Consider the following 55,974-nt stretch of genomic DNA (forward strand, 5'->3'; position numbering starts at 1 on the left):
CACCGACCGGCCGAACGGCACCCTCATCGGCACCCTGTCCCCCGACGGCGGGACCATCTGGTGGTTCGCCGACACCGACGGCGACGAGTTCGGCACCTGGCGGACCCAGCCGTGGGGGGGGGGGGGGGGGCCCGCGCCCCCCCCCCCCCCCCGCCGGACCTCGTCCGGGAGGAGGGCGTCCCCCTACAGGTACTGCCCGGTGTTGGTCGCGGTGTCGATGGCGCGGCCGGACTCGTTGCCCTTGCCGCTGATGAGCGTGCGGATGTAGACGATCCGCTCGCCCTTCTTGCCCGAGATCCGCGCCCAGTCGTCGGGGTTGGTGGTGTTGGGCAGGTCCTCGTTCTCCTTGAACTCGTCGAGGCAGGCCTGCATGAGGTGGCCGACCCGCAGGCCGGGGGTCCCGGTCTCCAGGTTCTCCTTGATGGCCATCTTCTTCGCCCGGTCGACGATGTTCTGCAGCATCGCGCCGGAGTTGAAGTCCTTGAAGTACAGGACCTCCTTGTCACCGTTGGCGTAGGTCACCTCGAGGAAGCGGTTCTCCTCGCTCTCGGTGTACATGCGCTCGACGGTGCGCTGGATCATCGCGGCGATCGTGGCGTCGCGGTTGCCCCCGTGCTCGGCCAGGTCGTCGGGGTGCAGCGGCAGGCCGGTGGTCAGGTACTTGCTGAAGATGTCGCGGGCGGCCTCCGCGTCCGGCCGCTCGATCTTGATCTTCACGTCGAGCCGGCCGGGCCGCAGGATCGCCGGGTCGATCATGTCCTCGCGGTTGGAGGCGCCGATCACGATGACGTTCTCGAGGCCCTCGACGCCGTCGATCTCGCTGAGCAGCTGCGGCACGATCGTCGACTCGACGTCGGAGGAGACGCCCGACCCGCGGGTGCGGAAGATCGAGTCCATCTCGTCGAAGAACACGATGACCGGCGTGCCCTCGCTGGCCTTCTCCCGCGCCCGCTGGAAGACCAGCCGGATGTGCCGCTCGGTCTCGCCGACGTACTTGTTGAGCAGCTCCGGGCCCTTGATGTTCAGGAAGTAGGAGCGGCCGGCCTTCGAGCCGGAGTCCTCCCCGCGCACCGCGGCCACCTGCTTGGCCAGCGAGTTGGCCACCGCCTTGGCGATGAGCGTCTTGCCGCAGCCGGGCGGGCCGTAGAGCAGGATGCCCTTCGGCGGGCGCAGCTGGTACTCGCGGAACAGGTCGGCGTGCAGGAACGGCAGTTCCACGGCGTCGCGGATCTGCTCGATCTGCCGCGCCAGGCCGCCGATGTCGGAGTAGTCGATGTCGGGGACCTCTTCGAGGATGAGCTCCTCGACCTCGCTCTTCGGGATGCGCTCGTAGACGTACCCCGACCGCGACTCCAGCAGCAGCGAGTCGCCGACCCGCAGCGGCTGGTCGGTCAGCGAGTCGGCCAGGTAGACGACCCGCTCCTCGTCGGTGTGCCCGATGACCAGCGCCCGGGCGGTGACGCCGTCGACCGGCTCGAGCAGCTCCTTGAGCATGACGACGTCGCCGGCCTTCTCGAAGCCGAGCGCCTCGACGACGTTCATCGCCTCGTTGAGCATGACCTCCTGGCCGGGCCGCAGCCCGTCGAGCTCCACGTTCGGGGAGACCGAGACGCGCAGCTTGCGGCCGCCGGTGAAGACGTCGACCGTGCCGTCGTCGTACCGGCCCAGGAAGACGCCGTAGCCCGACGGCGGCTGGCCGAGCCGGTCGACCTCCTCCTTGAGCGTCACCAGCTGCTCGCGCGCGTCGCGCAGCGTGCCGGCGAGCTTGTCGTTGCGCTCGGACAGGAACGCCGCCCGGCCCTCGGCCTCGGCGACCCGCTCCTCGAGCGCGCGGACCTGACGGGGGCTGTCGGCCACCTTGCGGCGCAGGAGGGCGATCTCCTCCTCCAGGTAGGAGATCTGACTCAGCAGGCTGGCGACGTCACGTTCCCGTCGCGCCCGCGGTTCCTCGGGACCCAGGCCCATCGCGCACCTCCGCACTTTCGGGGGAGCCAGGAGGCAAATCTATACACGCCGACCGACAGCGCGCCGGGGGCTCGCGCGGGACGGGGGCGCCTGCGCCGAACCGTTACGCGGGGGTGCGCGGACCGTTCAGTTCTTCTGGGGCCGGCGCTGCCGCAGCGGGGCCACCGTGCCCTCCGCCAGCCGCCGCGCGGTGACCAGGAAGGCGGTGTGCGCCACCATCCGGTGCTCGGGCCGGACGGCCAGCCCGACGGCGTGCCACGGGCGCAGCAGCGTCTCCCAGGCGTGCGGCTCGGTCCACACGCCCTGCTCGCGCAGCGCCTCGACGTAGGTCGACAGCTGCGTCGTCGTCGCCACGTACCCGACGAGCACGCCGCCGGGCCGCAGCGCGGCGGCGACGGTGGGCAGCACCGCCCAGGGCTCGAGCATGTCGAGCACGACGCGGTCGACGACCTCCTCCGCCGGGTGCTCGGCGAGGTCGCCGAGGCGCAGCGACCAGTTGCCCGGCACCTCGCCGAAGAAGGCGCCGACGTTGGCCCGGGCGACGTCGGCGAAGTCCTCGCGCCGCTCGTAGCTGGTGACCGAGCCCTTCTCCCCCACCGCCCGCAGCAGCGAGCAGGTCAGCGCGCCGGACCCCGCGCCGGCCTCGAGCACGCGCATGCCGGGGCCGATGTCGCCGAAGCCGACGATCTGGGCGGCGTCCTTGGGGTAGATCACCTGGGCCCCGCGGGGCATGGAGAGCACGAAGTCGGCCAGCAGCGGCCGGAACGCCAGGTAGCCGGTGTTCGCGGTGGAGTGGACGACCGAGCCCTCGGGGGCGCCGATCAGGTCGTCGTGCTCGATCGCGCCGCGGTGAGTGTGGAACTGCTTGCCCGGCTGGAGGACGACGGTGTGCAGCCGTCCCTTGGGGTCGGTCAGCTGCACCCGGTCGCCGACGGCGAAGGCCCCGGGGACGGTCTGCTCAGGCGTGTCCACGGGGGGCCAGCGTACGGAGGGGGCTGCTGTGATCCCTGTCCCCCGGTGATGCCCGGCCGCTCGGAACTGTCGGCCGGGCGACCTAGCCTCGGGTGCATGACGGCGATGGCGCAGGACTCGGCGCTCACGGGTCCAGTGCAGACCGGGCAGCCCGCCGCCGGTGCTGCCTCTCCCCCGGACGCCCCCGCCGACGCGGCGAGCGCGCCCCGCCGGCCCTCGCTCTCCCCGAGCCGGGCGGCCGACTTCAAGACCTGTCCCCTGCTCTACCGCTTCCGCACCATCGACCGGCTGCCCGAGCGCAAGAGCCGGGCGGCGGTCCGCGGCACGCTGGTGCACGCGGTGCTGGAGAAGCTCTACGACCTGCCCGCCGCCCAGCGCACCCCGGCCGCCGCGCAGGAGCTGATCGCGCCGGCCTGGGACGAGCTGCGCGCCGACCCCGAGGTCGCCGAGCTGTTCGCCGAGGGGGCCGACGACCAGCCGGCGGAGTCCCTCGACGCCTGGCTCGCCTCGGCCGGCCGGCTGGTCGAGACCTACTTCCGGCTGGAGGACCCGACCCGGATCCAGCCCGACGGCCGCGAGCAGCTGGTCGAGGTCACGCTGCCCGACGGGCTGCTGCTGCGCGGCTACGTCGACCGGCTCGACGTCGCCCCCAACGGCGCGCTGCGGGTGGTCGACTACAAGACCGGCGCGATGCCCCGCGAGGCGTTCGAGGCCAAGGCGCTGTTCCAGATGAAGTTCTACGCGCTGGTGCTCTGGCGGGTGCGCGGCGTCGTCGCCAGCCAGCTCAAGCTGATCTACCTCGGCGACGGCGACGCGCTGACCTACTCCCCCGACGAGGGCGAGCTGGTCCGCTTCGAGCGCACCCTGCAGGCGATCTGGGCGGCGATCGAGCGCGCGGTCGCCACCGGCGACTTCCGGCCCAGCCCCAGCCGGCTCTGCGGCTGGTGCGACCACCAGGCGCTGTGCCCGTCCTTCGGCGGCACTCCCCCGCCGTTCCCGGCCGACGCCGCCGCCCGGTCCGGCTGGGCCACCCTGCCGGTCGTCGAGCGCGACTGACCCGGGGACGCGGATGAGAGCACTCTCATCCGCGTCTCACCCGGCGTTCGCCCGGCACCGGCACGCTGGGCGCGGTGTCGGTCCGGTCGGTCGTGGTGGCGTCGCTGGCGGCGCTCGCCGTCGTCCTCGTCGTCGGCCTGGCCTGGGCGGCCCTGGGGGGTGAGCCGGGGTCGGCGCGCCTGCCCGCGCCGATCGACGTCTCGCGCGCCCCCGCGGCACCGGCGACGACGACCGCGCCGCAACCGGCACCCGCCCCGGCCCCGACCGGTTCCGACGTCGTCCCCCCGCCACCCCTCGGCGGCGGCGACGGCCAGGACGACGGTCCGGACGACGGCGACGACGGGGACGACCGGGGCCCGGACGACGTTGACGACGACGATGACGACTGACCGCGTGCGCCGGCGGCCTCGCAGCGCCCGCACGCGGATCGTCGGGTGGCTGCTGCTGATGGTGCTCGGCACGCTCGCGGTGGTCACCCTCGTCACCTGGCGGCTGCTGATCCGCGAGACCGACGAGCGGATGGACCGCGCGCTGGAGTCGGAGGTGTTCGAGTTCCGGCAGATCCTGGGCTCCGACCTCGACCCCTCCACCGGGCGGCCGTTCGAGTCGGTGGCCGACGTCCTCGAGACGCTGATCACCTACAACCTCGCCCGGCCGAACGAGAAGTTCCTCGGCTACGTCGACGGTGCCTACCGGTTCCAGAGCCGCATCGAGGCGCCGGTGCTGCTCAGCGAGGACGCCCGGTTCACCGCCCTGGTCGGCGACGTGACCACCAGCCGGGCGGGCAGCTACGCCTCCGGCGCCGGCGAGGTCCGCTACCTCGCCGTCCCGGTCACCCTCGACGGCGACCCCTCCCGGGCCGTCGCCGTCGTCGCCTACTTCGCCGACCAGGAGCGGGAGGCCGCGCACCACACCGCGCGGCTGATGCTGGGCGTCGGCGGGCTGACCGTGGTCGCCGCGGCGGCGGGCGCCTGGGTGGTGGCCGGCCGGATCCTGCGGCCGGTGCGCGACGTCGCGGCGACCGCGTCGGCGATCACCGAGACCGACCTCTCCCGGCGCATCCCCGACGAGCGGCGCTCGGCCGACGAGCTGGGCCACCTCGTCGCCTCGGTCAACGCCATGCTCGACCGCGTCGAGGCCGGCGTGGCCGGCCAGCGGCGCTTCCTCGACGACGCCGGCCACGAGCTGCGCACCCCGCTCACCATCGTCCGCGGCCACCTGGAGGTCCTCGACGCCGACGACCCCGGCGACGTCCGCGCGACGGTGGCCCTGGTCGGCGACGAGCTCGACCGGATGGGCCGGCTCGTCTCCGACCTGCTGCTGCTCGCCCGCGCCGAGCAGCCGGAGTTCGTCCGCCCGCAGCCGGTGGACGTCGCCGCGCTCACGACCGAGGCGTTCGGCAAGGTGCGCCGGCTCGGCGACCGCGCCTGGGCGCTGGAGACCGCGGCCCGCGTCGACGCGCTGCTCGACCCGCAGCGGGTGACCCAGGCGCTGGTGGCGCTCGCCGACAACGCCCTGCGGTACACCCGGCACGGCGCCCGCATCGCCCTGGGCAGCCAGCTGGCCGGCGGCGAGCTGCGGTTCTGGGTCGCCGACGCCGGGCCCGGGGTGGCCGAGGCCGACCGGGAGCGGATCTTCGACCGCTTCGCGCGCGGCGCCGCGGGCGCGGCCCGCGCCGACGGCTCCGGTCTCGGCCTGGCCATCGTCCGGGCGATCGCCACCGCCCACGGCGGGCGGGTGCTGCTGGACAGCCCTCCGGGCGGCGGCGCCACCTTCAGCCTCGTGCTGCCCGCGCGGCCGGCGCCGGCCGATCCCGACATCGACCCCGCCGTCGTGCCCGGTCCCGCTCCGCCCGCGCCGGCCGCGGGCGCCGTTCCAGGAGGCCACCGCTGAGCCGCGTGCTGATCGCCGAGGACGAGCCGCGCATCGCCGCGTTCGTCGAGAAGGGGTTGCGGGCCAACGGGTTCTCCACCGCCGTGGCCGCCGACGGGCGCACCGCCCTGGCCCAGGCCCGCAGCGGCGACTTCGACCTGCTCGTGCTCGACATCGGCCTGCCGCAGCTCGACGGGTTCGCCGTCCTGCGGGCTCTGCGCGCCGAGCGGTGCACGATCCCGGTCGTCGTCCTCACCGCGCGCGACAGCGTGCAGGACACCGTGGCCGGGCTCGAGGGCGGCGCCGACGACTACATGCCCAAGCCGTTCCGGTTCGAGGAGCTGCTCGCCCGCGTGCGGCTGCGGCTGGCCGGTGGGCGGGGCGCCGAGACCACCGTGCTCACCTGCGGCGGGCTCTCCCTCGACCTGCGCACCCGGCGCGCGGCCGCCGACGGGCGCACGGTGGACCTCTCCGCCCGCGAGTTCGCGCTGGCCGAGACGTTCCTGCGCCACCCCGGCCAGGTGCTGGCCCGCGAGCAGCTGCTCAGCCACGTGTGGGGCTACGACTTCGACCCGGCGTCCAACGTCGTCGACGTGTACGTGCGGTACCTGCGCAGGAAGCTCGGGCCCGCCCGGATCGAGACGGTGCGCGGGATGGGCTACCGGCTGGTCGAGGGCTGACCGCGCGCGAGCCCCCGGCCGGGAGGGCCGGGGGCTCGCGGTGGGAGACCGGGTCAGTCGTCGGCGCTGTCGTCCGCGCTGTCGTCCGTGTCCCCGGGCGCCGGAGCCGCGTCGTCCGGGGAGTCGGCGGTGTCAGCCGGGGCCGGGCCGGGCACCGGGGCGGCGTCCGGCGAGTCCCAGCCGCTGGCGGCCGGCGGGTCGGCGCTCTCGGGCGAGACGTCGGCGACCGGCGCCGGCGGCCCGGTGGGCTCCGGTGCGGCCGGGACGGCGTCGGGGCTGTCCGCGGCGCTCTCCTGCGGGGAGTCGGCGCTCTCCGGTGAGACGTCGGCCGCCGGCGCGGCGGGGGCGGCGTCGGGCGAGTCGTCCGCCCGGTCGGCGGCGACCGACACCGGGGCGGCGCTGATCGACGGGCGGTCGTCGCCGGCGGCGGCGATCCCGGCGCCGGCGACGCCGAGCCCGGTCAGGGCGGCGCCGAAGGTGACGATCTTCCAGGTGGCGGGGCGGCGGGTCATGAGGGGTCCTCCCGGGTCGGGTGAGCGGTACGGGAACCACGGTCTCCGCCGCCGGTGAGGCCTCGGGGAGAGCCCGGTGAGGGCCTTCTCATGCGCGGGCCGCCTCGGCCTCGGCGAGCCGCAGCCGGGCCTCCGTCGCGGCCGGCCAGCCCTCCTGCTGCACGCGGAAGGGGCCGGTGGCCAGGCCGAGCAGCACGGCGGCCACCCGCGGGTGCAGCTGGCCGCCCGGCCACCTGCGCAGCGCCGCCGCCTCCAGCTCGCGGCGGTACGCCGCGGCCGTGGCCGGGCGCGGCAAGACGTGCTCGAGCAGCGCCAGGTGCGCCAGCAGGGTGGCCCAGTCGTCGACGCGGTGCCCGGCGCCGGCGGTGTCGACGTCGAGCAGCCCGGTCACCGCGCCGCCGGACACCAGCAGCTGCGCCTCGTAGAAGTCGCCGTGCACCGGCACGAGCGGATGCGCGCCGGGCTCCACCGCCGCGAGCCGGCCGGTCAGGGCGTCCAGCCGGCCGCGCAGCCCCCCGGCGACCGCGCCGAGCACCGTGGCGTACCCGGCAGCGCGGGCCAGCCCGTCGCCCGGCCGCCGGTCCGCCGCGGGCAGGGCCGGCAGCCCGTCGAGCAGCGCGTCCAACCGGTCCCAGCCGGGCAGCCCGGCACCAGGGCCGTCCGCGCCGAGCAGGTCGCGCAGCGGCGTCCCCGGCAGCGCCGGCAGGACGACGGCACCGTCGGGCAGCGCGGCGAGCACCGGCGGCGCCGGGAGCGCGCCCGCCAGCGCCGCGTGCCGGGCGGCCAGCCGGTCGACCGCGGCCGGCCGCACCACCTTGAGGAACAGCCGCCGCCCGGGGGCCACGACCTCGACCACGGCCCGCCGCCCGGGCCGGTAGGAGCGCAGCCGCAGCCGCGGGCGCTGCTCGAGCAGGCCCAGCGCGCCCAGCCGCTCCCCCACCGCGGCGGCCGAGGCGGCCCACCCGAGCGCGGGCAGCGCCGGGTCCAGCGGCCACCGCCACAGCCCCACCCGCACGCTCGCGCCGTCGATCTCCCCCTCGACGACGGCGGCCCCGGCGGGGATGCGGCTGCCGGTGGTGGCGGCCAGCGCCTCGCGGGTCTCCCGCTCCCCCGGCCAGGCGACGACGGCGGAGTACTGCACCGTGGCCGCGCCGTCGGGCTGCAGCGTCACCGAGGTCGGCCGCAGCGTGCGCAGCCGGCCGCCGACGGCGGTGAGCACCGTCGACCACAGGTCGGTGGCGGGCGCGGCCAGCAGCAGCCGCAGCGACGGGGGGCGGGTCGGGAGCACCGGTGCGCGGGTCACGCCGCGACGCTGCGCGCCGCCGGTGAGGAGGCGGTGAGGCCGCTGTGAGCCGGTTCTCATGCGTCCAGCGCCCACCAGGTGAGGTCGCCGTCGCCGACCGGCCGCGCGAGGCCGGCGGGCACCGGCACGGCGAGCACGCCGCCCGGCCCGCACACCTCGAGCACCGGGCCGTCCAGCACCAGCCGCAGATCGCCACGGGGGTGGGGCAGCGCGGCGCCGTCGTCGACGAGCACCCGGCCGCCGTCCCACCGCAGCCGGGCGACCGGGGCGCCGTCGGCGCCGACGAGGCGCAGCTCGTCGCCGCCGGCGGCCGGCCGCCAGGCCGCGTCCAGCGCGGTCGCGGGCTGCGGGGCCGTGCGGCGCGCGGCGAGCGCGTCGTGCGGGGTGAGCACCGGCCGGTCGCCGTCGAGGCCGAGCAGGTACGGCAGGCTGGTCGCGCCGGTCCAGCCGCCGGCCGGGTCGGCGATCCCGCGCAGCCAGAACACCAGGCCGGGCCGGCCGCCGCGGTCGCGGAACGCCGAGGCCGCGTAGTGGGCGGCCCCCCAGCCGATCCGGTGCCACGAGGCGGCGGTGAACCGGCCGTCGGTGAAGCGGCCGACGGCGCAGGCCACCGAGTGCAGCTCGCCGTCGGCCCAGACCGAGACGACCAGCAGGTGGCGGTCGCCGACGCGCACCAGCTGCGGGCACTCCCACATCGCGCCGGTCCACACCGGGTCGGTCTCGTCGCGGTGCCGGGCGGCGAGCGGGCCGACCCAGGTCCACGACCGCAGGTCGTCGGAGACCCAGGTCAGGGCGGTCGCGGTGCCGTCGTCCAGGCCGGCCCCGACGAGCATCCACCAGCGCCCGTCCTCGGCGAACACGTACGGATCGCGGAACTGGCGGGCCCGCACCCCGGGCGGCGGCTCCACCACGCTGCCGGGGTCCTTGCGCCAGGCGGTGAGCGCGCCGTCGGCGGGGCGGGCGGTGCGCACCCGGCCGACGCCGAGGTCCGGTTCGGCCACCGACGTGTAGAACACCCGCACCGCGCCGTCGGGCCCGGTCACCACGCTGCCCGACCAGCAGCCGCCGTCGCCGTCCCCCGGCGCGAGCGCGGTGGCGCCCTCCGACCAGGTCAGCAGGTCCGGGCTGATCGCGTGCCCCCAGGAGCAGGCCGGCCCCCACTCCGCCGCGCCGGGCACGTGCTGGAACCACAGGTGGTAGACCCCGTCCCGGTGGGTCAGGCCGAGGGGGTCGTTGATCCACCCCGAGCCGGCGGTGAAGTGCAACGCCGGCCGGGCGCCGGGCATCAGGCGGCCAGGTCGCGCGCGGCGAGCACGTCGGCGAGCTCGGCCAGCCCGACGCCGGCCAGCGAGGAGCGCAGGACCAGCCCCGGCGCCGGGCGCAGCGGCTGCATCGACGGGACGCCGAGCACCGCGGCGCCGGCCGCCAGCCCCGCGCTGGCCCCGGCGTGGGAGTCCTCGACCACCACGCAGCCGTCGGGCGTGACCCCGAGCGCGGCCATCGCCTGCCGGTAGGGCGCGGGGTCGGGCTTGGTGGCCGGCACCTCGTCGCCGCACACGGTGACGGCGAAGTCGGAGCCGAGGTCGACGGCCATGCGGTCGAGGACGGTCGTGGCCAGCCGGCGCGGCGTCGTCGTGACCAGGCCGGTGGGGACGCTGGCCGCGCGCACCTCGGCGACCAGCTCGCGGGCACCCGGCTGCCAGCGAAGCTCGCGGTCGAGCAGCTCCACCATGACGTCCTGGACCCACGCGGTGTCGGCGAGCAGCTGCCGGTCGTCGGCGGTCAGGCCGAGGTCGGCGTAGAGGATGCCGAGGGCCACCGGCATGCTCGTGCCCACGGTCCGCGCCCGCGCCTGAGGCGACACCGTCCCGCCGTGCCGGCGGGCCAGCGCCGCCAGCGCGTCACCCCACAGCTCCTCGGTCTCCACGAGGGTGCCGTCCATGTCGAACAGCACGGCCTGCAGCGCGTCGGGGTGGGGGGATCGCGTCGTCCTCAACTGCTCGTCTCTCGTCGGGGGACCCGGGCCCCTCCATCGTCCCAGCCGGGACCGGGCCACCTCAGAGCGTGCCGGTGAAGATCACCTGTTCGGCGAGATCGCGCAGCCTGACGTTGCGCCGCGAGCTGGCGGTGCGCAGCGCGTCGAACGCCTGCTGCTCGGTCAGCCCGCCGCGGGCCATGAGGATGCCGAGGGCCATCCCGATGCGCCGGTTGCTCAGCTGGGCGCGCTCGAGGCCGGCCGCCCGCACCTCCTGACGGGACTTCCGCGAGCGACTGTCGCACGCCGGGTGCGGCGCCGCCCGCCGGTCAGATCCAGCCGTGCCGGCGGGCCGCCTCCACCGCGGCGTGCCGGTTCGGCGCACCGAGCTTGGCGGCCGCGGCGGAGAGGTGGTTGCGCACGGTGCCGGGCGAGAGGTGGATGCGGGCGGCGATCTCCTCGACCGGCGCCCCGGTGGCGGCGAGCTCGAGGACGTCGGCCTCCCGCGGCGTGAGCGGGTTGTCGCCGGCGCTGATGGCCTCGGCGGCCAGCTCCGGGTCGACGTACCGGCCGCCGCGGTGCACGGTGCGGACGACGTCGGTGAGGACGCCGGCGTGCACGGTCTTGGGCAGGAAGCCGCGGACCCCGGCCGACAGCGCCCGCTTGAGGTGACCGGCGCGCCCGTGGCCGGTGACGATCACGCAGGCGCAGCCGGGCAGCAGGCCGGCGAGCTCCGCGGCCACCGAGATGCCGTCGCGGTCGGGCATCTGCAGGTCGAGGACGGCGACGTCGGGGCGGTGCGCCCGGGCCATGGCCAGCGCCTCGGCGCCGGACGCGGCCTGGGCGACCACCTCGAGGTCGTCCTCGAGGGCGAGCAGCGCCGCCAGCGCCGAGCGGATGAGGTTCTCGTCGTCGGCGAGCAGGACCCGGATCACGCGGCCTCCCCGACCGGCACGGTGGCGGTGAGCACGAACCGGTCGCCCTCCGGGGCCGCCGCGAGCCGTCCGCCGGCGCCGGCCAGCCGCTCAGCCAGGCCGGAGAGCCCGTTGCCCCAGCGGTCGACGTCCGGGCCGACGCCGTCGTTGACCACCCGCAGCCGCGCCGCGCCGTCCTCGACGGCCAGCGTGATCGTGCACGCGCTCGCCCGGCTGTGCCGCAGCACGTTGGTCACCGCCTCCCGCACCCCCCACCCGAGCGCCGTCTGCACGCCCTCCGGGAGCCCGCCGCCGTGCTCCTCCCCCGCCACCGTGCAGTCCACCCCCGCGGCGCGCAGCACCGACCGGGCGCCGGCCAGCTCGCCGGCGAGGTCGGCGGTGCGGTACCCGCGCACCACGTCGCGCACCTCGCGCAGCGACTGCTCGGCGATCCGGCTGATGTCGGCCACCTCGTCGGCGGCCTCCGGGCGCTGCCGGCGCACCAGCTCCCCGGCCAGCTGGCTCTTCACCGCGATCGCCGAGAGGTTGCGGCCCATCACGTCGTGCAGGTCGCGGGCGAAGCGCAGCCGCTCCTCGGCCACCGCCAGCTGCAGCTGCACGCCGCGGGTGCGGTCCATCTCCACGACGACGTCGAGCACCCACACCGAGAACCGGAACGCCGTCGTCACCGCCGCCACCGTGACGCCGAAGACGACGGCGAGGACGACGGCGACGTCCGGCGGGCCGCCGGTGGCGACGACGACGGCGCCGACCAGCAGCCCGACCCCGCTCGAGAGCAGCGCCAGCACCCTGGCCGGCCAGAACGGCGAGCAGGCGGTGAGCACCATGGCCCACGGCAGGGCGACGCCCCACTCCACGGCGCCGGCCTCGGCGTCGGGGAAGGCCGAGACCGACACCGCGGTGGTGGCCAGCGCCGCGCCCGCCGCCGCGATCAGCAGCCGGCGTGGCACCGGCGCCGTCCCCCGCGGTCCCGCCAGGCCGGCGCGGGCGATGGCCAGGCCGAGCACGCCGACCGCCGTCGCCCCCGCGAGGAACAGCACGACCGGGACGGGGCCCGCGTCCGCGGCGGCCGGGGCCGTGGTGAGCAGCGCGAGGAGCGGGGTCAGCCCGAGCCAGCCGTAGAAGGACCAGCGGGTGTAGAGGTCGAGCCGCTGCGGGTCGGAGCGGCTCCCCCACCAGCGCGAGACGGTCGGCACGGCCAGGATGCTGCCGTACCGACCGTCCGCCGGTCGCGCCCCGGTCATCGACGGGGCGCCCACCGGAACACGCGGGGTGCCACCACCGCGCCGGCGGCGAGCCAGCCGGCGAGCACGGCCAGCGGCAGCGGCGCGGCGGCCCAGGCCCCGGCGAGGTCGACCACCTCGCCGTCCCAGGCGCGGCCGGCCAGCCCCAGCTGGGCCAGCTCCACCACGGGGGTTAGCGGCAGCAGCCGCGCCAGGGTGCCCAGCTGCTCCGGCAGCGCCGAGAGCGGGAAGAACAGGCCCGACAGCGCGGTCGCGGCCATCACCAGCGGCAGGGTGGTGATCTGCGCGCTCTCCGCGGTGCGGGTGAACGCGGCGCTGGCCGCGGCGAGCAGCACCATGAGCGCGGCCCCGCCGAGCAGCGCGGCCAGCGGCAGGACGACGTCGACCGGCGCCGCCCACTCCCCGATCACCGCAGTGCCGGCCAGCACCAGCGCGACCTGGGCGACCGTGACCAGCAGGGTGGGTGCGGCGGTGCCGAGCAGCACCTCGGCGTCGGCCAGCTCGCCGGTGCGCATGCGCTGCAGCACCAGCTCCTCCCGGCGGGCCACGAAGGTGGTGACCAGGTTGTAGTAGGTGAGGAACACCAGGGTGATGCCGACGGCGCTCACCGCCAGGCGCGGCCCCAGCGGGCCGTCGCCCTCCAGGCCCAGCGCGGGCACGGCGGCGACGAGCAGCAGCGGCAGCAGCACCGAGTTGACCAGCGCGGTGCGGTTGCGCAGCAGCAGCCGGGTCTCGGCCTCGGCGAGCGCGTAGGTCCGGCGGAGGCGGGAGGGGCCGGGAACGGTCAGGGTGGTCATGGCGGGTCTCCTCTCGGGTTCAGGCGGCGGCCGGCTCGGCGCCGTCGGCGACGGCGAGGAAGGCGTCCTCGAGCGAGGCGCTGCGGGCCTGCAGGCCGGCCAGCTCGACGCCGGCGCCGTCGGCCCAGGCGAGCAGCGCGGTGAGCACCGGCTGCAGCGCCTTGGTGTGCAGCTCGACGCGCGGCGGGCCGCTGACCAGCTCGGCGCCGGGCAGCGCGGGCAGCGGCGGGGCGCCGGGCGGCAGGGTGAACCGGATGGTCGCCGGCCGGCTGGCGGCGATCTGCTCGGCCGTGCCGTCGAGCACGATCCGGCCGGCGCGCATCACGGCGATGCGGTCGGCGAGCTGCTCGGCCTCCTCCAGGTGGTGGGTGGTGAGCAGCACGGCGGTGCCGTCGGCGACCAGCCGCCGGACCAGCGTCCAGACGGCGCGCCGGCTCTCGGGGTCCAGGCCGGTGGTGGGCTCGTCGAGCACGAGCACCCGCGGCCGGCCCAGCACCGCCAGCGCCAGGTCCAGCCGGCGGCGCTCACCGCCGGAGAGGCTGCGCACCCGGACGGCGGCCCGCTCGAGCAGGCCCACGGCGGCCAGCACCTCGTCGTCCGGCTGCGGGTCGGTGAGGGTGCGCGCCCAGGTGCGCACGGTCTCGCGCACGGTCAGGTCGCCGGGCAGCCCGCTGCTCTGCAGCAGCACGCCCAGGTGCGGCCGGACGGCGGCCCGCTCGCGCAGCGGGTCGGCGCCGAGCACCCGCACCGAGCCGCCCGCGGCCGGGGCCAGCCCCTTGACCACCTCCAGCGCGGAGGTCTTGCCGGCGCCGTTGACGCCGAGCAGGGCGAAGACCTCGCCGGCGCCCACCTCGAACGAGATGCCGCGCACCGCCTCGAAGTCGCCGTGCCGCCGGCGCAGGTCGCGGACCTCCACGGCCGGGTCCTCGACGATCCGCATGGTGCCTCCTGGGTGAGTCGCGGACCGGCTCCTGCGCGGCCGGTCCTGCCGTCACCTCGAGGCTGCCGCCGGATCCCGCCGGGCACAGGTGCCACCGCTCACGACCTGGGCCGCCGTCGCCACGGCCGACCCGTGACACGTGTCAGGGGTGCGGTTGTGGGCGATGCGCGGGCTTCGATCAGGTCACCTGATCATCGGCTGTCCTCCCCCGCTCACGTTGGTGGAGAAGGACAGCGGACGGATGCGGGGGTGGCCAGCGGATGCCGACCAGCGGCGCCTGCTCCGTCCCAGTTCCTGGCTGCCGAGAACCGCCCCTGGAGCCGACGTCCACACCCGTCACCGCCGTCCACAGCTCGCGGGACATCGTTCCCACATGCACCCCCAGCTGTGACGGTGCGGGCGTGGAACCACTCCTGACCAGGGCGATGAGGCAGCACCGAGGCGTCTTCGCCACTTCCGACGCGTTCGCCGCCGGAATCGACCGCAACGCGATCGGCCCCTTGCTGCGGTCGGGGCAGTGGCGGCGTCTACGGCACGGCGTCTACACCACGGCAGACGTCTGGCGCCGGCACGAGGCGGAAGGCAGCACCCACCGCCTGGAGTGCGCCGCCGTCCTGCGCCGCCTCGACGGCGAACGCGTCGTCGTCAGCCACACGTCCGCCGCCAGGCTCCACCAGTTCGTGGTGCCCCGTTCCGCCGACGCCGAGGTGCACCTGACGGATCCCGCGAGGTTCCGCGCCGGCAAGGGCTACCGGGTCAGCCAGGCATCCCTGCTCGTGGAGGACGTCGTCGATCTCGACGGACTCCCCGTCACCGCTGTCGGCCGAACGCTCGCCGACGTCGGTCGGGAGTGGCAGCTGACGGACACGGTGGTGGCCGCCGACGACGCGTTGGCCGACGGGCGTCTCACGATCGGACAGCTCGAGGCCGCGGCCCTCGCCCAGACGCACTGGGTCAACTGCGGCCGCGCTGCACGAGCGTTCTCGCTGGCCCGCGTCGGAGCCCACTCGCCGCTCGAGACTTGGACCCGGCTGGCGATCGTCGCGGCCGGACTTCCGGAGCCACTGCTGCAGCAGGCCGTGTTCGTGGCCGGGCGCCTGATCGCCGTCCTGGACATGCTCTGGCCTGATCACGGCGTCTTCGTCGAGTGCGACGGGCAGGTGAAGTACACGGACCCCTGGCGCGACCGGACGCCGTCCCAGGTGCTGTGGGAGGAGAAGAAGCGCCAGGACGACCTGTTGGACCTGGATCTGCGCGGCGTCCGCATCGCGTCGGACGATCTGTGGCAGCGCCGCGACCAGAAGCTCGGTCGGCTGCGCGACCTGCTGAACTCCAGGCGCACCACGATCCCCCGCTACCAGACGGAGTCATGGCGGGGCGGCGTGCGCGCACATCCGAGGACCCAGGCGAGCTGAGCGCCGGCCCGGGACACGGACGTCCTCGACAGACGGCTGTCCTACCGGACCAACGCTGGTGGGGGCGGACAGGCGTCGATCAGGTCACCTGATCGACGCCGGTCCCCCGGCGGTCACTCGTCCTCGGTGCGGTAGCCCAGGTTGGGCGAGAGCCACCGCTCCGCCTCGGCCACCGTCCAGCCCTTGCGGCGGGCGTAGTCCTCGACCTGGTCGCGGCCGACGCGGCCGAGCACGAAGTAGCGCGACTGCGGGTGGGAGAAGTACAGGCCGCTCACCGCCGCGCCGGGCCACATGGCCATGCTCTCGGTGAGCTCGATGCCGGCGTTCGCCTCGACGTCGAGCAGTTCCCAGATGGTCTGCTTCTCGGTGTGCTCGGGGCAGGCCGGGTAGCCGGGCGCCGGCCGGATGCCGGTGTACTTCTCGGCGATCAGCTCGTCGTTGCCCAGCGCCTCGTCGGGGGCGTAACCCCACAGCTCCCGGCGCACCCGCTCGTGCAGCCGTTCGGCGAACGCCTCGGCCAGCCGGTCGGCCAGCGCCTCGAGCAGGATGGCGCTGTAGTCGTCGTTGTCCTTCTTGAACGCCGTGACGCGCTCGGCCGACCCCAGCCCGGCGGTGACCGCGAACGCGCCGACGTGGTCCCGCAGCCCGGTGGCCCTGGGCGCGACGAAGTCGGCCAGCGACTTGCGCGGCGAGCCGTCCCGGCCCTCGGTCTGCTGGCGCAGCTGGTGCAGGGTCGCCCGGACGGCGGTGCGCGACTCGTCGGTGTAGACCTCGATGTCGTCGCCGTCGACGCTGTTGGCCGGGAACAGGCCGACGACGCCGTTGGCGGTCAGCCACTTCTCGGCCACGATGCGGTCGAGCATCGCCTGCGCGTCGTCGTAGAGCCGGCGCGCGGCCTCGCCGCTGGCCGGGTTGTGCAGGATGTCGGGGAACCGCCCGCGCAGCTCCCAGGCGTGGAAGAACGGCTGCCAGTCGATGTAGGCCCGAAGCTCCTCCAGCGGGTAGTCGCGGAAGACCCGCACGTGCTGGGTCGCCGCCTCGCCGTGCCGGTGGTCGCAGCCGGGGCCGGCGCACAGGTCGCGGGTCTGCTGCGCCAGCATGCGCGGGCGCGGCGGGGTGTAACCGCTCCAGTCGATCGGCGGCGCCGCGGCGCGGGCGGCGGCCAGCGGCAGCAGCGCCCGGGTGTCCTCGCGCGCGGCGTGCCGCTCGCGCAGCGCCTCGTGGTCGGCCTCGACCCGGGCCAGCAGTTCGGGCCGCTGCTCGTCGGACAGCAGCGCCGCGACCACCGGCACCGACCGCGAGGCGTCCTTCACCCAGATGACCGGGCCGTGGTAGCGGGGCGCGACCTTGACCGCGGTGTGCGCGCGCGACGTCGTCGCCCCGCCGATGAGCAGCGGGATGTCGAAGCCCTGCCGCTCCATCTCGGTGGCCAGGTTGACCATCTCGTCCAGCGACGGCGTGATCAGGCCCGACAGCCCGACGATGTCGGCGCCTTCCTCCTTGGCGGTGTCCAGGATCTTCTGCGCCGGCACCATCACGCCGAGGTCGACGACGTCGTAGTTGTTGCACTGCAGGACGACGCCGACGATGTTCTTGCCGATGTCGTGGACGTCGCCCTTGACGGTGGCCATGACCACCTTGCCGTTGCTGCGCTCGGCGTCGCCCGGCTGCTTCTCGGCCTCGATGAAGGGGATGAGGTAGGCCACGGCCTTCTTCATCACCCGCGCCGACTTCACCACCTGCGGCAGGAACATCTTCCCGGCGCCGAACAGGTCGCCGACGACGTTCATGCCGGCCATCAGCGGGCCCTCGATGACCTCGATCGGCCGGCCGCCGCGGCCGCTGATCTCGGCGCGCAGCTCCTCGGTGTCGGCCTCGACGAACTCGTCGATCCCCTTGACCAGGGCGTGGGTGATCCGCTCGGCCACCGGCAGCGACCGCCACTCCTCGGCGGCGGCCTCCTTGGCCTCGCCGTCGCCGGCGAAGTCCCCGGCGATCTCCAGCAGCCGCTCGGTCGCGTCGGGCCGGCGGGCCAGGACGACGTCCTCGATCCGCTCCCGCAGCTCGGGGTGGACCTCGTCGTAGACCTCCAGCGCCCCGGCGTTGACGATGCCCATGTCCAGGCCGGCGGCGATCGCGTGGTACAGGAAGACGGCGTGGATCGCCTCGCGCACGGGGTTGTTGCCGCGGAACGAGAACGAGACGTTGGAGATGCCGCCCGAGACCAGCGCGCCGGGCAGGTTCTCCTTGATCCAGCGGGTGGCCTCGATGAAGTCCAGGCCGTAGCGGGCGTGCTCCTCGATGCCCGTGGCGACGGCGAACACGTTCGGGTCGAAGATGACGTCCTCGGCCGGGAAGCCGACCCGCTCGGTGAGGATGTCGTAGGCCCGCCGGCAGATCCGGGTGCGCCGCTCGAACGAGTCGGCCTGGCCGTCCTCGTCGAAGGCCATGACCACGACCGCGGCCCCGTACTTGCGGCACAGCCGGGCCTCGCGGACGAACTCCTCCTCGCCGTTCTTCAGCGAGATGGAGTTGACGATCGGCTTGCCCTGGGTGGTCTTCAGGCCCGCCTCGATGACCTCCCACTTGGAGGAGTCGATCATCAGCGGCACCCGGCAGATGTCGGGCTCGGTGGCGATGAGCCTGGTGAAGCGGGCCATGGCCGCGACGCCGTCGATCATCCCCTCGTCCATGTTGACGTCGATGACCTGGGCGCCGGCCTCCACCTGCTGGCGGGCGACGGTGAGCGCGGTCGGGTAGTCGCCGGCCTTGATCAGGTTGCGGAAGCGGGCCGAGCCGGTGATGTTGGTCCGCTCGCCGACGTTGACGAACAGGCTCTCCTCGGTGACCGTCAGCGGCTCCAGGCCCGACAGCCGCAGCGCCGGGCGGGTGCCGGCCGGGGTGCGCGGCGCCTTGCCGGCCACCGCCGCGGCGAGCGCGGCGACGTGCGCGGGGGTGGTGCCGCAGCAGCCGCCGACGAGGTTGACGAAGCCGCTGGCGGCGAACTCCTCGAGCACGGCGGCGGTCTGCTCCGGCGACTCGTCGTACTCGCCGAAGGCGTTGGGCAGGCCCGCGTTCGGGTAGCAGGAGACGAACGTGTCGGCGACGCGGGACAGCTCGGCCAGGTAGGGCCGCATCTCCGCCGCGCCCAGCGCGCAGTTGAGCCCGACGAGCAGCGGCTTCGCGTGCCGCACCGAGTGCCAGAACGCCTCGGTGGTCTGGCCGGACAGCGTCCGCCCGGAGGCGTCGGTGATCGTGCCGGAGACGATCACCGGCCACCGGCGGCCGCGCTGCTCGAACAGCGTCTCGACGGCGAAGATCGCCGCCTTGGCGTTGAGGGTGTCGAAGACGGTCTCGATCAGCAGCAGGTCGACGCCGCCGTCGACGAGGGCGTCGGCCTGCTCCAGGTAGGTCTCGACGAGCTCGTCGTAGGTGACGTTGCGGGCGCCGGGGTCGTTGACGTCGGGCGAGATCGACGCCGTCCGGTTGGTGGGGCCGAGCGCGCCGGCGACCCAGCGCGGCCGGTCGGGGGTCCGGGCGGACATCGCGTCGGCCTCGGCGCGGGCCAGCCGGGCCGCGGCCAGGTTCAGCTCCGGCGCCAGGTCGGACATCCCGTAGTCGGCCAGCGAGATGCGGTTGGCGTTGAAGGTGTTGGTCTCGACGACGTCGGCGCCGGCCTCGAGGTACTGGCGGTGGATGCCGGCCACCAGCGTCGGCGCGGTGAGGACGAGCAGGTCGTTGTTGCCGGCCAGCGGGGTGGGCCAGTCGGCGAACCGGGCGCCGCGGTAGGTGGCCTCGTCGGGGCGCTCGGCCTGGATCGCGGTGCCCATCGCGCCGTCCAGCACGAGGATGCGCTGCCGGAGCAGGGCGGTCAGCTCCGCCGTGGCGTCCGGGCGGAGGGCTGGGGTGTGGGGCATGGCGGTCCTCGGTCGTCGAGCGGGCAGAGTCCTCTGCGGCGTCGGGCGCCAGGGCTCCGGCACTCCGACGGGCGGTTGGCGCCTCGTCGTCCCCGAACAACGGTGCCATGATCGCACCTTCCGTCCACCTCCCGGGCGAACCTTCCCCGGCATCTGCCCCACGCACCGCACGGGACCCGGTGGGCGGGGGGCGGCCGACGTAGGCTCGGAGAGGTGATCGACCCGAAGTCCACCCCTGAGGACCTCCCCCGGCTGACCGACGCGGTGGCGGTGGTCGCGTTCGAGGGCTGGAACGACGCGGGGGACGCCGCCACCGGAGCCGTCGAGCACCTCGAGCTCATCTGGGACGCCACGCCGCTGGCCGCGCTCGACCCCGAGGACTACTACGACTTCCAGGTCAACCGGCCGACGGTGTCGCTGGTCGGCGGGGTGTCGCGGCGCATCGAGTGGCCCACCACGCGCATCTCGGTCGCCCGGCCCGCGGACAGCCGCCGCGACATCGTGCTCATCCGCGGCATCGAGCCGAACATGCGCTGGCGCGGCTTCTGCGAGGAGCTCATCGAGATCTGCCGCGAGCTCGACGTGCACACGGTCATCGGCCTCGGCGCGCTGCTGGCCGACACCCCGCACACCCGGCCGACCCCGGTGAGCGGCTCGGCCTACGACGCCGAGGCCGCGCAGCGCTGGGGCCTGGAGACGTCCCGCTACGAGGGCCCGACCGGGATCCTCGGCGTCTTCCAGGACGCCTGCGTGCAGGCCGGGCTGCCGGCGATCAGCTTCTGGGCCGCCGTGCCGCACTACGTCTCGCAGCCGCCGTCGCCGCGGGCGACCGTGGCGCTGCTGCAGCGGGTCGAGGAGGTCCTCGAGCTCACCGTGCCCATGGGTGCGCTGCCCCAGCAGGCCGACGAGTGGGTGCGCACCGTCGACGAGATGGCGCAGGAGGACGCCGAGGTCGTCGAGTACGTGCGCTCGCTCGAGGAGCGGGCCACCGAGGCCGACCTCTCCACCACCAGCGGCGACTCGATCGCCCGCGAGTTCGAGCGCTACCTCCGCCGCCGCGGCTCCTCCGGCTGACGCCGCTTCCGGCGACATCGGCGATGTCGCACGCCTTGCCGGCGCAAAGCGTGCGAGAGCGCCGATGTCGCCCGTGCCGCGACCTCGGTCAGGAGGTGCGCAGCAGCGGGGTCATGCGGGACGACGCGTCGTCGTCGAAGAGCCGGTCGTGCATGTTGAGCGCGAACCGGTCGGTCATGCCCGAGACGTAGTCGACGACCTGGGTGACCGGGTCGGCGGAGGTGTCGCGGTAGCTGGCCGGGATCAGCTCGGGGTGCGCCAGGTGGTGGTCGACCAGCCGGCGGATGACGGCGATGGCCACGTGCTTCTGCCCCGCCGCGGTGGGTGAGCCGTAGACCCGCTCGAACATGAACGCCCGCAGCTCGTGGAACGCCTCGAGGGCGGCCGGCGCCATGACCACGGCCCCGGCGGTGTTGCCCGGCGCCAGGCTGCCCGCCACGACGGCGTCGATCATCGCGCCGACCATCTCGCCGCCGGGCTCGCCGAACACCTCGCGGGTGCGCGCCGGCAGGTCGGCCGGCTCCAGCACGCCGGCGCGGACGGCGTCCTGGGCGTCGTGGGAGAGGTAGGCGATCCGGTCGGCGTAGCGGACGCACTCCCCCTCGTGCGTGGCCGGTGGCGGGGTGATCTTCCAGCTGTGCGCGCGGATGCCGTCGCGCACCTCCCAGGTGAGGTTGAGGTGCTCGAGCACCTCGACGATCCGCACGCCCTGCGCCGCGTGGTGCCAGCCGCCGGGCACGTACGGGTCGAAGGCCTCCTCGCCGATGTGCCCGAAGGGCGAGTGCCCGAGGTCGTGGCCCAGCGCGATCGCCTCGGCGAGGGTCTCGTTGAGCCCGAGCGCGCGGGCCAGCGAGCGGGCGACCTGGGTGACCTGGAGCGTGTGCGTCAGCCGCGTGACGAAGTGGTCGCCGTCGGGGTTGAGGAAGACCTGCGTCTTGTGCTTGAGCCGGCGGAAGGCCTTGGCGTGCAGGATGCGGTCGCGGTCGCGCTCGAACGCCGTCCGCAGCCGGTCCTCCGGCTCGGGGACGGCGCGGCCCCGGGTGGCCGTCGACCGGACGGCGGCGGGCGCCAGCGCGCCCTCCTCCGCCTCCCGGGCGGCGCGGTCGGTGAACCGGAACGGGCCGCTCATGGCCTACAGCCCGACCCCGAGCAGCGCGTCGACGGTGTCGCGCACGAGCGCCGGGGCGGTGTCGTCCTCGGCGGCGCCGGCGAGGGTGGCGGCGGCCCACGCGTCGACCGCGGCGATGGCGGCCGGCGAGTCGAGGTCGTCGGCGAGCCGGGCGCGCACCGCCGCCAGCACCGGGAAGCCCGGCGCCCCCGCGGGTGCGGCCACCGCCCGCCGCCAGGTGGCCAGCCGCTGCTCGGCGTCGCGCAGCAGCTGCGCCGTCCACTCGCGGTCGGTGCGGTAGTGCCCGGCGAGCAGGGCCAGCCGCACCGCCATCGGGTCGACGCCGTCGCCGCGCAGCCGGGAGACGAAGACCAGGTTGCCGCGGCTCTTGCTCATCTTCTCGCCGTCGAGGCCGATCATCGCGGTGTGCACGTAGGCCCGGGCGAAGGGCTTGGTGGCGGTGAGCGCCTCGGCGTGGACGGCGGAGTACTCGTGGTGCGGGAAGACCAGGTCGCTGCCGCCGCCCTGGACGTCGAAGCCCATGCCGATGGTCTCCAGCGCGATGGTGGCGCACTCGATGTGCCAGCCGGGCCGGCCGGCGGCGCCGCGCGGGCCGGGCCAGGAGGGCTCGCCGGGCCGCTCGCCGCGCCACAGCAGCGGGTCGAGGGGCTGCCGCTTGCCGGGGCGGTCGGGGTCGCCCCCGCGCTCGGCGAAGAACCGCAGCATCGTCGCCTCGTCGTAGCGCGACTCGCCGCCGAAGCCGGGGGCCTGCGCGACGTCGTGGTAGACGTCGCCGCTGCCGTCGTCGAGCACGTAGGCGAGGCCGGCGTCGAGCAGGTCCTCGATGCGGGCGACGATCCGCGGGATCGACTCGACCGCGCCGACGTAGTCGTCCGGCGGCAGCACCCGCAGCGCCGTCATGTCCTCGCGGAACAGCGCGGTCTCGCGCATGCCGAGCACGATCCAGTCCTCGTGGTCGCGCTCGGCGCGCTCCAGCAGGGGGTCGTCGATGTCGGTGACGTTCTGCACGTAGTGGACGGCGTGCCCGGCGTCCCGCCACACCCGGTTGACCAGGTCGAACGCCAGGTAGGTGGCCGCGTGGCCCAGGTGCGTGGCGTCGTAGGGCGTGATGCCGCAGACGTAGATGCGCGCGGTGCCGTCGGGGGCCGTGGCGACCACCTCGCCCCGCGCCGTGTCGTGCAGTTTCAGCGCGGGACCTGCCCCGGGCAGGGTCGGCAGCAGCGGAGCGGGCCAGGACAGCACGACGTCGAGCCTAGAGGCGGCCTCCGACGCCGCCCGATCCCCGCCCACCGCGCCCTGCCCCTACGGTCGGGAGCGGGCGGTCGACGGGAGGGTGCGATGGAGCTCGACGAGTACCTGCCGGTGCTGCAGCGGACGAACGCGCGGTTCGCCGACGCCGCCGCCGAGGCGGTGCTGGCGCACGGCTGGCGGGCCCGGGTCCCGGGGTGCCCCGACTGGGACCTGGCCGACCTGGTGTGGCACCTGGCCGAGGTCCAGCACTTCTGGGCGTGGGTGGTGCGCACCCGCGCCGCGGACCCGACCGGCTACCGCGAGCCGGCCCGCAAGCCGGACGACGAGCTGCTCGGCTTCACCGCGGCCGCGGCGGCCGAGCTGGAGACGGCCCTGGACGGCGCCGACCCGGCCGAGCCGGTGTGGACCTGGGCGGCGCGCCGCGACGTCGCCTTCGTGCTGCGGCGGCAGACCCACGAGGCCGTCGTCCACACCGCCGACGTCGAGGACGTCCTCGGGCGGGTGCGGCCGATCCCCGCCGACGTCGCCCTCGACGGCATCGACGAGTGGCTCGAGGTGATGGCGCCGTCCGCGCTGCCGCAGGGGCCGCCGGAGACGGCGCACCCCGTCGTCCTGCACGCGGTCGACGCCGACGCCGAGCGCACCCTGTTCCCGGGCACGCGGCCGTTCCCCATCGCCACCCTGACCGGCGACGCCGGCGACCTGCTGCTGGCGCTGTGGCGGCGGCTGCCGATGGAGGTGCTCACCGTGCACGGTGACGCCGCGACGGCCGCCGCGATGCTGGACCTGGTGCGGATCGAGTAGCGCTCAGGGCCAGGTGGTGGCGTGCGCGTCGAACTCCTCCTGGCCGTTCTGGACGCCGACGACGCAGAACACCAACCCCGCTGGGTCGGTCATCTGCCAGAACGTCCCCTTGTCCGCCAGCCGCCGCGCGCCCAGCGCCTCCAGCCGCGCCACCTCGGCCGGGATGTCGTCGGTCTCGATGTCGACGTGCCAGCGCGGCGGCGTCCCCTCGCCGGTGCGCTGGGTCTCGAGGTGGAAGCCGCCGGCGAAGGAGCCGAGCGACGCCCACTGCGGCTCGTCGGGGTCCTGCCGGGCCGGGTGGCCCGTCGCCCCGGACCAGAAGGCCACGCCGGCCTCGTGGTGCTCCGGCGGCAGGTCGAGCAGCAGGACGGACAGGCGCGAACGGTGCGGCATGCCGATGATCGTGCAGCGAGATCTGCCCACCCGTCGCCATCAGCGCCCGATGCCGACGGGTGGGCGGGTCAGGCCGACGTCAGAAGGGCGGCCAGGGCAGGGCGGGCCAGTCGCCGGAGGGCTCGGGGTGGCGGCCGGTGCGCAGCAGCTCGGCGACCCGCTGCTGGGTGCGGCGCACCTCGCGGCGGGTGAGGTGCTCGTGCAGCTGCTCGCCGAGGTCGCCGAGGAGGTCGGTCTGCAGCTTCTCCAGCACCGCCACCGCGTCGGCGGGCAGCGGCTTGCCGGCCCAGCGCCACAGCAGGGTGCGCAGCTTGGGGTCCACCGAGAAGCAGATGCCGTGGTCGACGCCGTGCACGTGGCCGTCGGGCATCGGGATGATGTGCCCGCCCTTGCGGTCGGCGTTGTTCACCACCGCGTCGAACACCGCCATCCGCCGCAGCCCCGGGTGGTCGGAGCGGACGAACGCGGCGAGGTCGACGGTGTCGTCGCCGTCCACCCACAGCTGCACCATGCCGGGACCGAACGGCCCGTCGCGGAGCACCGTGGGCGGCACGATCCGCCAGCCGGTGGCCTCCGAGACCAGCGCCGCCGACACCTCCCGGCCGGCGAGCGTGCCGTCGGGGAAGTCCCACAGCGGCCGCTCCCCCGCCACCGGCTTGTAGACGCACTCCGCCTCGAGCGTGCCGGTGCGGATCGCGCCGACGAGGGTCACGTTCGACGCGTCGAGCATGCGGCCCTCGAGGTCGATCTCGCCCTCGAGCAGGAGGGCGCGGGCCTCGGCGTCGCCGGCCGGTGGGCGCAGGCCGGCCGGGGCGACCGGCTCGGGGACGTCGCTCATCGGGGCGCCGGTCAGCGGCGGTAGCCGTTCTGCCGGGGGCACACGTGCCCGGACGGGTCCAGCGGCAGCGAGCACAGCGGGCAGGCGGGGCGGCCGGCGGCGACCACCCGGCGGGCGCGCGCCACGAACGCCCGGGCCGCCCCCGGCGTGATGGTCACCCGCAGCGCGTCGGGCCCCTCCTCGGCGTCGGAGAGGATGGCCTCCTCGTCGATCGGCTCGTCGCCGGCGGCCACCGCCTCGACGACCACGGCCTGCGCGTCGCCGTCCCAGGCCAGCCCCATGGCGGCGACCCGGAACTCCTCGTCGACGGGCGGGGTGAGCGGGTCGAGGTCGTCGACGTCGGCGTCGGGCGGGATGACCGTGTTCGCGCGGGCGGCGATCTCGTCGAGCAGCTCGCTCATGCGGTCGGCGAGGATCTGCACCTGCGTCTTCTCCAGGGCGACGCTCACGGTGCGACCGGTGGCGTCCGAGGCCTGCAGGTAGAAGGTGCGGTCCCCGGGCTGGCCCACCGTTCCCGCGACGAACCGGGTCGGGCGGTCGAAGAGGTGGACCTGGCGTGGCACGCGCCCCAGGTTACGCGGGCGTCCGCGCTGGTCCACCCGACGACACCGGTCAGGCGCCCGGCCCGGCTCCCCCGCCGACGACGGCGTCGGAGTCGGCCGTGCGGCGGCGCCGCTTCTTCTTCTTGGGCGGCAGCAGCGCGGCGACGTCGCCGCCGGTGTCGTTCGTGCGGACGACGAACGGCCGGGTGTCGGTGTACGTGACCACCGAGACCGACGCCGGGTCGACGACGATCCGCTGGAACTGGTCGAGGTGCAGGCCGAGCGCGTCGGCGAGCACGGCCTTGATCACGTCGCCGTGGCTGCAGGCCAGCCAGACCGCGTCCGGGCCCAGCTTGGCGTTCCACTCGCGCACCGCGGCGACCGCGCGGGCCTGGGTCTGCGCCAGCCCCTCGCCCTCGGGTCCGGGGAAGACGGCGGCCGACGGGTGCTGCTGCACGACCTTCCAGAGCGGCTCCTTGACGAGCTCGGCGAGCGGCCGGCCGGTCCAGTCGCCGTAGCGGGCCTCGCCCAGCCGCTCGTCGGTCTGCGGCTCCAGCTCCCGCCCCTCGACCACGGCCCCGGCGGTCTGCACGCACCGCTCCAGCGGGCTGCTCACGACCGCGGCCAGCGGCACCGGGGCCAGGCGCGCGGCCACCGCCCGCACCTGGGCGTGGCCGGTCTCGTCGAGCTGCACGCCGGGCGTCCACCCGGCCAGGACGCCGCCGGTGTTGGCCGTCGTCCGCCCGTGGCGCAGGAGGATCACCGTGGTCACGACCGGCAACCCTACGGGCCTCAGGGGGCGAGGACCCCGGCCCCGACGAGGGCCAGCAGGAGCAGGCCGAGGATCACGCGGTAGACGACGAACGGCGTGAAGCTGCCGCGGTCGAGGTAGCGCAGCAGCCAGGCGATGACGGTGAAGCCCACGACGAAGGCGATGACCGTGGCCAGCACGGTGGGCCCCCAGACGATCGCGCCGCCGGCGAGGTCCCCGGTGAGCGCCTCGTAGGTCTGGAAGCCCCCCGAGCCCAGGACCGCGGGGATGGCCAGCAGGAACGAGTACCGGGCGGCGGCCGCCCGGGTGTAGCCGAGGAACAGGCCCATGGTGATCGTGCCGCCGGAGCGCGAGACGCCGGGGAGCAGCGCCATCGCCTGGGCGAAGCCGAAGGCGATGCCGTGGCCCACGGTCAGCTCCTTGAGCTCCCGCTCCTTGCGCCCGACGCGGTCGGCCCAGAACAGCACGAGCGAGAACGCGACCAGCGCGATCGCCACGAGCCGCAGGTCGCGGAACGTCGTCTCGATCCGGTCCTGGAACAGCAGGCCCAGGACGGCGATCGGGACGCTGCCGACGATGATCAGCCAGCCCATCCGCGCGTCGGGGTCGCCCCTGCGCCGGCCGGCCAGCGACAGCACCCAGGCGGTGACGATCCGCGCGATGTCCTTGCGGAAGTAGAGCAGGACGGCGGCCTCGGTGCCGATCTGCGTGATCGCGGTGAACGCCGCGCCGGGGTCGTCCCAGCCGAACGCCTCGCCGACGATGCGCAGGTGGGCGCTGGAGGAGATCGGCAGGAACTCGGTCAGCCCCTGCACCAGGCCCAGGACGACGGCTTCGAACCAGCCCACGCCGCTCAGCCCCCCACGGCGGGGACGGCGGGCGGGACGGAGCTCGCGGCGGGCACGGGAGGTCAGCCTATGCGCCCGGCCGCGGCGATCCGGCGCGCCGCTCCGGGCTGGGGGCGCTCACCGGCCGCCGTCGGGGTGCGCCGGTAGGTTGGCCGGTCGTGGAACAACGGGCGCTGGGACGCAGCGGCCTGGTCGTCTCACGGCTGGCGCTGGGGACCATGACCTGGGGCCGCGACACCGACGAGGACGAGGCGGCGATGCAGCTCACCGCCTTCGTCGACGCCGGGGGCACCCTCGTCGACACCGCCGACGTCTACGGCGCGGGCGACAGCGAGCGCACCCTGGGCCGGCTGCTGTCCGACGTCGTCCCCCGCGGCGACGTGCTCGTCGCCACCAAGGCCGTCGGCCCCACCTCGCCCGGGCCGATGGGCCGCGGCGCCTCGCGCGGGCACCTGCTCGCCGCGCTCGACGCCTCGCTGGACCGGCTCGGCCTCGACCACGTCGACCTGTGGCAGCTGCACGCGTGGGACGACGCCACCCCGCTGGAGGAGAGCCTCGCCGCCTGCGACGCCGCCGTGTCCTCCGGCCGGGTCCGCTACGTCGGGGTGAGCAACTTCACCGGCTGGCAGACCGCCCAGGCCGCCACCTGGCAACGCGCCTGGCCGGGCCGCACCCCGCTGGTGAGCACCCAGGTGGAGTACTCGCTGCTGCAGCGCGGCGTCGAGCGCGAGGTGGTGCCGGCCGCCGAGGCGCTGGGGCTGGGCGTGCTCGCCTGGTCGCCCCTGGGCCGGGGGATCCTCACCGGCAAGTACCGGCACAGCACGCCGTCGGAGTCCCGCGGCGCCTCCCCCGCCTGGCAGGGCTTCATCGACGGGCTGCGCTCCCCGCTGTCCGACCGGATCGTCGAGGCGGTGATCACCGCCGCCGAGGGGCTGGGCACCACCCCGCTGGCGGTGGCCCTGGCGTGGGTGCGCGACCGGCCCGGCGTCGTCGCGCCGGTGGTGGGGGCGCGCACCGCGGCCCAGCTGCAGGCCTCGCTCGACGCCGACGGCGTGCGGCTGCCCGCCGCGATCCGCACCGCGCTGGAGGACGTCTCCGCCCCGCCGTTCGGCTACCCGGAGCGCCGCCGGTGAGCGGACCCGTGGGCGAGGACCGGGTCTTCGCCGCCTTCTGCGCGGCCGGCCTGTGGCCGGGGCTCGGCAAGCGCGCGGCGGCGGAGCTGCCCGCCGCCGGCATCACCACCCCCGACGACGTCACCGCCGCCAAGCTGATGAAGCTGCCGCGGGTCGGCAAGCAGCGCGCCGAGCGGTTGTTCTCCAGCTTCCTCGCCGCGCAGCCGGCCTACGAGGTGGTCGGCCTGCTGGTGGGCGCCGGGCTGGAGGCCAAGCTGGCCGCCGGCGTCGCCGACGCCCTCGGCCACGACGCGGCGCGCCGGCTGCGCGACGACCCGTGGGCGCTGCTCGGGCTGACCGGGGTCACCCTCACCGACGCCGACCGGCTGGCGATCGCCGTCCTGCCCGGGGCCAGCCGGCAGGACCCGCGCCGCGGCCGGGCGATCGTCGCGCAGACGCTGCGCACGGCCACCCGCGACGGGCACACCGTGCTCCCGGCCGAGCTGCTGGTGGCGGCGCTGCGGGCCGAGGGCGTGGCCGACCCCGTCGCCGCGATCGCCTCGGCCGTCGAGTCCGGCGACGTGCTCGAGCACGAGCCGCCGTGGGGGCCGGGCGGGGAGGACGACACCGCGGACGAGGAGCCCGACCCGCGCCTCGTCCAGTTCTCGCTGGCCCGCTACGGCATGGCCGAGGAGGCCGTCGCCGAGAACGTGCAGCGGCTGCTGGCCACCGCGGAGCCGATCGCCGACCCGGTGTCGGTGCGCTCGGTGGCCAAGGGCCTGGACAAGGCGCAGGCCGAGGCGGTGGCGCAGACGCTGCGGGCCGGGGTCAGCCTGCTCACCGGCGGCCCGGGTACCGGCAAGAGCCGCACCGTGGCCGCCGTCGTGCAGCTGCTGCGCAAGAAGGGCAGCGAGGTGGCGCTGGCCGCGCCCACCGGGCGCGCGGCCAAGCGGCTGGAGGAGCTCACCGACCACCCGGCGGTCACCGTGCACCGGCTGCTCGGCGCGCAGGGGACCACCGGCGGGTTCACCCGCAACGAGGAGTGGCCGCTCGACGCCGACGTCGTGGTGGTCGACGAGGCCTCGATGCTCGACGTCGAGCTGACCGCGGCGCTGCTGGAGGCCTGCTCCGACGGCACCCACCTGCTGCTCGTCGGCGACCCCGCGCAGCTGCCCTCGATCGGTCCCGGCCACGTGCTCGGCGACCTGATCGACTCCGGCGCGGTGCCGGTGACCGAGCTGACCACGCTCTACCGCCAGGCCGAGGGCGGCGCGATCGCGCGGCTGGCCACCGCGGTGCGCGAGGGCGAGCTGCCGCGGGTCGACTCCCCCGACCGCGAGGTGGTCGTGGTGCCGGCCCAGGGCTCGGCCGAGGCGGCCCGGCGGGTGGTGCAGCTGGTCACCGACTCGATCCCCCGGGCGCTGGGCATCCCGGCGGCGTCGGTGCAGGTGGTCACCCCGGTGCACCGCGGCCCGGCCGGGACGGTGGAGCTGAACAAGGCGCTCAAGGCGGTGCTCAACCCCGGCGACGGCACCGTGTTCGGCTTCGACGTCGGCGACCGGGTCGTGGCGACCGCCAACCACCTCGACCTGGAGCCCATCGGGTTCGCCAACGGCGAGGTGGGCGTGGTCACCGGCACCGGCGACGGCTCCCTGACCGTCGACTTCTCCTCCGGGCCGGTGACGGTGACCGGCGACGCGCTGCCCGACCTGCGGCACGGCTGGGCCATCACGGTGCACCGGGCGCAGGGCTCGGAGTGGCCCGGCGTGGTCGTCGTCCTGCCGCCGGAGGCCGGCGGGATGCTCTCGCGGCCGCTGGTCTACACCGGGCTCACCCGCGCCCAGCAGCACCTCTCGATCGTGCACGCCACCGGCGCGGCGCTCGCCCGCGCGGTGCGCGAGGTCGACGTCCGGCCCCGGCGCACCCGGCTCGCCCGGCTGCTCCGGGAGGCCGCGGACGACGGCGGCGGATAGCGGACGGGAAGTGTCCGCTGGTGGCCCTAGCGTCGTCCCATGGCGACGCTCACGGCCTCCCCGCCGCGAACCCTCGACCGCCGGACGCTGAACCGGACGCTGCTCGACCGCCAGCTGCTGCTCGCGCGCAGCGACCTGCCGGTCGCGGCCGCGGTCGAGCGGCTGGTGGCGCTGCAGGCGCAGGAGCCGAACTGGCCGCACGTCGGCCTGTGGACGCGGCTGGCGTCGTTCGCGCCCGAGCAGCTGTCGGCGCTGGTGACCGACCGCCGGGTCGTGCGGGCCCCCACCCTGCGCGGCACGCAGCACGTCACCTCCGCCGACGACTTCCGCTGGCTGCGCCCGACGCTGCAGCCGCTGCTGGACCGGCTCTCCACCGCCGCCTGGTTCCGCCGGGGGCTCGCCGGGCACGACCCCGGCGCGGTGGCCGGCACCGCGGCCGCCGTGCTCGGCGACGACCTCCTGCTGCGCCGGGAGCTGGGCCGCCGGCTGGCCGACCGCCACCCGGGCGGGCGGCGCGCCCAGCTGGCGGCCGTGGCCGAGCTCCGGCTGCCGCTGGTGCACGACCCCGCGACCAGCGCCTGGGGCGGCTGGTGGTCGCGCTCGGGCATCGCGGTCGCGCACGCCGAGGCCTGGCTGGGCCGGCCGGTGGGCGCCCCCGACGCCGAGCGGCTGGTGCTGCGGTACCTGGCCGGGTTCGGCCCGGCGGCGGTGCGCGACGTCCAGGCGTGGTCCGGCCTCACGCGGCTGCGGGAGGTGGTCGACGGCCTGCGTCCCCGGCTGCGGACCTACCGCGACGAGAGCGGCCGCGAGCTGGTCGACCTGCCGGAGGGCCGGCTCGCCGAGCCGGAGGCGCCGGCGCCGGTGCGGTTCCTGCCCGGGTTCGACAACGCGCTGCTGGCCCACGCCGACCGGTCGCGGGTGCTGCCCGAGGCGGCCCGGGGGCAGGTGCTCCCGGGGTACGCGAACGTGCTGCCCACCTTCCTCGTCGACGGCTTCGTCGCCGGCACCTGGAGCTGGACGGGCGGCCGGGTGCGGCCGGCACCGTTCACCCCGCTGCGGCCCGACGACGCCGCCGCCGTCGCGGCGGAGGCGGCCCGGCTCGCCGCGTTCCTGGACCGGTGAGCGTCAGCCGCCCGCGCCGGCGCAGGTCAGCGCGCGCATCGCGGCGCCGAGCTGGCCGGGGCAGGTGAGCGGCTGGGGGAAGGTCAGGCGCACGTCCTGGTGCCCGACCCGCCGCTCGATGCGCAGCCGCAGCCCGAAGCGGTCCAGCCCCAGCGGGCGGACGACGTCGCCGGGGCCCACCTCGCCCCGGGGCAGCCGGGCGGCGAGCCGGTCGAGGAACTCGGGGTGGTCGCGGTCGAGGTGGGCCAGGGTGGCCGCCTCGACGCCGGCCAGCGGGTCGGGCGCGGCCGCGGCGAACTCCTCCGGGCCGACCTCGGCGACCGCGCCGCCCTCGCGCAGCACGACCTCGGCCAGGTCGAGGCGCAGCAGCACGGCGGTGGTGCCCACGTCCAGGAGCGCCGGCGCCGGCCGGACGTCGGCGAAGGCCAGGACGGCGGCGCGCGCGTCGCGCTCGGCCACCGGGGTGGCCCAGCCGGACAGCCACATCTGCGCGCGCACGGGCCGGCGCAGCGGCACCGGGGCGCGGTCGCTGACCATCACCAGCGCCGAGACGTCGCGCTGCGGCGAGGCCCCGATCGCGGCGGCCAGCTCGCCGTCGGCCGGCACGACGAGCAGCAGCTGACCGTCGGCGGTGACCGCGTGGGCCAGCGGCAGGGTGGCCTCCACCCCGGTGGCGCAGACGGTGGCGCCCGGGCCGGCGGCGACGGTGCGCGCGCGCTCGGCGGGCTCCGGCCGGACGGCCCGGGGAGCCGGGGTCTCGGGTCGGGTGGTCATGGCGCCCCCTCGGTGGTCGAGTTAGGGGAGCCTAACCAAAGCCGGCGCGGTGCGGGAGGGGGCGCGGCCCGCCGTCCGCGGCCGCCGGAGGGGGGACCGCAGGTCAGGTCACGACGTCGTCGTCGTCCACGGGGACCTCGGCCTCCTGCTCCAGGACGTCGGCGTCGTTCGCCTCCCGGTCGCCCACCGGCCACCGCGGCGATCCGGTCTCCCCGGGCCGCGCCGCCAGCTGCTGCTCGAGCGCGTCGGCCTCCGGGACGCCCTCCCCCGGCGCGCTGGCCTCCCCGGCCAGGCCCACGGCCGGCGGGTCGAGGAGCGCTTCCTGCTCGGCGCGGTCGGCGTCGGGCACGTCGGTGCCGGGCTCGGTCACGTCGTCCTCCTCGGGATCGGGTGCGGGTGCGGTCGGTGACCATCGTGCCGCCCGGGCGGACCTCCGGCAGACCCGGGTCGCACGGCCGGATGACCGACGCGTGACGCCCCGGCGAACGCGGGGCACAATCGCCGGCATGGAGGCGGTCGCGGAGTGGGAGTTCGCGCCGCTGCGGATCCCGGCGGGCACGTCCCGATCCGCAGCGGCGACCATGCTGAGCCTGCAGGCCGAGACCGGCGGCTGGGAGCTCGCCCGTCTCCAGCTGCACGCCGACGGCACGCGCAAGGTGATCCTGCGCCGCCGCTCGCGGCTGTCCTACCTGCCCAAGCCGGTCATCTGAGGGTGTAGGGCCCGGTGGGCACCGGGTGGTACCCCTTGGCGCCCACCGCGTCCGCCAGCGGGCTGCGCGGCGGGCGCCCGGCGCGCAGCAGGTCCAGCGCCCGCCGGAAGTCGTAGACCGGCTCCCAGCCCAGCTCCGCCCGCGCCCGGTCGTTGACGTACACCCGGTCGACCGACGGGAACATCCGCCAGCCGCGCGCCGCGTAGACCTCCGCCGCGTCGGGGAACAGCCGCGCCACCACGGCCGGGGCGTCGCGGCGCAACTCGGCCAGGTCGGCCGGCCGGAACGGCGTGGTGGCGCTGACGACGTAGCGCCGGAAGCCGAGCCCCGGGGCCCGCTCCAGCGCCGCCACGTGCGCCGAGACCACGTCGGCCAGGTCGACGCGCCGGTGCAGCAGCTCGTTGACCTTGACGTTCTCGTCGGGGTAGGCGGTGCGCACCCGGTCGTCGTCGTCCCCCTCGGGGAAGAAGCGCGACGTGCGCAGCACCACGACGGACAGGCCCTCGTCGCGGGCCACGAGCTCGCAGAGGTCCTCGGCGGCGACCTTGGTGGCGCCGTAGACGTTGCGCGGCCGCGGGACGACGTCCTCGGTGATCCACGCGGCCGGCTCCCCGGTCGCCGGGGTGAGCGCCCGGCCGAACGCGCTGGTCGTGCTGGTGAACACGAACCGGTCCACGCCGGCGGCGACGGCGGCCTCGAGCAGGGTCAGCGTGCCGGTGACGTTGGTGGCGACGAACGCCTGCCGGTCGTGCGAGCCCACGTGCGGCTTGTGCAGCGTGGCCGCGTGCACCACCGCCCCGGCGCCGGTCGCCGCGGCGCGGACGGCGTCGCGGTCGGTCACCGAGGCGACCACGTCGGTGTGCGGCGAGGGCAGCCGGTCCAGGCCGGTGACCGCGTGCCCGGCGGCCCGCAGCTCGCGCACGAGCGCCTCGCCGAGGTGGCCGGAGCTGCCGGTGACCAGGATGCGCACGCCCCTCTGCCTACCAGGCGCCGGTTCTGCCATCGTGTCCCCACCGCGAGAGGAGCGGGCCGTGGGCGCAGCGCAGGGGCAGCCGACGCTGATCCAGTCCGTGCAGCGCGCCCTGCGGCTGCTGGAGATCGTGGCCGAGCACGACGGCCGCGCCCGCGCCAAGGAGCTCGCGCGCGCCGCCGGGCTGCCGCTGGCCACGACCTACCACCTGCTGCGCACCTGCGCCCACGAGGGCTGGCTGCAGCGGCTGGCCGACGGCTCCTACGTGCTCGGCCACCGCATCGACGTCGTCCGGCGGTACGGGACCGCCGCGCGCGGCCTGGCCTCGGCCCGCCCGGCGCTGGAGTGGCTGCGCGACGAGCTCGGCGGCGCGGTCTACCTGGCCCGGTACGTCGACGGCGAGATCGTGGTCGCCGACATCGTCGACGGCCCCCGCGCCCCGCGGATCGAGATGTGGGTCGGCATCCACGACGCCGGGCACGCCACCGCGCTGGGCCGGTGCATCCTCGGCCAGCTGCCCGCGCCGGCCCGGGAGGAGTACTTCGCCCGGCACCCGCTGCACGACCTCACGCCGCGGACGGTGGTGGACCGCCGCCGGCTGCGGCTGCCGGCGGCCGGCGACGTCGCGGTGGACGACGGCGAGTACGCGGTCGGGGTGCGCTGCCTGGGCACGGCCGTGGTCGACCCCGACGGCGTCGGCGCGGTCGCCGCCGTCATCCCCGCCGCCGACCCGGCGCGGCAGCGGGCGCTGGTCGCCGGCGCCGCCCGGGTCTCCCGGGCGCTCGGCGTCGCCATCTGAAATAACGGGCCTGGCGCCCCGGGGAACCGGCGTCCCAGGATCCGCCCATGAGCCCTGCCCCGGACTGGGCGGTGCGCGCCCTCGCCGACGTCTACGACCCCTGCTGCCGCGAGAAGGGGATCTCGGTCGTCGACATGGGGCTGCTGCGCTCGGTCACCCTGCACGAGGGGCACGCCCGGGTGGAGCTGCTGCTCACCTCGGGCTGGTGCCCGTTCGCCGCCCGGGTGCTCGCCGACGTCGAGTCGGCGATCACCGGGCAGCCCGGCGTCGACACCTGCGAGGTCGAGGTCGTCTGGGACGAGGCCTGGACGACCGACCGGCTGTCGGAGAGCGCCGCCCGCACGCTCCGCTTCCTGCCCGACCCCGTCGCCGCCGGCGACCGGGACGCCTATCTCGCCACCCTGGAGGCCGGTCATGATCGGTGACGCGTTCGTCTTCGACGGGGTCGCGCACCCGTTCAACTTCACGCAGAAGAACGCCTACGGCTCGGCCGGGCAGATGTTCATGAACCACCTGTACGCCTTCCACCAGGTGCTCACGCCCGACGACCAGCCGAAGCTGTCGGCCGAGGAGTACCTCAAGGAGTGGACCCCCGCCGACATCCGGCAGATGGTCTACGACGAGTCCGACACCGACATGCTCGTGGCGATGCCGCTGCCGCTGACCGACCTGTTCCGCGACGGGCTCTCCCCGTGGGAGACCTGCGCCGAGCTGGCCGCCCGCGACCCCGACCGGACCGTCTTCTGGGGCTCGGTCAACCCGCTGGAGGGGCGCCGGGCGCTCGACATGATGGAGCGCCAGGTCGGCGAGTTCGGCGCGAAGGCGTTCAAGTTCTACAACGTCCGCTACGACTACGGCTCGCCGTTCCCCTGGCGGATGGACGACCCGCAGGTGGCCTTCCCCGTCTTCGAGAAGGCGCGGGAGCTCGGCGTGAACCTGATCGGCGTGCACAAGGGCGTGCCGCTCGGGCCGCAACCGGTCGAGGCCACCCAGACCTGGGACATGGACGGCGCCGCCGCCAACTTCCCGGACATCAACTTCGTGATCTTCCACGTGGGGCTGCCGTTCCTCGACGAGGTGTGCTGGCAGCTCATCCGCCACCCGAACCTGTACGCCTCGCTGGCCGCCACCATCAACTTCGTCGTCCGGGCGCCGCGGATGTTCGCCGAGGTGCTGGGCAAGCTGCTGTTCTGGTGCGGCGAGGACAAGATCGTCTACGGCTCGGAGGCGCCGATCTGGCAGCCGCAGTGGGCGCTGCGGGCGTTCATGGACTTCTCCATCCCGCAGGACCTGTGCGAGGGCTACGGCTACCCGCAGCTCACCGACCAGGCCAAGCGCAAGATCCTCGGCGAGAACCTGCTGCGCCTGCACGGCATGGACGTCGAGGCCACCAAGGCCCGCCTGGGCCGGCCCCAGGCGCACTGACACGGGGGGTGCGGGGTCCCGCGGCGCGGGGCGCGGCCGTGGGACCCCGCTCGGCTCACAGCGCGTCCAGCACCCGCTCCTCGTGCCGGTGCCCGACCGTCTCGTAGCCGACCACGGTCACCCACGGGGTGAGCGCCAGCACGGCGAGGCACCACACCAGCGGCGCACCCGCCGCCGCCATCGCCACCGCGGCGCCGACGACCAGCGCCGAGCCGGCCAGCAGCAGCAGGTGGAACGGGTCGAAGGTGCGGGTGAGCTGGTCGTAGAGGGCGTAGCCCGCCAGCACGTACAGGGCCACCGGGACGGCGACGGTGAGCACCGTGCCCATCGTCCCGAGCACGCTGTGGTGCTCGACGAAGTACGCGGCGACGTGCAGGCCGGCCCCGACCGCGACCGCGGCGCCGAACAGGACGATGTGGCCGTAGCCCCACCCGAACCCGCGCTCGCGGTGCCGGTCCAGCACCTGGCCGAAGGGCAGCACGAAGTACATCCACCACATGCCGAAGGTCAGCGCCGTCCCGGCCAGCCCGAGGACGACGACGTCGGCCGACCACCCCGGGCCCTCGGGCCCGATGATCGCGGCGAGGGCGACGGTGGTGCCGAGCAGCCCCTCCCCCAGCGTGATGATCACCAGCAGCCCGTACCGCTCGGCGATGTGGTGGGCGTGCCACGGGGTGCCGCCCTTGAGCTTCTCGGCGACCACCGGCCCGGCCAGCTCGACGAGGACGAGCACGACGACGCAGAGGAAGGTGACCAGCAGCGAGGTCTGCGCGATCAGCAGCGCGAGCCAGCCGACCTGCGCGACGGAGGTCGCGACCGCGTACGTGCGGCAGGCGCTGCGGCGGTCGGGGTCCTGGCGGGCGGCGCGCAGCCACTGGAAGACGACGGCCAGCCGCATGACCACGTAGCCGGCGACCATGACCGCGTTGTCGACGGTGTCGCCCTCCTCGATCGAGGCGAACATCGCCGGCAGGCCCAGCGCGAAGATCAGCACGCCGAGCATCTGCACCATCGTGGTCAGCCGGAACACCCAGTCGTCGGTGTCGTAGGCCGAGGCGAACCAGGAGAAGTTGATCCACGCCCAGGCGGTGCCGAACGTGGCGAAGGCGAAGCCGGCCAGCCCGGCGCCGACGTGCCCTTCGGCCAGCGCGTGCGCCAGCTCGTTGGCCGCCGTCCCGAAGGCGACGACGAAGGTCAGGTCGAACAGAAGCTCGAGCGGCGTGGCGGCCCGGTGCTGCTGCTGCGGGTCGCGCCCGCCCATGCGCGTGCGGTGGTGTGCCCGGGACACGGCCATGGCGAAGTCTGGCAAGGACACCGCCGCCACGACCAGCCTCCGCCGTGATCCGTCTCGGCCGGGATCAGGTGGGCTGGTCCCCGGGGCTCCTCCCCCGCGCCGCACCGCGAGGGAGGACGGCGCACGACCAGGTGGGCTGGTCGTGGCGGCTCATCGCATCGACGGCGGGCGCAGCGCCTCGGGGACGACGGCGGTCTCGCCGGCCGCCGTCCGCGCCGCGGGCACGCCCTTGAACCGGTAGGGCACGGTGCCCACGCCGGGCTGGACGACGTAGGCCGCGCCGGGCTCGCCCGACTCCCAGGCCATGACCATCGCGTCGGCGACCTCCCCGGCGCTGAGCACGGGGAAGTCCGCGGCGGTGAAGTGCTCGCGGATGCGGTCGATGATCGCGGTGTCGGCGAAGCCGGGGCAGACGGCCGTGATCGTCGTCCCCTCGGCGGCCAGCCGCGGCGCCATCGAGCGGACGAACGCGATCGCCCCGCTCTTGGCGACGCTGTAGCCCGGGTCGCCGGCCATCGGCGAGAGCCCGGCCAGCGACGACGTCACCACGATCGCTCCCCCGCCGGCCCGCCGGATCGCCGGCCGCGCGGAGACCGCGCCGTACACCACGCCGAACAGGTCGATGTCGACGACGCGCAGGAACTCGTCGAGGTCCAGCTCGCCCTCGGACTTCTCCGCCGAGATGCCGGCGTTGAGGTACGCGGCGTCGAGCCGGCCGTGCTCCTCCTCGATCCGGGCCACCACCGCCTCGTTGGCGGCGCGGTCGGTGACGTCCAGCGGCAGGAACGGGCAGCCGAGCTCGGCGGCGACCGACCGGTTGCGCTCGGTGTCGAGGTCGGTGAGGACGACGGTGACCTCGCGCGCGCGCAGCTTCGCGGCCAGGGCGCGGCCGAAGCCGCCGCTGCCCCCGGTGATCAGCGCGACGGAGCCGGGGCCGGGCGTGTTCTGGGTCACCCCGGCATCACATCACGCCTGCCGCAGGAACCGGTCGAGCACCCGGATGCCGAACTGCAGCGACTCCACCGGCACCCGCTCGTCGATGCCGTGGAACAGCGCGGCGAAGTCCAGCTCCGGCGGCAGGCGCAGCGGCGAGAAGCCGAAGCAGCGCATGCCCAGGCGCTCGAAGCTCTTGGCGTCGGTGCCGCCGCTCATGGTGAACGGCACCGGCCGCGCGCCGTCGTCCTCGGCCTCGAGGGCGGCGACCATCGAGTCGACCAGCGGGCCGTCGAACGTCGTCTCCACGGCCTGGTCGTGGACGATCCACTCGCGCTGCACCCCCTCGCCGACGAGCGAGGCGAGCTGCCGCTCGAACTCCTCCTCCTGGCCGTGGAGGAAGCGCCCGTCGACGGTCGCCGAGGCGGTGCCGGGGATGACGTTGGCCTTGTAGCCGGCGTCGAGCATCGTCGGGTTGGCGGTGTTGCGCAGGGCCGCGCCGATCATGCGGGCGATCGAGCCGAGCCGGGCCAGCGCCTGCTCGGGCTCGTCGGGGTCGATCTCGATGCCGTAGGCGTCGCTGACCGCGTCGAGGAACTCGCGCATCGGCGGGGTGAGCACGGTGGGCAGCCGGGCGGAGCCGATCCGGGCGACCGCCTCGCACAGCCGGGTGACGGCGTTGTCGTCGTGCACGAACGAGCCGTGCCCGGGCCGGCCGCCGGCGGTCAGCCGCATCCAGGCCAGGCCCTTCTCCGCGGTCTGCACCAGGTACAGGCGCAGGTCGTCGCGGACGGTGATGGAGAAGCCGCCGACCTCGCTGATCGCCTCGGTGCACCCCTCGAACAGGTCGGGGTGCTCCTCGACGAGGAAGCGGGCGCCGAGCCGGCCGCCGGCCTCCTCGTCGGCCACGTAGGCCAGCACGATGTCGCGCGGCGGGCGGACGCCGGTGCGGGCCCACTCGCGCACCAGCGCCAGGACCATCGCGTCCATGTCCTTCATGTCGACGGCGCCGCGGCCCCAGACGTGGCCGTCGCGCTGCTCGCCGGAGAAGGGGTGCACGCTCCACTCGGACGGGTCGGCGGGGACGACGTCGAGGTGCCCGTGCACGAGCAGCGCCGGCCGGCCGGGGTCCTCCCCCGGGATGCGGGCGACCAGGCTGGCCCGGCCGCGCTCCGACTCGAGGATCCGCGCGCCGATGCCGACCTCGTCGAGCTTGCCGGCCACCCACTCGGCCGCCGCCCGCTCCCCCGCGCTGGTGGCGGTGTCGCCGGTGTTGGTGGTGTCGATGCGGATCAGCTCGCTGAGCAGGTCCGCGACCTCGGCCTGGGCCGGCGATCCGGCTGGGGTGCTCACCGGTCGAGCGTAGGGCGGGCGCCGGTCACCCGATCGGGTGCCCCGGTCTCGACCGCGGTGGCACCGCTGCCGATGTCGGGGGCATGAGGATGCCGAGCGCCCTGCGGGCCCGCGACCCCCGCGCCGCCGCGCGCAGCGCGGTGCTCATCCTCGCCGTGTGCGCCACCGCGCTGGCCGGGCTCACCGTCGTGGAGCAGGCTCCCGCGGCCACCCAGGCCGTGCAGTGGGCCGGGGTGCTGGTGCTGCTCGGCGCGGCCGCGGTCTGCCGGTTCGTGCGGGCCGAGCTGCTCGACCGGGTCGGGGTGTGCGTCGGGCTGGCCCTCGGCGGGGTGTTCCTGGCCAGCACGCTCAACTTCGTCAGCGGCGACACCAGCATCACCGGGCAGGCCTTCCTCGCCTTCCCGGTGCTCTGGGCGGCGTCGCACCTGCGGCGGGGCGCCGTCGTCCTCACCACGGGCCTGGCCCTGGCGGTGAACACCGCGACCCTGCTGCTGCTGGAGCCGGTGGCCAAGGCCGCGACCGACCTGGTGTTCTTCGGCGCGGTGCTGCTGGTCATGTCGGTGATGCTGGTGCGGGCCAACGAGACGCAGGAGCGGCTGGTCGCGGCGCTGCAGCAGCAGGCGGCCGTCGACGCGCTCACCGGGCTGGTCAACCGCCGGGTGTTCGACGAGGCGCTGGAGTCGGCGCGCACGGCGCCGGAGGGCGTGGGCACCGGCCTGGTGCTGGTCGACGTCGACGCGTTCAAGACGATCAACGACTCCTACGGGCACCCGGTGGGCGACGAGGTCCTGGTCCACCTGGCCGGGGTGCTGCGCGGCTCGGTCCGCGCCGACGACGCCGTCCTCTCGCGGCTCGGCGGCGACGAGCTGGCCGTGCTGCTGCCCGGCTGCACCCCGGAGGTCGCCGCCCGGCGGGCCGAGCAGCTGCTCGCCGCCGTCCGCTCCGCGCCCCTGCAGCTGCCCGACGGCACGCTGCTGTCGCTGTCGATCAGCGTTGGGGTGGCGCACTCGACGGGCGACGCGCGGACGCTGTACTCCGCGGCCGACGCGGCGCTCTACGAGGCCAAGCGGGGCGGGCGCGGCCGGGTCGCCGTGGCCGGCCGGTAGCGGCTCAGGTCGTCGCCCACTCGAACAGCAGCATCCCGGCGTACACCCCGACGACGGCGGCCAGCAGGTAGTACAGCCACCAGAGGGCGGTGGGCCGCCGCGGTCCGGGCGCGGTCACGGCCCGAGCTCCTCGCGCAGGGTGGCCCGCTTGGCCAGGGCGTACTCCTCGTCGGTGAGCTCGCCGGACGCGTGCAGGGCGGCCAGCCGCTCGAGCCGGCCGGCCAGCGACATGGCCGGGACGGCCGCCTCGTCGTCCTCGCGGCGGGGCCGGGGCACCGCCGGCCCGGCCTGCCGGGTCGCGGTCGTGCCGACCGGCACGGGCGGTGGGACGGCGGCCTGCGCCCGGCGGGCGCGGCGGGCGTCGCGGGCGGCGACGAGCCACAGCAGCAGCGGCCCGGTGCCCATGAGCACGAAGACGACGCCGCAGAGCACGTAGCCGAGGGCCAGCTCCTCCCCCATCGGCGGGTCGAAGCCGTCCTCGAGGAAGTTCCAGCCCAGCGTGAGGAACAGCGCCGGCCAGGCCAGCAGCAGCGGCAGCGGCGCGCGGAGCACCGCGGCGCCCCAGAGGGTGGTGACCAGGCCGGCGAGCGCGCAGGCGAAGACCAGCAGCAGCGCCGTCCCGGTGCCCGACGGGCAGGGCTGGGCGGGGACGTACGGGCCGCCGTCGGCGCAGGAGCCGCCGACCGCGGTCACCGACCGCATGATCAGCGACAGGATCGTGATCGCCGCGGCGCCGGCGGCGACGCCGAGGCCGAGCACCACGAGCGCTGCCGCGCGGCGGAGCGGAGGTGCAGGACCCCAGGCGGGTCTCGCCGTCGCTTTGGTCACGATCCGGTCACGGCGGGGAAGGCTAGGGCCTGCGACGCCTCGCGGGGAAGGGGTGGAGGGGTGCGCCGACCGGGCCGAGCGGTCGGGTAGTCTGGTCCCGCACTCGTCCGGGTGGCGGAATGGCAGACGCGCTAGCTTGAGGTGCTAGTGCCCGTATAGGGCGTGGGGGTTCAAGTCCCCCCTCGGACACCACGGAGTGGGAGTTCTCCCACCTTCCGAACCCGGAGCCGGGCTCTCCCGGCCAGCCGGCACGGTCCCCTCCGGGATCGATGCGCTCCTCCGCTCTCGCCGATGGCGCGCCGCCGCACTGCGGCGGCGCCAGCTCCGACTCCGGCCGCGCGGCAACTCGCTCGTCGCCGCCGTAGCCACACCCGCAGCCGCTCCAGCGCTGCCCGGGGTGCCCGCCTCGTGGGCCGTGTCGGCCCGCTGCTGGCCGCCGTTGGCGAGCGGGCGCCGGCCGACGCGCTGCGGCTGGCCGCCGTCACCAGCGGCGATGCCGGCACCGGGCCGGCGGTGGACCTGTCCGGGATGTGGGCGCGGCCGGCCGGCCCGGCCGCGCCCCGCAGCAACGCGCTCATCCGCACGCTCGACGCCAAGGACCGGCTCATGCTGCCGCTCACCCTTGCCGCGACGGCTCCCCCGCCGGCCGAACGGGACGGCGCAGTGCTCACCGTGTTCCCACCCGGCAGCGCTGGTCGCCCCCGGACGGGTTGCGCCGTCGCCGCCCTTCCGCTGGATGCCCGCAGCCGGCTGACCTCGGCTGCCGGGTCCGGCGTGAAGTCGGCATCCCCGACGGCGCTGAGGTCCTGGCCGCGCTCGACACCGACCGCGGCGTCCTCACCGTGACCGCCTCTCGAGGCCACGAGCCGGACAGATCCACCAAAGGGCACTGCTCCGCACGTGAGGTCCTCAGACGAATCGGACTGACCGCCTGACGGTGGTCCCGTCCGGGGGTCGGCGGCTGGTCGGGTCGCCAGAGGGCTTGCGGCGCGCCGACGTCGACCCGAGCGCCTCCGTCTACGGCTTCAAGAGCGGAAGGGGCGGAAGAAGTCGCGCAACTCCTGGGCGTACACCTCCGGCTCCTCGAAGGGCGCGAAGTGCCCGCCGGCCACCGGATGCGTCAGCCTCACGAGGTTGGTGGTGCGCTCCAGCCACGCACGAGGAGGTAGCAGCACGTCACCCTGGAACAGGGAGAAGCCGGAAGGCACCTCCACCCGGCGAGCGTGCTGCTCGACGGGAATGGCCGCGTTCGCGGCGTACATCCGCATGGACGGGCCGATGGTGCTGGTGAACCAGTAGGTCGAGACGTTGGTGAGGATCTCGTCCTTGCTGAAGCGGGCCTCGACATCTCCACCGCAGTCGCTCCACGCGCGCAGCTTTTCGACGATCCACGCCGCGAGCCCAGCCGGTGAATCCGTGAGCCCGACCGCGGCGGTATCCGGCCTCGTGCGGTGCATCGCCGCGTACGCACCCTCGCTAGCCCCCCACGCGGCCGCGCGTCGGACCCAGGCCGTCTCCTCCTCGCTGAGCGAGGCGTACGCACCCGGCACGGGGAGGCCCGCGTCCGTGCGGTGGACGGCGACCACCCGGTCAGGGTGGTCGAGGGCCAGGAACCTGCTGACGCTGCTGCCGATGTCGCCCCCCGCGGCGCCGAACCGCTCGTACCCGAGAGCCTCCATGAGCTGTGCCCACAGCCGGGCCACGGCTACCGCGTCCAGCGGTGCGGGCGGGTGGTCCGACCAGCCGTACCCCGGCATGTCGGGCACCACCACGTCGAAGGCGTCCGCCGGGTCGGCACCGTGCCCGAGCGGGTCAGTGAGCAGGTCGACGACCTTCGAGTAGCGCCAGGCGGAGTCCGGCCAGCCGTGGCACAGCACGAGGGGCAGTGCCTCACGAGCCGGGCCCGCGGCGCGGACGTGCACGGCGTGGATCCGTAGACCGCCCAGGTCCACCCGCACGCGCGGGTGCCGTCCCAGTGCCTGCTCCTGGGTCCGCCAGTCGAATTCGCTCGCCCAGTACGCCACCAGCTCGCGCAGGTGACGCAGATCCGGCCCGAGCACCCCCTGCGCGTCGCGGGAGGTGGCGGGCCAGCGCGTGCGCCGCAGGCGCACCCCGAGGTCCTGCACGGCGTCCTCGGGGACCCGGACCGTGAAGGGCTCGACGGTCGGCGTCCGGTTCGCCGCGCGGTGCGCTGTCATGGGGCCGCGATCGGTTCGTAGCAGTCGAACGTCTCATGCTCCAGGACGCGCCCGTCCTCGACGGTCACGAGGGCAGCGATGTGGGCCACGAGCTCCTGGCCCACGCGGTAGGGGCCTGAGTCGACGCCGACGACCCCGCGCCACGTCGCACGCACAGCGGCCCGCTGCCCCGCCGTCAGCAGCTCATGCACGTCGAAGCTTTGCTCGCGCAGCAGTGCCTTGCCGGCCCGGAAACCCTGGAGGGTCGCGCCGAGGTCCCGCACGGCCCCTCGCGGCGTGACCGGGTTGGGGTGCTCCACCACTCGCAGCGCCGGAGCGACGAGGGCGACCAGGTCCTCCTCGGACGAGGTCAGGTCGGACACGGTGGCGAAGTAGCGCAGGACGACGTCCTCCACGTTGTGGGAGGAGGGCGGATTTGCCATGTCGCGGACAATACACAACCATGGTTGTGTGACGGTAGAGGACATGCCCGCACTCGGGACCGCGACGCTGCTGTCCCTGCTCGGCGCCGCTGTCGACGAGGCAGTGCTCGAGGCGTTGCAGGGGACAGGGCTGCGCCGCGGGCACGGCTACCTCGTGCAGCGTCTGCTCGTCGGGCCCGGGACGGCCACGCAGATGGCCGCCGACCTCGGCGTGAGCCAGCAGGCCGTGTCGAAGGCACTCAAGGAGCTGCTCGACCTCGGGCACGTCGAGCCCGTCCCGGGGACGGAGGGCAGGCGTAGCCGCCCGGTCCGCCTGTCCGCGCAGGGGCACGAGGCCGTGCAGCGCGCCCGGAGAGCTAGGGCAGCGATAGATGCTCAGGTGGCCGCGCTGGTCAGCGACGATGACCTCGCTCGCGCTCGACAGGTACTCGTCGCCGCCCTCGAGGTGTTGGGGATCCGGCAGCGTGTCGAGCACCGCACGGTGGCGCCGCCGGACGGCGTGCTGCGCAGGGGATGAACCGACCGCGATCGAACCAGCACCTTTTTCTCGGCTTGCCCAGCAGCCTGTTGGTGCCACCACTCCTGCTCCGGAGGACCGCGTCACCCTCTTCGGCTCCCTGGCCGCAGCAACAGTCCCACCTTCCAGCACTGCGCACGGCGTCGACCGGGAACGATCGCGGCGACGGCAAGGGCGACGGCAAGGCGGAAGACCCGGACACGGCGCCGGGTGTCAGCCAGCCGCATATCGATCGGTCAGAACGCCCGACCTGTGCGCAATCGCCGTCGAGAAGATGAACGCAGCGCGCGGGACGTCCTGCAAGACCTGCGATGACGGTCCGGCCGTCCCGGACCGCCGTGCACCGCCCGCTCGTCCGTGCGGTCGCCGGGGCCCATGACCGCCGGCGTGCGGACCAGCACGAAGGAGAGCACCGTCCTCGGCGGTGTCCCCCACACCGGCCGAACGGTCGTAGACCCCGGCCGTGGACACGTGCATCAGCCTGGCGACGCCGTGGTCCCGGGCGGCCCGAGCGGTGACCGGCGTCCCTGGACGGCAACCCGGGCGGGCCCATCGGGTGGAGGGTCGTGACGACCGCGTCAGCACCCTGGGGCGCCGCCGGCGCGGTCGTTCGGGCGATGGACCTCGCCGTTCAGCGGTGCCCGAGCGGCGTTCCGGCGCCGACCGGCGGGGGCTCCTGGTCGCGCCGCGCGTTCCACGGCAGTCGGCGGAGTTCCTCGGCGAGCGCGTGGGCCGCTGATCCGCCGAAGCGCCGCGCCCAGTGGCCGAACCAGTCCTCCTGGTCCAGGAAGAACTTCCAGTCGTCCAGCACCCCGTGCCTCACGAAGATGAACGGCACGGGTGACCGGAAGGGATGGAAGTCGCTGTTGTAGATGGCGGTCCCCTGGTGGCCGTCGTAGAACGGCCCGAACACGATCCCGTCCTCGACGTACGACGGGACGGCGACCTGCCGGAGGACCTCGTCGAACAGGGGCTGCGCCCGGTGCGCGGGCAGGTCCGGGAAGACGACGACGATCACGTCGTCGGCGGATCCGTCGCCGCGGGTGGCTCCGACCTCGAGCAGCCGGCGCTTGTACGCGTTCATGAGCTCGATGACGTGCGGCGGACCCCCGTCGCCCACGCGCTCGGGAGCCAGCCAGAGCGACCGTCGATCCAGGGACCTGGGCACGAAGGGGCAGACGGACCCGGGGCGGCCGAGTTCGGCATGGGGTCTGACGATGAAGGACGTGATCCAGTCGGCGACGGCGGCCAGCGCTTCCCGATCCCGGTCCCCGAGACCACGGGCACCCTCGAGCTCGTGGAGCGGGAGGAGAAGTGTGGTCGACGACTCGGTCTGCGACGACATGGCTACCCCCTGGCGACGACATGGCTACCCCCTGGCGGCGCAGGCGATCCCGGGATCGCTCAGAGGCCTCGAGCCTGCTCGACCCCGGCGGCACGCGACGCCCGTCGAACACCCTGGCCGGTGCCTGGTCTGCGCGTCGGCCCGGCTCCCCGGCCACCGGTCATCCGGCTCTGCCGGCCCGACCCGTCGGGCACGAGGCCGACCAGCGGCTCGTCGTGTGCGACGAGGTACGCCGACGGCATCCGGCCGGTGCCCGGCCCGGGGTCGCGGGCGTTCGGGCGCGATCCCCGGGGGACGGACTGTCGGACGCCCGGTCGCGCGCCGGTGCTCACGGTCAGCTGCGCGGGCTGGGGATCTGCGGTCCCCGGACCGACCGGAACCCGGCACGCAGTTCCTCCACGAACAGGTACGGCTGCTCCCAGGCCGCGAAGTGCCCACCCCTGTCCAGCGTGTTGTAGTGGACGAGCTGGGGATAGGCCCGCTCCGTCCAGCTGCGCGGAGCCTGGTACTGCTCCCCCGGGAAGACGCTGACGGCCACCGGGACGGAGACGCCCTTCGCGTTGAAGAAGCCGCCCTTGTACTCCCAGTACAGCCGCGACGCGGAGACACCGGTGTTCGTCAGCCAGTAGAGGGTGATGTTGTCGAGGATCTCGTCGCGCGTGAGCTCACCGCTGCTGCTGGTGGTGCGGCCGAGGGCGGCCGCGACGGCCGCGGCCGGCTGGCCGTCCGCGTCGTTGTGGTCGAGCAGCCAGGCGGCCAGCCCCACCGGCGAGTCCGCGATGCCGTAGAGGGTCTGCGGCCGGGCGGCCATGTACCGGGCGTACTCGACCTGCTGGTAGGTCCTGAGCAGCTGCTCGCAGGCGCGCCGCTCGTCGTCCGCGAGACCGGACGGCGGCGGGCCGCCCGCGACGAGGACGTGGTCGATGTCGGCCGGGACGGTGGCCGGCATGTTCGTGTGGATGGCGAGCAGTCCCTCGGGCGCATGCAGCCCCATCTGGTCGACGACGAAGGCACCCCAGTCCCCGCCCTGCGCCACGTAGCGGGTGTAGCCGAGCCGGGTCATCAGCTCGTCCCACGCTCGGCCCATGCGTTCGGGACCCCACCCCGTGCTCGTCGGCTTGCCGGAGAACCCGTAGCCGGGCATCGACGGGATGACCACGTGGAATGCGTCGGACGCGGTGCCACCGTGCGCCGTCGGGTTCACCAGCGGGTCGATGATCTTCAGCTGCTCGATGATCGAGCCGGGCCAGCCGTGGTTGACGACGATCGGCAGGGCGTCGCGATGTTGCGAGCGCACGTGGATGAAGTGGATGTCGAGCCCGTCGATCTCGGTGACGAACTGCGGCAGGGCCTGCAGCCGCGCCTCGCAGTTCCGCCAGTCGTACCCGGTCGCCCAGTAGCGCGTCAGCTCCTGCATCATCGCGAGCGGCACACCCTGCGACGTGTCCGCGACCGTCTCCCGTTCCGGCCAGACGGTCGCCTCCAGGCGTCTGCGCAGTTCGGCCAGCGACTCCTCCCGGATCTCGATCCTGAACGGCCGGATCCCGCTGCCCGGCTCGTGTGCGGCAGCCGGCGTCGCCGGGGCGGCGGTTGACCGGGACATCGATTCCTCCTGGCAGACGCGCTCGAGGTCGCTGGGGTCTGGTCACGCTGGCAGTCGGCACAGGACGTCGCCCCCGTGGATGTCCCTGGTGGGCACACGGGTCCGCGGACCCGGACGTGCGGCCCGGGGAGGCGCCCGTGGATGTCCCTGGTGCGAAGAGCGGGGCGGCGCCGCGAGGGTCGTGCCCCACCACCCCTCCGACCGCTCGTCGACCACGAGCGCCCCGAGTGCCAGGAGGCACCGATGTCCCGGTCGACCGTCCCGACGATGACCGCTGCCGGCGCGACGTCCGGCATCGCGATCCGCCCCTTCCGGATCGACGTCCCGGAGGACGCGATCACCGACCTGCGCCGGCGCATCGAGGCGACGCGCTGGCCGACGCAGGAGCTGGTGCCGGATCGGTCGCAGGGCGTGCAGCTGGCGACCGTGCAGGAGCTGGCGCGCTACTGGGCGGACGAGTACGACTGGCGCCGCTGCGAGGCGAGGCTGAACGCGCTGCCGCAGTTCGTCACCGAGATCGACGGGGTGGAGGTCCACTTCATCCACGTGCGCTCGCCGCACCCGGACGCGATGCCGCTGATCATGACGCACGGCTGGCCCGGCTCGGTCGTCGAACTGCTCGAGACCATCGGCCCGCTCACCGAGCCGACCGCCCACGGCGGGCGGGCGGAGGACGCGTTCCACCTGGTGCTGCCCTCCCTGCCCGGGTACGGCTTCTCCGCCGAACCGCGCGAGGTCGGCTGGGACGTGGGTCGGGTCGGCAAGGCGTGGGCGGAGCTGATGCGCCGCCTCGGCTACTCCCGCTACGTCGCCCAGGGCGGTGACGTGGGCGCGGGCGTCACCGACGCCATGGGTCGCCAGGCCCCCGAGGGGCTGCTCGCGATCCACCTGAACCTGCTCGTGACGGCGCTGGGCAGCGCCCTGCCCGGCGACACCGACGAGGAGCGCGCAGCTCTGGACGCGATCGGCACGTTCCGCTCGAGCGGTTTCGCCTACTTCCTGGAGCAGGCGACCCGGCCGCAGACGATCGGCTACGGCCTGCTGGACTCACCGGTCGCCCTGGCCGCCTGGATGCTCGACCACGACACCGACTCGTACTACAAGATCTCCCGAGCCTTCGTGGCTGGGCAGCCGGTGGGCAACCTGACCCGCGACCACGTCCTCGACAACATCACGGTGTACTGGCTGACCGGCACCGGGGCGTCGGCGGCCCGGTCGTACTGGGAGAGCTACGGGCCGGACGCCCCCGCCGCGGCCGCGGCGCGCCAGGCTCCTCCGCCGGTCGCGGTCCCGGTCGGCTTCACCACGTTCCCGGGCGAGATCTGGCGGACGCCGCGGACCTGGGCCGAGCAGAGCTACCCCACGCTCGCCTACTTCAACGAGGTGGGGCGGGGTGGCCACTTCGCCGCCTGGGAGGAGCCCGAGATCTTCGCGGACGAGGTCCGGGCCGCGTTCCGGCCCCAGCGGGGGTCCCGGATCCCCGAGCCCCGTCGTTGAGCCCCCGTCGTTGAGCGCGGAGTGCCCGCGGGGCCGACGCCCCCGCGGGCATCCGACGCCCCCGGTCACCCGAACGTGAAGGAGTACGCCTCCGCGCCGGCCCCGTGGAAGGTGATCTCCAGCTGCCGCTCGCGCACCCCGTCGCGCTGCCGGACGAGCTGGTACATCCGCCCCTCGCGGAGGACGCCGTCCCCCTGCTCGTCGACGTCGACCCCGTGCGCCGAGCCGGGTGCCGCCCCGTCGAGGTGCACGGTGAACGGGATGGGTGCGCCGTCGGTGCCGGACAGCACGAGGTGCGCGTCCCGCGCGGAGAACCGGAAGGCGATGCCGCCGCCGGCCTCCTGCAGCACGACCTTCTCGCCGGCGACCGTCCAGCGACCCCGGAGTCCCCAGGAGTCGGCCCGCAGCCGCGCCGGCAGCTCGAAGGTCCCGACCTGGTCACGCCGAGCGCCGCCCGCCGGCACCACGGCTGCCCCGCCGCGCCAGTAGCCCAGGTAGGTCTCCGGCGTGCGCAGGTGGGCCCAGTCGGCCTCCTGCTCGACACCCTCCCCCTCGACGGCGACCGGTGCCCGCTCCACCCCGAGCAGCCGCTGGACGACCCGCTCGGACTTCTCGTAGCGCCCCTCGCCGAAGTGCTCGTCGCGGATGATGCCGTCCCGGTCGACGAAGTAGAGAGCCGGCCAGTAGTGGTTGTCGAAGGCGTTCCAGATGGCGTAGTCGTTGTCGACGACGACCGGGTGGTCGATGCCCCGTGCGGCCGTCGCCCGGCGGACCAGGTCGACGTCGTGCTCGAACGAGAACTCGGGCGTGTGCACACCCAGGACCACGAGGCCGTCGTCGCGGTAGGCCCGTGACCAGGCGCGGATCCAGGGCACGGTGCGCAGCCAGTTGATGCAGGTGAGCGTCCAGAAGTCGACGAGGACGACGGAGCCGCGCAACTTCTCGGGATCGAGCGGCTCGCTGTTGATCCACGCGGTGGCACCCTCGAACGAGGGCATGTGCAGACGCAGGCGGTCGAACACGGTCATGCCGGGACCTCCAGTGGGCTGCCCGTCGGAGCTGACGCGGGAAGGCTGCGGGTCCGCCGCGCCGGTCGCGCCCGTCACATGCCCTGGTGTTGCCGCTGCCCGGGCCGGTCCCGCCATCGGAGTCGAATGACCCATGTGCCCCGCCGGCGCGCCCACCTAGCGTGACGAGCCCGGGAGTCCCTCGGCACGGCCGGGGCGGTCGGCCCGCCCCCCAGGAGGGGATGCGCATGTCGGGTACGGCGACGTGGCCTGGCCTGCTGGGGCGGCGCACCGAGTGCGAGCTGCTGACCAGCACGGTCGCGGCTGCGCAGGCGGGTCGCAGCCAGGTGCTCGTGCTGCGCGGCGAGGCGGGGATCGGCAAGACGGCGCTCCTCGACTTCCTCGTCGCCCGCGCCGGGGGCTGCACGGTCGGGCGCGCCGCGGGGGTCGAGTCGGAGATGGAGCTCGCCTACGCGGGGCTCCACCAGCTGTGCAGCCCCTTCCTGGACCGGCTGGGCGAGCTGCCGGGCCCGCAGCAGGAGGCCCTCGCCACCACGTTCAAGCTGCGCGCGGGGAGCGCACCGGACCGCTTCCTCGTCGGCCTGGCGGTGCTGACGCTGCTCGCCGAGGTGGCCGAGGAACGACCGCTGGTGTGCGTCGTCGACGACGCGCAGTGGCTCGACCGCGCGTCGCTGGAGACGCTCGAGTTCGTCGCCCGCCGGCTGGTTGCCGAGCCGGTGGCCGTGGTGGTCGCCGTCCGCGACACCGACGAGCCGCCGGTGATGGCCGGATTCCCGGTCTGCGTGGTCCGGGGGCTGCGTCCCCGCGACGCGGCAGCACTGCTCCAGACGGCCGTCACCGGCACGTTCGACCTGCGGGTCCGGGACCGCATCCTCGCGGAGGCGCACGGCAACCCGCTGGCCCTCCTGGAGCTCCCGCGGGGGCTGACGACCGCCGAGGTCGTCTTCGGCGGTGCCACCGGCAGCACGTCCACCCCGCTGGTCCGCCGTCTCGAGCAGGGGTTCCTGCGTCAGGTGACCCCGCTCCCGGCGCCCTCCCGGCGACTGCTCCTCACCGCGGCCGCGGAACCGGTCGGCGACGTCGCCCTGCTGCGGCGGGCCACCGAGCAGCTCGGCATCGACTTCGACTCGGCCAGGGCCGCCGAAGCGGCCGGCCTGGTGGAGTTCGGCGAGTGGGTCCGGTTCCGCCATCCGCTGGTCCGATCGGCCGTCTACCGGTCGGCCACGCCGGCGGAGCGGCGCCTCGTGCACGGCGCGCTGGCCGAGGCCACCGATCCCGACGTCGACCCCGATCGGCGGGCGTGGCACCGGTCGCGGTCCGTCGTCGGCCCGGACGAGGAGGCCGCCGCCGAGCTGGAACGCTCCGCCGGGCGGGCACTGGCTCACGGCGGCTGGGCCGCCGCGGCCGCCTTCCTCGAGCAGGCCACGGCGCTGACCCCGGAGCCGGCGCGACGCGTCCGCCGCTCCCTCGATGCCGCGCAGGCCAAGCTCCACGCGGGTCAGCTCGACGACGCGGCGGTGCTGCTCACCACGGCCGAGGCCGGGCCGCTCGGGGTGGCGGAGCGCGCCCGGGCAGACCTGCTGCGCGCCCAGCTCGCGTTCCTCGCCGACCGCGGCAGCGAGGCGCTCCCCCTGCTGCTCGCCGCGGCCCGCCAGCTGGAGCCGGTGGACCCCTCGACGGCCCGGGACACCTACCTCGACGCGCTGTCCGCCGCGCTGTTCGCCGGACGGCTCGCGGCGGGTCCCGGGGCGCGCGAGGTGGCCGGGGCCGTGCGAGCGGCCCCCCGACCGCACGCCCCGCGCAAGGACGACGTGCTGCTGGACGGCCTCGCCGTCCTCTTCACGGAGGGCTACGCGGCGGCGGTGCCGCGCCTGCGGCAGGGAGTGCGCGGGTTCGTCACCGAGGACCTGACCGTCGACGAGGGCCTGCGGTTCGCCTGGTTGGCCGCGGCCACGGCGGCGTCCCTCTGGGACGACGGGAACTGGGACGTGCTCACCCGCCGGCACCTGGCGGAGACCCGGCAGGCGGGTGCCCTCAGCGCCCTGCCCCTGGCGCTGAACACCCGCGCCGTCGTCCAGGTGTTCAGCGGCGACCTCGCATCCGCCGACTCCTCCGTGCAGGAGGCCGAGTGGGTGGGCGACGTGACGACGAGCGGTCTGGCTCCCTACGGCGCGATCGCTCTCCTCGCCTTCCGGGGAGCGGCCGAGGAGGCCGAGCCGCTGTTCCGCAGCTGCCTGGCCGACGTCGTCTCCCGGGGGGAGGGGGTCGGCGTGGACATGGTCCAGTGGGCCCGCTCGGTCCTCTTCAACGGGCTCGGCCGCTACGGCGACGCGCTGCGGGCGGCGCAGGAGGCGGCGGCCGATCCGCTGCGGCTGGGCCCACCGAAGTGGGCCCTGGCCGAGCTCGTCGAGGCCGGCGCCCGCGGGGGCGACACCGGGGCGGCCACGTCCGCGCTGGCGGAGCTCTCGGCCCTGACGCGGGCCAGCGGCACCGACTGGGCCCTGGGGATCGAGGCGAGCCGGCGGGCCCTGCTGTCGACGGACGACGCGGCGGAACGGCTGCACCTCGAGGGCATCGAGCGGCTCGGACGGACGCGCATCGGGCCCGACCTCGCCCGCGCCCGGCTGCTCTACGGCGAGTGGCTGCGGCGGGTCGGTCGACGGGTGGACGCCCGGGTCCAGCTGCGGACGGCCCACCAGGAACTCGCCGCCATGGGGCTCACGGCGTTCGCCGATCGGGCACGACGGGAGCTCCTCGCCACCGGCGAGACGGCGCGGAAGCGGACCGTCGAGACCTTCGCGGACCTCACCGCCCAGGAGGCGCACATCGCCCGGCTCGCTGCGGGAGGGCTCACCAATCCGGAGATCGGCGCGATGCTCTTCATCAGCCCCAGGACGGTGGAGTGGCACCTGCGCAAGATCTTCCCCAAGCTCGGTGTCACCGGCCGCCGTGAGCTGCGACGGACGCTGCAGGACAGCGCCGTCCCGTGAGCCTCGACCGCACGCCCGGGCCGGCCCCGTCCACAGGCCTCCCGGGTGCGGCCGGTCACGGCACGGCCGCCGCCGCCGGAGGCAGCCCCGGGGCGCGCTCCCTCCCGGGGGTCTCACCCCGGACCAGGGCGGCCGGCGCGGCGGCGCGGTCGATGCCGGCGGCCGCGTACGCCTCGTCCTCGTTCAGCGTCTCGCGCTCCAGCAACGTGCGGGCGAGCCGGTCGAGCCGATCGCGGTTGCCCCGGAGCGCCTCCACCGCCATGGCGTAGCACTCGTCCAGCAGACGCCTGACCTCCTGATCGACCAGCTGCCTGGTGCCGGGTGCCACGCCGTCGAGGCCGAACGGCTGCTCCGTGCCGGACGGAGGGAGGACCGACACCGGACCCACCGCGCCCGACATGCCCCACCGCCCCACCATCTGGCGGGCGAGCTGCGTCGCCTGCTCGAGGTCGTTCTCCGCCCCGGTCGTCACGTCGTCGTAGACGACCTCCTCGGCCGCCCGTCCGCCGAGGGCGCCGGCGATGCGTCCCCGCAGGTACCTCGCGGAGTAGCCGTACCGGTCGACCACCGGGGTCTGGACCGTGACGCCCAGCGCCCGGCCGCGCGGGATGATCGTCACCCGCCGCACCGGATCGGCGCCCGGGGTCAGCATGCCGAGCAGGGCGTGCCCGGACTCGTGGTAGGCCGTCCGCAGCTTCTCCTCCGGCGTGAGGACGATGCCCCGCACGGTGCCCAGCAGGATCTTCTCCAGCGCTTCGGCGAAGTCCGCGGACGTCACCTGCTCGCGGTGCCGCCCAGCGGCGGTGAGCGCAGCCTCGTTGACCAGGTTGGCGAGGTCGGCGCCCACCATGCCGGGCGTCGCCGCGGCCACGGCGGCGAGGTCCACGTCCGGTGCCAGCGGCACGTGCCGGGTGTGGACCCGGAGGATCTCGTGCCGGCCGCGCTGGTCCGGTGGGGCGACGGACACCCGGCGGTCGAAGCGACCGGGCCGCAGCAGGGCCGGATCGAGGATCTCCGGGCGGTTCGTCGCGGCCAGCACGACGACACCCTCGTTGCCCTGGAAGCCGTCCATCTCGGTGAGGATCTGGTTCAGGGTCTGTTCCCGCTCGTCCACTCCCCCGGCCGCGAACGCGCCGCCGCGGGCCCGGCCGATGGCGTCCAACTCGTCGATGAAGACGATGGACGGTGCCACCTTCTTCGCCTGGTCGAACAGGTCGCGCACCCGGCTGGCGCCCACCCCCACGATGGCCTCGATGAACTCGGACGCGGAGATCGAGAAGAACGGCACCCCGGCCTCGCCGGCCACGGCACGGGCGAGGAGCGTCTTGCCCGTCCCGGGCTGGCCGGACAGCAGCACGCCGCGCGGGATGCGCGCCCCCAGGCGGCTGTAGCGCTGCGGGTCGCGGAGGAAGTCGACGATCTCCACGACCTCGTGCTCGACCTCGTCGATGCCGGCGACGTCGGCGAACGTCGTGCGCGGACCCGAGTCGGGCTGGTAGAGGTCGGCCCGGGACCTGCCGAACCCGCCCAGCGCGCCCGATGCCGAGGCCCTGCGCCGGAGGAACCACAGGACCAGCCCGACCAGCAGCAGCGTCGGCCCGAAGCCCACGAGCACCTGCTGCCAGAGCGGCGGTGCCGCGTCCGGGTCGGTCGCCTCGACGGTGACGCCGGCAGCCTCCAGGCGCCCCAGCAGGTCGTCGGTGGCGAAGGACGGGCGCTGGGTGACGAACCGATCGACCGCGGCCGCGTCCCCGGAGCCGGGCGGGTAGTCGACCGCCGTGCGGAACTGGCCCTGGATCGTGTCCGCTTCGGACGTGACCGCGTCCACGTTGCGGCTGTCGAGCTGCTCGGTGAAGAACGTGTACGACACCTCGGTCCGCGCCGGAGGCTCCGTCAGGACCGACATGAGGATCCAGTTGACCGCCAGGGCGGCGATCAGCCACCACCAGAAGCGGCGCAGCAGGGGCCGCTGCGCCGGAGTGCCGGACGAGGGCCTCCCCGGCATGCCCTCCGTCCGCCAAGGGGCGGGACGGCCGGGGTCCCCGGTGTTCCGTCGGCGCAGGCCCTCACGTCCTCGGCTACCGCTGTCGCGGGCGGGATCTGCCATCGCGGCCTCCGGTGTCGGCGCTGCACGTCGGTCGACGCGACGCGATCACCCTGGGGTGCGGCCGCCCGTGGTCGCGCCAGGGAGGATCCCTGGACCGCTCCCTGGCGCCGACGCTCGCCGTCGTCCGCTCACCCCTCCGCGGCTGATGCGGCCGCGAACGCCTGCAACCGGGCAAAGGTCTGCCGGACGGCCTCGGCCAGCGAGCCGGTTCCGGCTGCCCGCCACGAACGGACGGCCACGCGGAGCACCACGAGGCCGACACCGGCCTCCAGGAGGGCTGCCGCATCGGGCTCGGCCAGCCCGCGCATCCCCGCCAAGCCGGCGGCCAGGACTCCCTCGAGCTGCCGCTGCACCGCCAGCGTCCGCTGCATGAGCCGTGCGTGGCCGAGGACGATCGGGTCCCGGACCGCGAGCATGTCCTGCCGGGACTCCAGGAAGAGGGCGAACTCCTCCAGCACGACCGAGAGCCGGGTGGCCGCGCCGGATCGTGCGCTCGCCTCCAGCGCCCTGCCCAGAGCCGCGGTGAACTCCTCCTGGTAGGCGAAGACGACTTCTTCCTTGGTCCCGAAGTAGCGGTAGAACGTGGCCGGGGCCACGCCGGCCTCCGCGCAGACGTCCTCCACCGTGACCTGGT

Annotated in this window: 52 protein-coding genes and 1 tRNA gene (1 of these 53 only partly in view); 20 read left to right on the forward strand and 33 right to left on the reverse strand. The window is 75.1% G+C overall.

Going from position 1 to position 55,974, the window contains the following annotated elements; all coding sequences use genetic code 11:
• Positions 1-183: 183 nt before the first annotated feature.
• On the reverse strand, positions 184-1,965 hold the full coding sequence (gene arc / locus ACI78S_RS16860; protein ID WP_456975370.1) for a proteasome ATPase: 1,782 nt from the start codon (positions 1,963-1,965) through the stop codon (positions 184-186).
• 126 nt (positions 1,966-2,091) lie between these two features.
• Entirely contained in the window at positions 2,092-2,937 is an 846-nt protein-coding gene (locus ACI78S_RS16865) for a tRNA (adenine-N1)-methyltransferase (RefSeq protein ID WP_456975372.1), read from the reverse strand.
• A gap of 96 nt (positions 2,938-3,033) precedes the next feature.
• Between ACI78S_RS16865 and ACI78S_RS16870 the strand changes: the two genes are divergently transcribed.
• From ACI78S_RS16870 to ACI78S_RS16885, 4 genes are all read left to right on the forward strand, one after another.
• Positions 3,034-3,993: a RecB family exonuclease gene (locus tag ACI78S_RS16870; RefSeq protein WP_456975374.1), complete on the forward strand. Its 960-nt coding sequence runs from the start codon at positions 3,034-3,036 to the stop codon at positions 3,991-3,993.
• Between the two features lie 74 nt (positions 3,994-4,067).
• Complete coding sequence (locus ACI78S_RS16875; protein WP_456975376.1) at positions 4,068-4,382, forward strand: hypothetical protein; 315 nt, start codon at positions 4,068-4,070, stop codon at positions 4,380-4,382.
• On the forward strand, positions 4,372-5,886 hold the full coding sequence (locus ACI78S_RS16880) for a HAMP domain-containing sensor histidine kinase (RefSeq protein WP_456975378.1): 1,515 nt from the start codon (positions 4,372-4,374) through the stop codon (positions 5,884-5,886). The genes ACI78S_RS16875 and ACI78S_RS16880 overlap by 11 nt, the downstream gene beginning before the upstream one ends.
• 5 nt (positions 5,887-5,891) lie before the next feature.
• Positions 5,892-6,545: a response regulator transcription factor gene (locus ACI78S_RS16885; protein WP_456975380.1), complete on the forward strand. Its 654-nt coding sequence runs from the start codon at positions 5,892-5,894 to the stop codon at positions 6,543-6,545.
• Positions 6,546-6,598: 53 nt separating this feature from the next.
• On the opposite strand, the gene ACI78S_RS16890 is transcribed toward ACI78S_RS16885, so the two are convergent.
• The 9 genes from ACI78S_RS16890 to ACI78S_RS16930 form a co-directional block, all read right to left on the reverse strand.
• Positions 6,599-7,057: a hypothetical protein gene (locus tag ACI78S_RS16890; protein WP_456975382.1), complete on the reverse strand. Its 459-nt coding sequence runs from the start codon at positions 7,055-7,057 to the stop codon at positions 6,599-6,601.
• Between the two features lie 88 nt (positions 7,058-7,145).
• A complete protein-coding gene (locus ACI78S_RS16895) occupies positions 7,146-8,360 on the reverse strand; it encodes a phosphotransferase (RefSeq protein ID WP_456975384.1) in 1,215 nt (404 codons plus the stop codon).
• 56 nt (positions 8,361-8,416) lie between these two features.
• Positions 8,417-9,646 (reverse strand): glycoside hydrolase family 32 protein, encoded by a 1,230-nt coding sequence (locus ACI78S_RS16900; RefSeq protein WP_456975386.1) that lies wholly within the window; start codon positions 9,644-9,646, stop codon positions 8,417-8,419.
• The gene (locus ACI78S_RS16905) at positions 9,646-10,356 is read right to left on the reverse strand and encodes an HAD family hydrolase (protein WP_456975388.1); all 711 of its coding nucleotides are present in this window, start codon (positions 10,354-10,356) and stop codon (positions 9,646-9,648) included. Before ACI78S_RS16905 ends, ACI78S_RS16900 begins: the two co-directional genes overlap by 1 nt.
• Before the next feature lie 61 nt (positions 10,357-10,417).
• Positions 10,418-10,606 (reverse strand): ANTAR domain-containing protein, encoded by a 189-nt coding sequence (locus ACI78S_RS16910; RefSeq protein WP_456975390.1) that lies wholly within the window; start codon positions 10,604-10,606, stop codon positions 10,418-10,420.
• 58 nt (positions 10,607-10,664) lie between these two features.
• On the reverse strand, positions 10,665-11,270 hold the full coding sequence (locus tag ACI78S_RS16915; RefSeq protein ID WP_456975392.1) for a response regulator transcription factor: 606 nt from the start codon (positions 11,268-11,270) through the stop codon (positions 10,665-10,667).
• Complete coding sequence (locus ACI78S_RS16920; protein WP_456975394.1) at positions 11,267-12,466, reverse strand: sensor histidine kinase; 1,200 nt, start codon at positions 12,464-12,466, stop codon at positions 11,267-11,269. The genes ACI78S_RS16915 and ACI78S_RS16920 overlap by 4 nt, the downstream gene beginning before the upstream one ends.
• A gap of 44 nt (positions 12,467-12,510) precedes the next feature.
• Positions 12,511-13,311, reverse strand: a complete 801-nt coding sequence (locus ACI78S_RS16925; RefSeq protein ID WP_456975396.1) for an ABC transporter permease — start codon at positions 13,309-13,311, stop codon at positions 12,511-12,513.
• A gap of 19 nt (positions 13,312-13,330) precedes the next feature.
• Positions 13,331-14,251, reverse strand: coding sequence for an ABC transporter ATP-binding protein (locus ACI78S_RS16930; RefSeq protein WP_456975398.1), 921 nt, complete (start codon positions 14,249-14,251; stop codon positions 13,331-13,333).
• A gap of 401 nt (positions 14,252-14,652) precedes the next feature.
• On the opposite strand from ACI78S_RS16930, the gene ACI78S_RS16935 reads away from it, so the two are divergent.
• On the forward strand, positions 14,653-15,666 hold the full coding sequence (locus tag ACI78S_RS16935) for a type IV toxin-antitoxin system AbiEi family antitoxin domain-containing protein (RefSeq protein WP_456975400.1): 1,014 nt from the start codon (positions 14,653-14,655) through the stop codon (positions 15,664-15,666).
• A 113-nt stretch (positions 15,667-15,779) separates the two neighbouring features.
• Here ACI78S_RS16935 and metH read toward each other — a convergent pair whose 3' ends face one another.
• On the reverse strand, positions 15,780-19,583 hold the full coding sequence (gene metH / locus ACI78S_RS16940) for a methionine synthase (protein ID WP_456975402.1): 3,804 nt from the start codon (positions 19,581-19,583) through the stop codon (positions 15,780-15,782).
• Positions 19,584-19,796: 213 nt separating this feature from the next.
• Between metH and ACI78S_RS16945 the strand changes: the two genes are divergently transcribed.
• Positions 19,797-20,657, forward strand: a complete 861-nt coding sequence (locus ACI78S_RS16945) for a PAC2 family protein (RefSeq protein ID WP_456975404.1) — start codon at positions 19,797-19,799, stop codon at positions 20,655-20,657.
• A gap of 88 nt (positions 20,658-20,745) precedes the next feature.
• Here ACI78S_RS16945 and ACI78S_RS16950 read toward each other — a convergent pair whose 3' ends face one another.
• Positions 20,746-21,786: an HD domain-containing protein gene (locus tag ACI78S_RS16950; RefSeq protein WP_456975406.1), complete on the reverse strand. Its 1,041-nt coding sequence runs from the start codon at positions 21,784-21,786 to the stop codon at positions 20,746-20,748.
• 3 nt (positions 21,787-21,789) lie between these two features.
• A complete protein-coding gene (mshC, locus tag ACI78S_RS16955) occupies positions 21,790-23,028 on the reverse strand; it encodes a cysteine--1-D-myo-inosityl 2-amino-2-deoxy-alpha-D-glucopyranoside ligase (protein ID WP_456975408.1) in 1,239 nt (412 codons plus the stop codon).
• Between the two features lie 96 nt (positions 23,029-23,124).
• Between mshC and ACI78S_RS16960 the strand changes: the two genes are divergently transcribed.
• Positions 23,125-23,841 carry a maleylpyruvate isomerase family mycothiol-dependent enzyme gene (locus tag ACI78S_RS16960; RefSeq protein WP_456975410.1) on the forward strand — a complete coding sequence of 239 codons (717 nt, stop codon included), beginning with the start codon at positions 23,125-23,127 and terminating at the stop codon, positions 23,839-23,841.
• A 3-nt stretch (positions 23,842-23,844) separates the two neighbouring features.
• Here ACI78S_RS16960 and ACI78S_RS16965 read toward each other — a convergent pair whose 3' ends face one another.
• The 5 genes from ACI78S_RS16965 to ACI78S_RS16985 all read right to left on the reverse strand — a co-directional run bounded on the left by ACI78S_RS16965 (position 23,845) and on the right by ACI78S_RS16985 (position 27,234).
• A complete protein-coding gene (locus tag ACI78S_RS16965; RefSeq protein ID WP_456975412.1) occupies positions 23,845-24,234 on the reverse strand; it encodes a VOC family protein in 390 nt (129 codons plus the stop codon).
• 79 nt (positions 24,235-24,313) lie between these two features.
• Positions 24,314-25,072, reverse strand: coding sequence for an SCO1664 family protein (locus ACI78S_RS16970; RefSeq protein ID WP_456975414.1), 759 nt, complete (start codon positions 25,070-25,072; stop codon positions 24,314-24,316).
• Between the two features lie 11 nt (positions 25,073-25,083).
• Positions 25,084-25,635 carry a DUF3090 family protein gene (locus tag ACI78S_RS16975; RefSeq protein WP_456975416.1) on the reverse strand — a complete coding sequence of 184 codons (552 nt, stop codon included), beginning with the start codon at positions 25,633-25,635 and terminating at the stop codon, positions 25,084-25,086.
• 49 nt (positions 25,636-25,684) lie between these two features.
• The gene (locus tag ACI78S_RS16980) at positions 25,685-26,386 is read right to left on the reverse strand and encodes a histidine phosphatase family protein (protein ID WP_456975418.1); all 702 of its coding nucleotides are present in this window, start codon (positions 26,384-26,386) and stop codon (positions 25,685-25,687) included.
• 20 nt (positions 26,387-26,406) lie between these two features.
• On the reverse strand, positions 26,407-27,234 hold the full coding sequence (locus tag ACI78S_RS16985; RefSeq protein WP_456975420.1) for an undecaprenyl-diphosphate phosphatase: 828 nt from the start codon (positions 27,232-27,234) through the stop codon (positions 26,407-26,409).
• A 158-nt stretch (positions 27,235-27,392) separates the two neighbouring features.
• Here ACI78S_RS16985 and ACI78S_RS16990 point away from each other — a divergent pair, with 158 nt between their 5' ends.
• Genes ACI78S_RS16990 through ACI78S_RS17000 form a run of 3 tightly spaced genes read left to right on the forward strand, consistent with a single transcriptional unit; the run spans position 27,393 to position 31,441 of the window.
• Positions 27,393-28,367: an aldo/keto reductase gene (locus tag ACI78S_RS16990; protein WP_456975422.1), complete on the forward strand. Its 975-nt coding sequence runs from the start codon at positions 27,393-27,395 to the stop codon at positions 28,365-28,367.
• A complete protein-coding gene (locus ACI78S_RS16995) occupies positions 28,364-30,319 on the forward strand; it encodes an AAA family ATPase (protein WP_456975424.1) in 1,956 nt (651 codons plus the stop codon). Before ACI78S_RS16990 ends, ACI78S_RS16995 begins: the two co-directional genes overlap by 4 nt.
• A gap of 39 nt (positions 30,320-30,358) precedes the next feature.
• A complete protein-coding gene (locus ACI78S_RS17000; protein WP_456975426.1) occupies positions 30,359-31,441 on the forward strand; it encodes a winged helix DNA-binding domain-containing protein in 1,083 nt (360 codons plus the stop codon).
• A gap of 3 nt (positions 31,442-31,444) precedes the next feature.
• Here the strand turns inward: ACI78S_RS17000 and ACI78S_RS17005 are convergent, their stop codons facing one another.
• A complete protein-coding gene (locus ACI78S_RS17005; protein WP_456975428.1) occupies positions 31,445-32,215 on the reverse strand; it encodes a DUF2470 domain-containing protein in 771 nt (256 codons plus the stop codon).
• A 103-nt stretch (positions 32,216-32,318) separates the two neighbouring features.
• Positions 32,319-32,585: a hypothetical protein gene (locus ACI78S_RS17010; RefSeq protein ID WP_456975430.1), complete on the reverse strand. Its 267-nt coding sequence runs from the start codon at positions 32,583-32,585 to the stop codon at positions 32,319-32,321.
• Positions 32,586-32,721: 136 nt separating this feature from the next.
• Here ACI78S_RS17010 and ACI78S_RS17015 point away from each other — a divergent pair, with 136 nt between their 5' ends.
• Entirely contained in the window at positions 32,722-32,925 is a 204-nt protein-coding gene (locus ACI78S_RS17015) for a DUF5703 family protein (RefSeq protein WP_456975432.1), read from the forward strand.
• On the opposite strand, the gene ACI78S_RS17020 is transcribed toward ACI78S_RS17015, so the two are convergent.
• Entirely contained in the window at positions 32,918-33,895 is a 978-nt protein-coding gene (locus ACI78S_RS17020; protein ID WP_456975434.1) for an NAD-dependent epimerase/dehydratase family protein, read from the reverse strand. The two genes, ACI78S_RS17015 and ACI78S_RS17020, sit on opposite strands and share 8 nt — an antisense overlap.
• Positions 33,896-33,956: 61 nt before the next feature.
• On the opposite strand from ACI78S_RS17020, the gene ACI78S_RS17025 reads away from it, so the two are divergent.
• The 3 genes from ACI78S_RS17025 to ACI78S_RS17035 are packed head-to-tail and all read left to right on the forward strand — an operon-like array spanning position 33,957 to position 36,119.
• Positions 33,957-34,694 carry an IclR family transcriptional regulator gene (locus tag ACI78S_RS17025; protein ID WP_456975436.1) on the forward strand — a complete coding sequence of 246 codons (738 nt, stop codon included), beginning with the start codon at positions 33,957-33,959 and terminating at the stop codon, positions 34,692-34,694.
• A gap of 47 nt (positions 34,695-34,741) precedes the next feature.
• Entirely contained in the window at positions 34,742-35,119 is a 378-nt protein-coding gene (locus tag ACI78S_RS17030) for a metal-sulfur cluster assembly factor (protein ID WP_456975438.1), read from the forward strand.
• The gene (locus ACI78S_RS17035) at positions 35,109-36,119 is read left to right on the forward strand and encodes an amidohydrolase family protein (protein ID WP_456975440.1); all 1,011 of its coding nucleotides are present in this window, start codon (positions 35,109-35,111) and stop codon (positions 36,117-36,119) included. Before ACI78S_RS17030 ends, ACI78S_RS17035 begins: the two co-directional genes overlap by 11 nt.
• Before the next feature lie 55 nt (positions 36,120-36,174).
• Here ACI78S_RS17035 and ACI78S_RS17040 read toward each other — a convergent pair whose 3' ends face one another.
• The 3 genes from ACI78S_RS17040 to ACI78S_RS17050 all read right to left on the reverse strand — a co-directional run bounded on the left by ACI78S_RS17040 (position 36,175) and on the right by ACI78S_RS17050 (position 39,699).
• Entirely contained in the window at positions 36,175-37,380 is a 1,206-nt protein-coding gene (locus tag ACI78S_RS17040) for a low temperature requirement protein A (RefSeq protein ID WP_456975442.1), read from the reverse strand.
• Positions 37,381-37,563: 183 nt separating this feature from the next.
• The gene (locus ACI78S_RS17045; RefSeq protein WP_456975444.1) at positions 37,564-38,367 is read right to left on the reverse strand and encodes an SDR family oxidoreductase; all 804 of its coding nucleotides are present in this window, start codon (positions 38,365-38,367) and stop codon (positions 37,564-37,566) included.
• Between the two features lie 12 nt (positions 38,368-38,379).
• The gene (locus ACI78S_RS17050; RefSeq protein WP_456975446.1) at positions 38,380-39,699 is read right to left on the reverse strand and encodes a M20/M25/M40 family metallo-hydrolase; all 1,320 of its coding nucleotides are present in this window, start codon (positions 39,697-39,699) and stop codon (positions 38,380-38,382) included.
• Between the two features lie 83 nt (positions 39,700-39,782).
• Here ACI78S_RS17050 and ACI78S_RS17055 point away from each other — a divergent pair, with 83 nt between their 5' ends.
• The gene (locus tag ACI78S_RS17055) at positions 39,783-40,805 is read left to right on the forward strand and encodes a GGDEF domain-containing protein (RefSeq protein ID WP_456975448.1); all 1,023 of its coding nucleotides are present in this window, start codon (positions 39,783-39,785) and stop codon (positions 40,803-40,805) included.
• Positions 40,806-40,919: 114 nt separating this feature from the next.
• On the opposite strand, the gene ACI78S_RS17060 is transcribed toward ACI78S_RS17055, so the two are convergent.
• Positions 40,920-41,567, reverse strand: a complete 648-nt coding sequence (locus tag ACI78S_RS17060) for an SHOCT domain-containing protein (protein ID WP_456975450.1) — start codon at positions 41,565-41,567, stop codon at positions 40,920-40,922.
• A gap of 171 nt (positions 41,568-41,738) precedes the next feature.
• On the opposite strand from ACI78S_RS17060, the gene ACI78S_RS17065 reads away from it, so the two are divergent.
• Both ACI78S_RS17065 and ACI78S_RS17070 read left to right on the forward strand, forming a co-directional pair.
• Positions 41,739-41,825 (forward strand) — tRNA-Leu (locus ACI78S_RS17065).
• Between the two features lie 216 nt (positions 41,826-42,041).
• A complete protein-coding gene (locus tag ACI78S_RS17070; RefSeq protein WP_456975452.1) occupies positions 42,042-42,479 on the forward strand; it encodes a hypothetical protein in 438 nt (145 codons plus the stop codon).
• A 179-nt stretch (positions 42,480-42,658) separates the two neighbouring features.
• Here the strand turns inward: ACI78S_RS17070 and ACI78S_RS17075 are convergent, their stop codons facing one another.
• Positions 42,659-43,831 (reverse strand): epoxide hydrolase family protein, encoded by a 1,173-nt coding sequence (locus ACI78S_RS17075; RefSeq protein WP_456975454.1) that lies wholly within the window; start codon positions 43,829-43,831, stop codon positions 42,659-42,661.
• Entirely contained in the window at positions 43,828-44,253 is a 426-nt protein-coding gene (locus ACI78S_RS17080) for a nuclear transport factor 2 family protein (protein ID WP_456975456.1), read from the reverse strand. The genes ACI78S_RS17075 and ACI78S_RS17080 overlap by 4 nt, the downstream gene beginning before the upstream one ends.
• Positions 44,254-44,281: 28 nt before the next feature.
• On the opposite strand from ACI78S_RS17080, the gene ACI78S_RS17085 reads away from it, so the two are divergent.
• On the forward strand, positions 44,282-44,770 hold the full coding sequence (locus ACI78S_RS17085) for a MarR family winged helix-turn-helix transcriptional regulator (RefSeq protein ID WP_456975458.1): 489 nt from the start codon (positions 44,282-44,284) through the stop codon (positions 44,768-44,770).
• A 631-nt stretch (positions 44,771-45,401) separates the two neighbouring features.
• Here the strand turns inward: ACI78S_RS17085 and ACI78S_RS17090 are convergent.
• Both ACI78S_RS17090 and ACI78S_RS17095 read right to left on the reverse strand, forming a co-directional pair.
• A complete protein-coding gene (locus ACI78S_RS17090; protein ID WP_456975460.1) occupies positions 45,402-46,115 on the reverse strand; it encodes a DUF6875 domain-containing protein in 714 nt (237 codons plus the stop codon).
• Between the two features lie 334 nt (positions 46,116-46,449).
• Positions 46,450-47,718 (reverse strand): epoxide hydrolase family protein, encoded by a 1,269-nt coding sequence (locus tag ACI78S_RS17095; protein ID WP_456975462.1) that lies wholly within the window; start codon positions 47,716-47,718, stop codon positions 46,450-46,452.
• Positions 47,719-47,985: 267 nt separating this feature from the next.
• Between ACI78S_RS17095 and ACI78S_RS17100 the strand changes: the two genes are divergently transcribed.
• Positions 47,986-49,215: an epoxide hydrolase family protein gene (locus tag ACI78S_RS17100; RefSeq protein ID WP_456975464.1), complete on the forward strand. Its 1,230-nt coding sequence runs from the start codon at positions 47,986-47,988 to the stop codon at positions 49,213-49,215.
• Between the two features lie 65 nt (positions 49,216-49,280).
• Here ACI78S_RS17100 and ACI78S_RS17105 read toward each other — a convergent pair whose 3' ends face one another.
• Positions 49,281-50,243, reverse strand: coding sequence for a thioredoxin (locus tag ACI78S_RS17105; RefSeq protein ID WP_456975466.1), 963 nt, complete (start codon positions 50,241-50,243; stop codon positions 49,281-49,283).
• Between the two features lie 227 nt (positions 50,244-50,470).
• On the opposite strand from ACI78S_RS17105, the gene ACI78S_RS17110 reads away from it, so the two are divergent.
• Positions 50,471-53,233 carry a helix-turn-helix transcriptional regulator gene (locus ACI78S_RS17110; protein WP_456975468.1) on the forward strand — a complete coding sequence of 921 codons (2,763 nt, stop codon included), beginning with the start codon at positions 50,471-50,473 and terminating at the stop codon, positions 53,231-53,233.
• Positions 53,234-53,288: 55 nt separating this feature from the next.
• Here ACI78S_RS17110 and ftsH read toward each other — a convergent pair whose 3' ends face one another.
• Positions 53,289-55,238, reverse strand: a complete 1,950-nt coding sequence (gene ftsH, locus ACI78S_RS17115) for an ATP-dependent zinc metalloprotease FtsH (RefSeq protein WP_456975470.1) — start codon at positions 55,236-55,238, stop codon at positions 53,289-53,291.
• Between the two features lie 230 nt (positions 55,239-55,468).
• Positions 55,469-55,974: the 3' portion of a TetR/AcrR family transcriptional regulator gene (locus ACI78S_RS17120; protein WP_456975472.1), read on the reverse strand. The gene runs 100 nt beyond the window's last position; the window shows 506 of its 606 coding nt (coding positions 101-606); its start codon lies beyond the right edge, outside the window; its stop codon occupies positions 55,469-55,471.

Source organism: Geodermatophilus sp. SYSU D00815, from assembly GCF_054050035.1.

What these genes read in the sequence shown, in the direction of transcription:
- ACI78S_RS16960 (WP_456975410.1), top strand. Translation starts at nt 23,125, where the DNA reads ATGGAGCTCGACGAGTACCTGCCGGTGCTGCAGCGGACGAACGCGCGG.
- ACI78S_RS17100 (WP_456975464.1), top strand. Translation starts at nt 47,986, where the DNA reads ATGACCGCTGCCGGCGCGACGTCCGGCATCGCGATCCGCCCCTTCCGG.
- ACI78S_RS17005 (WP_456975428.1), bottom strand. Translation starts at nt 32,215, where the DNA reads ATGACCACCCGACCCGAGACCCCGGCTCCCCGGGCCGTCCGGCCGGAG.
- ACI78S_RS17080 (WP_456975456.1), bottom strand. Translation starts at nt 44,253, where the DNA reads ATGGCAAATCCGCCCTCCTCCCACAACGTGGAGGACGTCGTCCTGCGC.
- ACI78S_RS16900 (WP_456975386.1), bottom strand. Translation starts at nt 9,646, where the DNA reads ATGCCCGGCGCCCGGCCGGCGTTGCACTTCACCGCCGGCTCGGGGTGG.
- ACI78S_RS17040 (WP_456975442.1), bottom strand. Translation starts at nt 37,380, where the DNA reads ATGGGCGGGCGCGACCCGCAGCAGCAGCACCGGGCCGCCACGCCGCTC.
- ACI78S_RS16970 (WP_456975414.1), bottom strand. Translation starts at nt 25,072, where the DNA reads ATGAGCGACGTCCCCGAGCCGGTCGCCCCGGCCGGCCTGCGCCCACCG.
- ACI78S_RS16930 (WP_456975398.1), bottom strand. Translation starts at nt 14,251, where the DNA reads ATGCGGATCGTCGAGGACCCGGCCGTGGAGGTCCGCGACCTGCGCCGG.
- ACI78S_RS16890 (WP_456975382.1), bottom strand. Translation starts at nt 7,057, where the DNA reads ATGACCCGCCGCCCCGCCACCTGGAAGATCGTCACCTTCGGCGCCGCC.
- ACI78S_RS17030 (WP_456975438.1), top strand. Translation starts at nt 34,742, where the DNA reads ATGAGCCCTGCCCCGGACTGGGCGGTGCGCGCCCTCGCCGACGTCTAC.
- ACI78S_RS17110 (WP_456975468.1), top strand. Translation starts at nt 50,471, where the DNA reads ATGTCGGGTACGGCGACGTGGCCTGGCCTGCTGGGGCGGCGCACCGAG.
- ACI78S_RS16870 (WP_456975374.1), top strand. Translation starts at nt 3,034, where the DNA reads ATGACGGCGATGGCGCAGGACTCGGCGCTCACGGGTCCAGTGCAGACC.
- ACI78S_RS17105 (WP_456975466.1), bottom strand. Translation starts at nt 50,243, where the DNA reads ATGACCGTGTTCGACCGCCTGCGTCTGCACATGCCCTCGTTCGAGGGT.
- ACI78S_RS17055 (WP_456975448.1), top strand. Translation starts at nt 39,783, where the DNA reads ATGAGGATGCCGAGCGCCCTGCGGGCCCGCGACCCCCGCGCCGCCGCG.
- ACI78S_RS17075 (WP_456975454.1), bottom strand. Translation starts at nt 43,831, where the DNA reads ATGACAGCGCACCGCGCGGCGAACCGGACGCCGACCGTCGAGCCCTTC.
- ACI78S_RS16880 (WP_456975378.1), top strand. Translation starts at nt 4,372, where the DNA reads ATGACGACTGACCGCGTGCGCCGGCGGCCTCGCAGCGCCCGCACGCGG.
- ACI78S_RS16925 (WP_456975396.1), bottom strand. Translation starts at nt 13,311, where the DNA reads ATGACCACCCTGACCGTTCCCGGCCCCTCCCGCCTCCGCCGGACCTAC.
- ACI78S_RS17000 (WP_456975426.1), top strand. Translation starts at nt 30,359, where the DNA reads ATGGCGACGCTCACGGCCTCCCCGCCGCGAACCCTCGACCGCCGGACG.
- ACI78S_RS16950 (WP_456975406.1), bottom strand. Translation starts at nt 21,786, where the DNA reads ATGAGCGGCCCGTTCCGGTTCACCGACCGCGCCGCCCGGGAGGCGGAG.
- ACI78S_RS17090 (WP_456975460.1), bottom strand. Translation starts at nt 46,115, where the DNA reads ATGTCGTCGCAGACCGAGTCGTCGACCACACTTCTCCTCCCGCTCCAC.
- arc (WP_456975370.1), bottom strand. Translation starts at nt 1,965, where the DNA reads ATGGGCCTGGGTCCCGAGGAACCGCGGGCGCGACGGGAACGTGACGTC.
- ACI78S_RS17035 (WP_456975440.1), top strand. Translation starts at nt 35,109, where the DNA reads ATGATCGGTGACGCGTTCGTCTTCGACGGGGTCGCGCACCCGTTCAAC.
- ftsH (WP_456975470.1), bottom strand. Translation starts at nt 55,238, where the DNA reads ATGCCGGGGAGGCCCTCGTCCGGCACTCCGGCGCAGCGGCCCCTGCTG.
- ACI78S_RS16965 (WP_456975412.1), bottom strand. Translation starts at nt 24,234, where the DNA reads ATGCCGCACCGTTCGCGCCTGTCCGTCCTGCTGCTCGACCTGCCGCCG.
- metH (WP_456975402.1), bottom strand. Translation starts at nt 19,583, where the DNA reads ATGCCCCACACCCCAGCCCTCCGCCCGGACGCCACGGCGGAGCTGACC.
- ACI78S_RS17095 (WP_456975462.1), bottom strand. Translation starts at nt 47,718, where the DNA reads ATGTCCCGGTCAACCGCCGCCCCGGCGACGCCGGCTGCCGCACACGAG.
- ACI78S_RS17015 (WP_456975432.1), top strand. Translation starts at nt 32,722, where the DNA reads ATGGAGGCGGTCGCGGAGTGGGAGTTCGCGCCGCTGCGGATCCCGGCG.